General features: G+C 38.6%; 50 protein-coding genes (2 of these 50 only partly in view). 27 read left to right on the plus strand and 23 right to left on the minus strand.

The genetic code is table 11. The annotated features are described in order from the left end of the window. The 4 genes in view from IGI50_RS13010 to IGI50_RS13025 are tightly spaced (at most 58 nt apart) and all read left to right on the plus strand, a layout consistent with a single transcriptional unit that may run on beyond the window. On the plus strand, window positions 1-837 hold the 3' portion of the coding sequence (locus IGI50_RS13010) for a sensor histidine kinase (protein WP_438777223.1). 351 nt of this gene lie to the left of the window's left edge; the window shows 837 of its 1,188 coding nt (coding positions 352-1,188); its start codon lies beyond the left edge, outside the window; it ends in the stop codon at window positions 835-837. Between the two features lie 58 nt (window positions 838-895). Then, complete coding sequence (locus IGI50_RS13015; protein WP_438777224.1) at window positions 896-1,777, plus strand: ATP-binding cassette domain-containing protein; 882 nt, start codon at window positions 896-898, stop codon at window positions 1,775-1,777. Between the two features lies 1 nt (window position 1,778). Then, window positions 1,779-2,999: an ABC transporter permease gene (locus IGI50_RS13020; protein WP_438777225.1), complete on the plus strand. Its 1,221-nt coding sequence runs from the start codon at window positions 1,779-1,781 to the stop codon at window positions 2,997-2,999. Then, on the plus strand, window positions 2,983-3,606 hold the full coding sequence (locus IGI50_RS13025) for a hypothetical protein (protein ID WP_438777226.1): 624 nt from the start codon (window positions 2,983-2,985) through the stop codon (window positions 3,604-3,606). Before IGI50_RS13020 ends, IGI50_RS13025 begins: the two co-directional genes overlap by 17 nt. A 30-nt stretch (window positions 3,607-3,636) precedes the next feature. On the opposite strand, the gene IGI50_RS13030 is transcribed toward IGI50_RS13025, so the two are convergent. The 3 genes from IGI50_RS13030 to IGI50_RS13040 are packed head-to-tail and all read right to left on the minus strand — an operon-like array spanning window position 3,637 to window position 8,285. Next, window positions 3,637-4,947 carry a PTS sugar transporter subunit IIC gene (locus IGI50_RS13030; protein ID WP_438777227.1) on the minus strand — a complete coding sequence of 437 codons (1,311 nt, stop codon included), beginning with the start codon at window positions 4,945-4,947 and terminating at the stop codon, window positions 3,637-3,639. Window positions 4,948-4,951: 4 nt separating this feature from the next. Next, window positions 4,952-7,330 carry a glycoside hydrolase family 9 protein gene (locus IGI50_RS13035; protein ID WP_438777228.1) on the minus strand — a complete coding sequence of 793 codons (2,379 nt, stop codon included), beginning with the start codon at window positions 7,328-7,330 and terminating at the stop codon, window positions 4,952-4,954. Next, window positions 7,323-8,285 (minus strand): ROK family protein, encoded by a 963-nt coding sequence (locus IGI50_RS13040; protein ID WP_438777229.1) that lies wholly within the window; start codon window positions 8,283-8,285, stop codon window positions 7,323-7,325. The genes IGI50_RS13035 and IGI50_RS13040 overlap by 8 nt, the downstream gene beginning before the upstream one ends. 182 nt (window positions 8,286-8,467) lie before the next feature. Here IGI50_RS13040 and IGI50_RS13045 point away from each other — a divergent pair, with 182 nt between their 5' ends. From IGI50_RS13045 to IGI50_RS13055, 3 genes are read left to right on the plus strand one after another with little or no spacing between them, the layout of a single operon-like run. Then, window positions 8,468-9,526 (plus strand): LacI family DNA-binding transcriptional regulator, encoded by a 1,059-nt coding sequence (locus tag IGI50_RS13045; RefSeq protein WP_438777230.1) that lies wholly within the window; start codon window positions 8,468-8,470, stop codon window positions 9,524-9,526. Beyond that, window positions 9,527-10,333 carry an HAD family hydrolase gene (locus tag IGI50_RS13050; RefSeq protein WP_438777231.1) on the plus strand — a complete coding sequence of 269 codons (807 nt, stop codon included), beginning with the start codon at window positions 9,527-9,529 and terminating at the stop codon, window positions 10,331-10,333. A gap of 18 nt (window positions 10,334-10,351) precedes the next feature. Then, window positions 10,352-11,452 (plus strand): SIS domain-containing protein, encoded by a 1,101-nt coding sequence (locus IGI50_RS13055; RefSeq protein ID WP_438777232.1) that lies wholly within the window; start codon window positions 10,352-10,354, stop codon window positions 11,450-11,452. Window positions 11,453-11,551: 99 nt separating this feature from the next. Here IGI50_RS13055 and IGI50_RS13060 read toward each other — a convergent pair whose 3' ends face one another. The 3 genes from IGI50_RS13060 to IGI50_RS13070 form a co-directional block, all read right to left on the minus strand. Next, on the minus strand, window positions 11,552-12,019 hold the full coding sequence (locus IGI50_RS13060; protein WP_438777233.1) for a PTS sugar transporter subunit IIA: 468 nt from the start codon (window positions 12,017-12,019) through the stop codon (window positions 11,552-11,554). 23 nt (window positions 12,020-12,042) lie between these two features. Next, the gene (locus IGI50_RS13065; RefSeq protein WP_010745459.1) at window positions 12,043-13,545 is read right to left on the minus strand and encodes a PTS transporter subunit EIIC; all 1,503 of its coding nucleotides are present in this window, start codon (window positions 13,543-13,545) and stop codon (window positions 12,043-12,045) included. Window positions 13,546-13,607: 62 nt separating this feature from the next. Further along, window positions 13,608-14,291 (minus strand): N-acetylmannosamine-6-phosphate 2-epimerase, encoded by a 684-nt coding sequence (locus IGI50_RS13070; RefSeq protein WP_438777234.1) that lies wholly within the window; start codon window positions 14,289-14,291, stop codon window positions 13,608-13,610. 146 nt (window positions 14,292-14,437) lie between these two features. Here IGI50_RS13070 and IGI50_RS13075 point away from each other — a divergent pair, with 146 nt between their 5' ends. Next, entirely contained in the window at window positions 14,438-15,256 is an 819-nt protein-coding gene (locus IGI50_RS13075) for a MurR/RpiR family transcriptional regulator (protein ID WP_438777235.1), read from the plus strand. A 103-nt stretch (window positions 15,257-15,359) separates the two neighbouring features. Here the strand turns inward: IGI50_RS13075 and IGI50_RS13080 are convergent, their stop codons facing one another. The 5 genes from IGI50_RS13080 to IGI50_RS13100 all read right to left on the minus strand — a co-directional run bounded on the left by IGI50_RS13080 (window position 15,360) and on the right by IGI50_RS13100 (window position 19,932). After that, a complete protein-coding gene (locus tag IGI50_RS13080) occupies window positions 15,360-16,514 on the minus strand; it encodes a DUF3089 domain-containing protein (RefSeq protein ID WP_438777236.1) in 1,155 nt (384 codons plus the stop codon). Window positions 16,515-16,751: 237 nt separating this feature from the next. Next, a complete protein-coding gene (gene rsmA / locus IGI50_RS13085; RefSeq protein ID WP_438777237.1) occupies window positions 16,752-17,624 on the minus strand; it encodes a 16S rRNA (adenine(1518)-N(6)/adenine(1519)-N(6))-dimethyltransferase RsmA in 873 nt (290 codons plus the stop codon). Then, window positions 17,621-18,184 carry a ribonuclease M5 gene (rnmV, locus tag IGI50_RS13090; protein ID WP_438777238.1) on the minus strand — a complete coding sequence of 188 codons (564 nt, stop codon included), beginning with the start codon at window positions 18,182-18,184 and terminating at the stop codon, window positions 17,621-17,623. The genes rsmA and rnmV overlap by 4 nt, the downstream gene beginning before the upstream one ends. Next, complete coding sequence (locus IGI50_RS13095; RefSeq protein ID WP_438777239.1) at window positions 18,177-18,953, minus strand: TatD family hydrolase; 777 nt, start codon at window positions 18,951-18,953, stop codon at window positions 18,177-18,179. Before IGI50_RS13095 ends, rnmV begins: the two co-directional genes overlap by 8 nt. A gap of 172 nt (window positions 18,954-19,125) precedes the next feature. Beyond that, a complete protein-coding gene (locus IGI50_RS13100) occupies window positions 19,126-19,932 on the minus strand; it encodes a Cof-type HAD-IIB family hydrolase (RefSeq protein WP_438777240.1) in 807 nt (268 codons plus the stop codon). A 214-nt stretch (window positions 19,933-20,146) separates the two neighbouring features. Here IGI50_RS13100 and IGI50_RS13105 point away from each other — a divergent pair, with 214 nt between their 5' ends. Beyond that, window positions 20,147-20,740, plus strand: coding sequence for a hypothetical protein (locus tag IGI50_RS13105; RefSeq protein WP_438777241.1), 594 nt, complete (start codon window positions 20,147-20,149; stop codon window positions 20,738-20,740). A 148-nt stretch (window positions 20,741-20,888) separates the two neighbouring features. Here IGI50_RS13105 and IGI50_RS13110 read toward each other — a convergent pair whose 3' ends face one another. The 4 genes from IGI50_RS13110 to IGI50_RS13125 form a co-directional block, all read right to left on the minus strand. Further along, window positions 20,889-22,382, minus strand: a complete 1,494-nt coding sequence (locus IGI50_RS13110) for a helix-turn-helix domain-containing protein (protein WP_438777242.1) — start codon at window positions 22,380-22,382, stop codon at window positions 20,889-20,891. A 575-nt stretch (window positions 22,383-22,957) separates the two neighbouring features. Further along, complete coding sequence (locus IGI50_RS13115; protein ID WP_438777243.1) at window positions 22,958-26,191, minus strand: vWA domain-containing protein; 3,234 nt, start codon at window positions 26,189-26,191, stop codon at window positions 22,958-22,960. 323 nt (window positions 26,192-26,514) lie between these two features. After that, window positions 26,515-28,035 (minus strand): helix-turn-helix domain-containing protein, encoded by a 1,521-nt coding sequence (locus tag IGI50_RS13120; protein ID WP_438777244.1) that lies wholly within the window; start codon window positions 28,033-28,035, stop codon window positions 26,515-26,517. 215 nt (window positions 28,036-28,250) lie between these two features. Continuing rightward, complete coding sequence (locus IGI50_RS13125; RefSeq protein WP_438777245.1) at window positions 28,251-29,711, minus strand: NAD-dependent succinate-semialdehyde dehydrogenase; 1,461 nt, start codon at window positions 29,709-29,711, stop codon at window positions 28,251-28,253. A gap of 655 nt (window positions 29,712-30,366) precedes the next feature. Between IGI50_RS13125 and catA the strand changes: the two genes are divergently transcribed. The 18 genes from catA (at window position 30,367) to IGI50_RS13215 (ending at window position 41,835) form a co-directional block, all read left to right on the plus strand. Then, a complete protein-coding gene (catA, locus tag IGI50_RS13130; protein WP_438777246.1) occupies window positions 30,367-31,017 on the plus strand; it encodes a type A chloramphenicol O-acetyltransferase in 651 nt (216 codons plus the stop codon). Window positions 31,018-31,906: 889 nt separating this feature from the next. Continuing rightward, window positions 31,907-32,212 (plus strand): hypothetical protein, encoded by a 306-nt coding sequence (locus tag IGI50_RS13135; protein ID WP_438777247.1) that lies wholly within the window; start codon window positions 31,907-31,909, stop codon window positions 32,210-32,212. A gap of 339 nt (window positions 32,213-32,551) precedes the next feature. After that, window positions 32,552-33,136, plus strand: coding sequence for a hypothetical protein (locus IGI50_RS13140; RefSeq protein ID WP_438777248.1), 585 nt, complete (start codon window positions 32,552-32,554; stop codon window positions 33,134-33,136). Window positions 33,137-33,232: 96 nt separating this feature from the next. Then, window positions 33,233-33,538: a hypothetical protein gene (locus IGI50_RS13145; RefSeq protein ID WP_438777249.1), complete on the plus strand. Its 306-nt coding sequence runs from the start codon at window positions 33,233-33,235 to the stop codon at window positions 33,536-33,538. Window positions 33,539-33,666: 128 nt separating this feature from the next. Next, on the plus strand, window positions 33,667-34,038 hold the full coding sequence (locus IGI50_RS13150) for a hypothetical protein (protein ID WP_438777250.1): 372 nt from the start codon (window positions 33,667-33,669) through the stop codon (window positions 34,036-34,038). Window positions 34,039-34,154: 116 nt separating this feature from the next. Continuing rightward, a complete protein-coding gene (locus tag IGI50_RS13155) occupies window positions 34,155-34,565 on the plus strand; it encodes a hypothetical protein (RefSeq protein ID WP_438777251.1) in 411 nt (136 codons plus the stop codon). 395 nt (window positions 34,566-34,960) lie between these two features. Continuing rightward, window positions 34,961-35,257 carry a hypothetical protein gene (locus tag IGI50_RS13160; RefSeq protein WP_438777252.1) on the plus strand — a complete coding sequence of 99 codons (297 nt, stop codon included), beginning with the start codon at window positions 34,961-34,963 and terminating at the stop codon, window positions 35,255-35,257. Window positions 35,258-35,399: 142 nt separating this feature from the next. Next, on the plus strand, window positions 35,400-35,528 hold the full coding sequence (locus tag IGI50_RS13165; RefSeq protein ID WP_438777253.1) for a hypothetical protein: 129 nt from the start codon (window positions 35,400-35,402) through the stop codon (window positions 35,526-35,528). A 117-nt stretch (window positions 35,529-35,645) separates the two neighbouring features. Then, window positions 35,646-36,071, plus strand: a complete 426-nt coding sequence (locus IGI50_RS13170; RefSeq protein WP_438777254.1) for a hypothetical protein — start codon at window positions 35,646-35,648, stop codon at window positions 36,069-36,071. Between the two features lie 402 nt (window positions 36,072-36,473). Next, window positions 36,474-36,962 (plus strand): hypothetical protein, encoded by a 489-nt coding sequence (locus IGI50_RS13175; protein ID WP_438777255.1) that lies wholly within the window; start codon window positions 36,474-36,476, stop codon window positions 36,960-36,962. Further along, window positions 36,955-37,287, plus strand: a complete 333-nt coding sequence (locus IGI50_RS13180) for a DUF2568 domain-containing protein (protein WP_438777256.1) — start codon at window positions 36,955-36,957, stop codon at window positions 37,285-37,287. Before IGI50_RS13175 ends, IGI50_RS13180 begins: the two co-directional genes overlap by 8 nt. A gap of 214 nt (window positions 37,288-37,501) precedes the next feature. After that, complete coding sequence (locus IGI50_RS13185) at window positions 37,502-37,945, plus strand: GyrI-like domain-containing protein (protein WP_438777257.1); 444 nt, start codon at window positions 37,502-37,504, stop codon at window positions 37,943-37,945. Window positions 37,946-38,081: 136 nt separating this feature from the next. Further along, on the plus strand, window positions 38,082-38,393 hold the full coding sequence (locus tag IGI50_RS13190) for a carboxymuconolactone decarboxylase family protein (protein ID WP_438777258.1): 312 nt from the start codon (window positions 38,082-38,084) through the stop codon (window positions 38,391-38,393). Window positions 38,394-38,644: 251 nt separating this feature from the next. Continuing rightward, window positions 38,645-38,875, plus strand: coding sequence for a helix-turn-helix domain-containing protein (locus IGI50_RS13195; protein ID WP_438777259.1), 231 nt, complete (start codon window positions 38,645-38,647; stop codon window positions 38,873-38,875). Window positions 38,876-38,962: 87 nt separating this feature from the next. Continuing rightward, entirely contained in the window at window positions 38,963-39,115 is a 153-nt protein-coding gene (locus IGI50_RS13200) for a hypothetical protein (RefSeq protein WP_438777260.1), read from the plus strand. 188 nt (window positions 39,116-39,303) lie between these two features. Then, a complete protein-coding gene (locus IGI50_RS13205; protein WP_438777261.1) occupies window positions 39,304-39,660 on the plus strand; it encodes a YxeA family protein in 357 nt (118 codons plus the stop codon). Window positions 39,661-40,071: 411 nt separating this feature from the next. After that, a complete protein-coding gene (locus IGI50_RS13210) occupies window positions 40,072-40,716 on the plus strand; it encodes a histidine phosphatase family protein (RefSeq protein ID WP_438777262.1) in 645 nt (214 codons plus the stop codon). Window positions 40,717-41,193: 477 nt separating this feature from the next. Then, the gene (locus IGI50_RS13215) at window positions 41,194-41,835 is read left to right on the plus strand and encodes a CPBP family intramembrane glutamic endopeptidase (RefSeq protein ID WP_438777263.1); all 642 of its coding nucleotides are present in this window, start codon (window positions 41,194-41,196) and stop codon (window positions 41,833-41,835) included. Between the two features lie 118 nt (window positions 41,836-41,953). On the opposite strand, the gene IGI50_RS13220 is transcribed toward IGI50_RS13215, so the two are convergent. From IGI50_RS13220 to IGI50_RS13255, 8 genes are all read right to left on the minus strand, one after another. Further along, the gene (locus IGI50_RS13220; RefSeq protein ID WP_218257583.1) at window positions 41,954-43,285 is read right to left on the minus strand and encodes an ISL3 family transposase; all 1,332 of its coding nucleotides are present in this window, start codon (window positions 43,283-43,285) and stop codon (window positions 41,954-41,956) included. 222 nt (window positions 43,286-43,507) lie between these two features. Beyond that, a complete protein-coding gene (locus tag IGI50_RS13225) occupies window positions 43,508-45,106 on the minus strand; it encodes a SpaH/EbpB family LPXTG-anchored major pilin (RefSeq protein WP_438777264.1) in 1,599 nt (532 codons plus the stop codon). Further along, window positions 45,096-45,863, minus strand: a complete 768-nt coding sequence (locus IGI50_RS13230) for a hypothetical protein (RefSeq protein WP_438777265.1) — start codon at window positions 45,861-45,863, stop codon at window positions 45,096-45,098. The genes IGI50_RS13225 and IGI50_RS13230 overlap by 11 nt, the downstream gene beginning before the upstream one ends. Continuing rightward, window positions 45,863-49,702 carry a SpaA isopeptide-forming pilin-related protein gene (locus IGI50_RS13235; RefSeq protein WP_438777266.1) on the minus strand — a complete coding sequence of 1,280 codons (3,840 nt, stop codon included), beginning with the start codon at window positions 49,700-49,702 and terminating at the stop codon, window positions 45,863-45,865. Before IGI50_RS13235 ends, IGI50_RS13230 begins: the two co-directional genes overlap by 1 nt. A 551-nt stretch (window positions 49,703-50,253) precedes the next feature. Further along, window positions 50,254-51,948, minus strand: coding sequence for a SpaH/EbpB family LPXTG-anchored major pilin (locus tag IGI50_RS13240; protein ID WP_438777267.1), 1,695 nt, complete (start codon window positions 51,946-51,948; stop codon window positions 50,254-50,256). Window positions 51,949-51,959: 11 nt separating this feature from the next. Then, the gene (locus tag IGI50_RS13245; protein WP_438777268.1) at window positions 51,960-52,682 is read right to left on the minus strand and encodes a pilin N-terminal domain-containing protein; all 723 of its coding nucleotides are present in this window, start codon (window positions 52,680-52,682) and stop codon (window positions 51,960-51,962) included. A 411-nt stretch (window positions 52,683-53,093) separates the two neighbouring features. Further along, the gene (locus IGI50_RS13250) at window positions 53,094-54,587 is read right to left on the minus strand and encodes a helix-turn-helix domain-containing protein (protein WP_438777269.1); all 1,494 of its coding nucleotides are present in this window, start codon (window positions 54,585-54,587) and stop codon (window positions 53,094-53,096) included. 886 nt (window positions 54,588-55,473) lie between these two features. Further along, window positions 55,474-57,671, minus strand: the 3' portion of a protein-coding gene (locus IGI50_RS13255; protein WP_438777270.1) for a VWA domain-containing protein. It continues 580 nt past the right edge of the window; the window shows 2,198 of its 2,778 coding nt (coding positions 581-2,778); the start codon falls outside the window, past its right edge — the gene reads right to left on this strand; the stop codon is at window positions 55,474-55,476.

Genomic DNA, 57,671 nt, shown 5'->3' on the forward strand with positions numbered 1-57,671 from the left:
ATTCTAGAAAAAAGCATCGAACAGATCGACCAAGGAAATTATCATCAACCAGTCTATTACAGTACCTATGACGAATTTGAAAAGACGTCTCTTGGGCTAGATCACTTGCGGCTAACCTTGCAAACCAATCAACAGAAACTCCATGACCTTTATCAGGATCAGAAAAAAGTCAATGCCGCCTTTTCTCATGATCTCCGCACACCCTTAGCGACTATTCAAAATAATCTAGAGCTGATTGAAGCTTATTATGAACAAGAACGTTTGACTCCAGAAGTGTTTGAAAAATCCGCTACGAAAATAAAAAACAATATCACTCGACTAACTTCTTTTTCTGAAACCATGCAGCAATTGCAAAAATTAGAAGACCGATCACTTCATAAAACCATGCAGCCGTTGAAGCTGATTGAAGAGCATATAGAAGACATCGGGCACCATTGGACGGAGAAACAATTAGTTATCATGAATGACTATCCCAAGATTACTGCCACTTATGATCTCGACTTGATCAACGAAGTGCTAGAAAATCTGTTGAATAATGCCTACCGTTTCGGGAAAACTACCGTCACCGTAACAATTACTTTACAGGATACGCTGCTAATCATCTATGTAAAAGATGATGGACTAGGCTTTTCTAAAAAGGAATTAGTAACTGCCACTGAGCCATACTATTCCCAAAATAAGAACAGTCACTTTGGTTTGGGTTTGACGATTGCCGAGGCACTAACACGAAAACATGGCGGCAATCTGAAAATCGCTAATAGTATTGAAGGTGGTGCTATTATCTCTGCCGTTTTTGACCTAAAAAATGAAAAATCCGCATTTGTAGAGAATTTATAGAGATTTAATGAGTATCCTTCAATTAAGGAAGCAACATTTAGTTTAGGAGGGATCAATCATGCACATCGAAATCAATCATTTAAATCAATATTACGGGAAAAGACAAGTTCTCTACGACATTAACCTGTCTATTTCAACCGGTATGTTTGGTTTACTAGGACGAAACGGCGCTGGAAAAACGACACTGTTGAAAACACTGGTCACTTTATTGCCGACAAATGAAGGCGACATTCGAATGAATGGCGTCAATATCCATGATCAGAAAAAAATTCGCTCCATCATTGGGTTTTTGCCGCAGGAATTTTCTATGTACGGGAATATGACTGCTTATCAAGCAATGGATTATCTGGCCGTGCTTTGTGAACTAGACAAACGAACTCGTCGAACACGCATCAATGCATTATTAGAGCAAGTGAATTTAACGATCCACAAAAATGTAAAGGTGAAAGCGATGTCTGGCGGTATGAAGCGACGATTAGGAATCGCACAAGCACTATTGAACGATCCGAAAATATTAGTGGTAGATGAGCCAACCGCCGGCTTGGACCCAGAGGAACGGCTCAGATTTCGAAACCTACTAGCGGAAGTCAGTGAGAATAAAATCGTTTTGCTATCAACCCATATCGCAGGCGATATCGAAGCGGCGGCAGAAAATGTCGCGATTTTGGAACAAGGACGCATCATTTTTTCAGATTCAATTGAGGAATTACTACTGAACGCGCAAGGAAAAATCTTTAGTGTTCAAATACCGCGGACAGAGTTGAATACTGCTAAAAAACAAGTTCAAATCATCAGCCTGCAGCAGGAAGGCAGCACCTCACATCTCCGTTTTATCGGAAAGCCCGATGCCCAGATCATGCGCCATCCGCTAGTTATTGAGGAGCGTCCTACATTAGAAGATGCTTACCTCTACTTGCTATCAACGAAAGGTGGTGAGTAGGATGCTGCTGAAGAAAGAACTCGGACTAACCTTGAAAAGCCTCACCTATTGGCTCGTTGTCTTATTTATTGGTTTCTTTTTATTCACTCAATTAGGATCTGATTTCGTTTCATTGAATCAGCCGGAGCCCGGTCAAAGTGATTATGGAACAACCCAGACAACCAACAAAAAAGACATTCAGCAGCAAACATTGTATCTGCTGCTGCAGCAGTACAACAACGAAAGCTATAATACCTATCCTTTCGGCTTTTTAAAAGTGGTGAAATTGACAAAATCCGATCAGGCAAAAATCAAAGAAATACTAGAGCAAGCAACGGGCCTTTCTATTCAAGAACTAAATCAGGCGCAATTAGAACAAACAAAACAAGCAGGAGATGAGACGGCCTATCTGACCGATCAGATTACACTAGCAGAAGCATTTCCTCTAGCAAAAGACTACACCTATCGAAACTTTGAAAAGGACATGATCAAAGTTGAAAAATTAATTGGAGAAGGCTCAGACTTTTCCTCAGATGCTTATTTACATCAATCGATGAAAAATATGACCTATGAAGAGGCAAACGAATCTTTCCAGACGACGTTAACAAAAGACCGTGTTTCTGGTGCATTTGCACGTGTGACTTGTGATTATTTAGGAATTATTTTGTCTCTAGTTCCAGTTTTTGTCGCAGCGACAGTGGTATTAAGAGATAAAAGGGCCCACAGTCAATTGGTGATTCACACGAAAAGAATCTCTTCCTTTAAACTGCAGGGGACTCGTTTTTTAGCAACGACTCTGCTAATTCTTCTCCCTGTTCTTGTGTTTAGTTTGCTGCCAGCGGTTCAATCTATCTATGTCGCACAAAACTATCATCAGACGGGGGATTTGCTACTTTTCTATCAATACATTATTGGATGGACGGTTCCAACCATCGTCGCAGTAGTAGGAATCAGTTTTTTGATTACTACTATATTGAATGGATTAGTGAGTGTTCTCTTCCAGTTAGGCTTTTGGCTGTTATCTATCTTAAGCGGCGGCAGACAATTGGTGGGTGTTTTCGGACTAAGTCTCATGCCCCGATTCAACAAGGTCGGCTCACGCGAACTATTTGAAACTATTTTTTCTGAACTGGTGATCAATCGTGCGTTTTGGTTCTTACTGGGAATCGTTTGTTTCTTTCTCAGTTGTATCGTTTTTGACCTCAAACGCAAAGGGAGGGTAAGTCATGGAAATCCTCGCTAAAGTTGCAACAACCTTCTGGCGATTTCATTTTTATCCAGCGGTTATTGTTGCGCTATTGCTAACGTTGCTTTTTCCAACATTCTTTGGTGTAGCCAATGCCTCGTTTGCACAAAGCGCTGCAATCTTTGAACGATTTTTCCCGTTGATCGGATTGATCCTTTTTCTTCCCCTTTATCTGCCGGATATCTCGGAGGAAACAACTTTATTGATCAAGACGAAACGGTTTGCGTATGTAACCATACTCGTTCTACGATTCATCCAAATCATCCTAGTTTTACTGCTGATAACATGCGGGTGCTTAGCTATCTTTGAATATAATAATGCAACAATCGAATTTGATCGCTTTTTATTCAGTGGTTTGGCAAACGCTCTGTTTATGGGGGGATTATACGCCGTCGGTTTTTCTTTTTCTAATCAGCCGATCGCAGGCTTGATTCTACCTTTAGGCTATTATGTCGCCAGCCTGTTTACGGGTGACAAATATCTAAAAATTTTTTATCTCTTTACCTTGAGTGAAAAAGACACGGCTTCAAAACTTGTGTTGTTCTTTTGTGGAATATTGTTCATTGTCATCAGCTTTATCATAGTCAGAAAAAAAAGAGCGTAACAGAGAATTTTCTCTATTACGCTCTTTTAGCTATACATTTTCTTCCATTTTATTTGAAATCAATACAAACGGCATATAAATGAAGACACCAGCAGCAATAATTACTAATTGCAGGATCGCAGCACGAATATCTCCCGCGGTAGCCAAGTAACCAGACAATACTGGCGGTGTTACCCAAGGAATCAAAATGTAGGTTGGGTTCACGAGCTGCAAGCTCGTCGCTAGATACGCCAATGTTGTAGAAACCATTGGTACGATACAAAACGGGATCGCATAAACTGGATTGAAGACGATCGGTAAACCAAACATGATTGGTTCACTAATATTGAATAGATTTGAAACCCCGCCTAACTTCGCGATCATACGCTGATCTTGTCGTTTGGAAAAAATTAATAAAGCAATCACCAAACAAATCATCGTTCCTCCACCACCCATGTAAACATATGCATCTAGGAATGGTTGCGTAACAATATTAGGTGCAGCGGAGCCCGCATTGATCGCTTCTACATTTTGCTGCAATGAAGTCAATAGGATCGGACCTGAAATCGCACCAAATACAAAAGCACCATGAATCCCGAAAATAAACACAAAGGTTGATAGGAAAACATACATTAAAATACCTGGCAAAGTTTGAAAACCGCCCACCAAAGGGGCTTGCAAAATATTGATAATAATTTCCGGAATCGTCAAACCTGTTGCGGTTCGTAAGCCCACTTCAACAATGGCAAACATACTGATGGTTAAAAACGTAGGAATCAGACTATTAAATGACTTTGCGATTGCTGGCGGGACACTATCTGGCATCTTGATTTTTAAACGCGAATTGTTCGTCAATTTGACTACCATTGGTACGCTGACCAGAGCAGCAATGATTCCTAATAACATTGCAGAGGCGCTTGTATAGGTTTGTGTTAATGCTCCAGCGGTCTCCACTGTCGCACCAGTGGCACTGGTAATATTGATCACATTAGGAACTAAGGCTACATAGGAAGCCAAAGCAACAATTCCTTCAAGTGCTCCATCCGCATCATACGAACGTGCCAATCGTAAACCAATCAGAAAGGTAACCATCAGCCCTAAAATACCTAACGTACCATTATAAGCCTGCACACAAATTTCAGAAATCACTGCCCGCCCTGGGATTCCGCGTAAAAGACCAGTCTTTTCTGTTAATAGAACATTATTCACCAATAAGAAGAATGCCGCAGTAATAGTGATAGGAATCGTACTGGCAAACGCGTCACGAATTGCTGCAATAAAACGATTGCTTGCCAGCTTATTCGCATAATAAGCTACTTTTTCACCTAAAGCCTCTTTATTGAACGTACCATCTTTCATCATTGTTTTAATCTCCTTTATTTTCAGATTTAATTAATTCAGCAACTAGAGACAACCATTTGCCAGCGATACCAACCCACACTTCTTTATATGTTGCATTATTAAATTGAGGCCAATAAGGGGTGTCTTCATTTCCAAACGTCTGCATTCCTACAGGCATCTCCCCTGTAATTTCACCTGAAGATACTGAATATTGCTGCGGATAGTTCTCCCCTTCGCCATAGATCATGGATTGGCCAAAAGGGTTTTTTCCTACCATCCATTGCAACTGTTGATGTGCTTTATCCAATAATGCTTGTCGTTCAAGCAGTCGGCCCATCACAGCAGCACTTTTCCCTGTTGACAATAAAATGCCGTTATTGCCGCGGAAAGAGAACCACACAGGGAATCGCTTGACATACAAGCCTTGGCCCACTTTAATCCCTTGTTTTAATTGTTCCTGATAGCTTGCTTCAGCCTCTTTATCAACCAATAAATGCTGTTTATAAAAACTTTCCTGATCCTGCCATTCATCTTCACGATAAATTCCACTGGCATACATTGGGTAAGGGGCGGAAAATTGACCCAAATACTCTAGGTAATCACCATAATCATTTGCCTGTTCACGCCATTGTCCGACTTTTTCATGTTCTGAAGCTGAAAGTACTTCTTCAAAAGCCAAGGCATATATATGCTCCCGTGCTTGATGGTTGAAATGCTGGAAAACCTTATGCGTTTCATCGCGATAGAACATTCCTTTCAGAATCGTCCCATCTGATAACTTAAGCCCAAGTCGCTCTTGGCAGGACAGTAATTCTTCAAACCACTCGTTCATTTGCTGTTGGTAAGTTTTTTCTCCTGTCAGCTGATACATTAATGCTGCCGTCCATGACATGGTTGCGAGAAAGAGACTCTTTGAGGTGTTATAGGTATGCTCCCAGAAAATCGGTTCATGTTTGAACCCAGTTTTTTGAAAGCCAGCCAAAGCATAGTGATAATCTTCTTTTGCTACCTGTAACAGTTGTGCCTTCATCGGATAATCCTGCGACAAGGACTTGATGATTTGGGCTAAAAGACCCGTAAGCAAGAAATTATCATATGGACTATTATGGATTCGCGGAACAGCATCATCCATCGTTCCTATGCGATTGTCTGTCCAACGGGTGATCCCAGCACTCGTTATACGGTCCCCTTCGTCGAGGCGTGTCTTTAAGATGAAATCAATTCCCCATTCGCCTTCTTCAATTAAGCGCAGATAGAGCTCAGGCTGATCCTTTACAGTTTCTGCTGTTTCAAATAAGCTGGCTGTCACCTCCGCTGTTTGAACTAATTGCTGGGAAAGATCTCCTGCATCATGCCATCCGCCATTAAAGCTGACTAATGAACCTTTATACTCGACGGTCAAATCTTCATGACACGTTCCATGAATTCCGTGAACTGGACAACCACAGCGTTCACAGAAAATGAAATTCAAAGATTTCCAAATTGATTCAGATTTTAAAGCAGAAACTTCTCCGATTTGAAAATCCGATGTTTTAGTATCGGCAATGTGCAAAGAATAGGTACCTGGTTCTTTTATATCTGAAAAATCTAATACACCAAAAACGCCATTTGCTTTTGTTACTCGCAGAATTTCTCCTTGAAAAACCACTTGCTCCTTCGTTCTCAATTCAAAAGTTTTTGCTGAGAAATCGTCATAGTTGATAATAGCTGTTTTTGAATAATCAGGATGATAGCCAATATGAGAATAGACAATTTCTTTAGTGGGTGCCTGCCAGCCCTTGGCAGATGTTCGATATTGATTTTTTTCTAAAAATATATTGCTGATAGTATAGCTAAGTTGTCCGGCTAAATTCATATAAGAACCATTTGCACCACTAAAAATGTGTATGCCGGTTATCTCATCTCTTGGTAAATTGCTAATATCCAATACATAGGTACGTTGTGCTTGTCCCTCTAAATTAATAACATGTGTCCCTTCGCGGTTATAAACATCAGGGATTTTGATGTCCCCATCATTTTCTAAGGTAATCGTGATGTTTGGATTGATCACATTGAAACAATCTGCTGCGATATCCAGCTTTATTTGAGTAAATTCTGACCAGTCTTCTCTTCCAATCGGCAGATATGCCTCTACTTCACCGAAATTCACATAATCCCCATCTGCTGGTGCACCTTCTGCCCAAGAATCATAGCGCGTATCACTTAATAGCGTGACTGTTTTCTCAGTCAGTTCAATTTTTCCACGCCCATGATGTTGCCAATGTTGAAAATTATCGGTTAATAAGCGACGTTTGGTAATTTTTTCCATTTCTAATTGCCGCTTTTCAAAAGAACGACTATGATCTAACGGTAAGGGACGATGAATATAGCCAGTCACCTTTAAATCCTTTTTAAAATCATGCATATGTTCTCACTCCCTTCTCCATAATAAAGGCCAATGTTGCGGCTCCTTTTAACGCTACTTCGTTCGGGTTCAGTGCAGTAACTCGTATTCCCTTAGTAACAAATCGAATTGTTTTAGGATTTAGAAACGTTACCAAATGATTCAAGAACCATTCATCATTCATCACGCCTCCACCAAAAATAATCGCTTCAGGATCACTCACACGGATCAAATTCATTGTTAAAGCAGCTGCCGCAAGCAACGCTTGATCAACAACCTTTCTAGCGAGCGGATCACTAGCTTCATAAGCAGCGATCAGTTCTTGGAAACTCACACGCTTTTCTTTATTAATCGTTAAAACTGTATCAGGAAACTCAGGTGCATACTTAAGCGTCTGTTGATGCATTCCCAATCCTGATGAAAACAGCTCAACGCAGCCCTTTCTTCCACAGGAACAAAGCTCCTCGCTCCTCATATCAACAACCATATGTCCGACTTCGCCGGCGTTGAAATTTCCACCTTTGATTACTTGGTTCTCTGCCACTACACGAGCTGCGATCCCGGTACCAATATTGACATAGATAAAGTTCCCCGTTTCTTGCCCAATTCCTAAGATGCTCTCTGCTAATGCCGCACCAGAAACATCGTTCGTGATCCAGCAGGGAAATTGAAAAGCTTGTGTAATCTCTTCAGCCAAAGAAATCGGATCAGAAAGCCCCGGATGAATCTCCAGCCACTGTCCTTGATCAGTATTGACCCTACCAACGACACAAATTCCAATTCCGACTAAATTCCCCTGAATACTATGCTGTTGCAAATAATTTCTGATTGCTGATTTAATTTTTTCTGTAGCGCTGCGTTGATCGACGACAGTAGACGGATACTTCTCACTCATGAGAATCTCTCCTGCAGATGTGACTTCTCCTACTAATACCTTCGTTCCACCTAGATCAACGGCTAAAACTGTTTGCGTCATGTTTCACCTCAACTTCTGGTAACGTTACCAAATAAAATTATAATGTTTCCGTTTTCAAGAGTTATAATATCCTGTGTACATTCATGATGTCAATAGTTTTTTCAACATTTAGAAACGTTACCAAAAATGTCTTGCTTTTTTTTTGCTCCTCCCCTAAACTAATTTCTAGGAGGCGCTCTCTCATGAAAAAAACAATTACAATCAAAGAAATCGCGAAAGAAAGCGGTGTGTCTGTTTCGACAGTCTCCCGCGTTTTAAATAACCATCCTTCTGTTTCACCGGCTAAACGAGCCAAAGTTCAAGCCGTGATTGAAAAAGAAGGGTTTCAGCCAAGCATGCTGGCTCGCGGAATGATCTCAAATAAAACGAAAACCCTTGCAGTTGTGGTCTCGGATATTACCAACCCCTATTTTACTTCGTTGGTCTCCGAAATCGAGTTAGCTAGCTTTGAACAAAACTATTCACTATTACTTTTTAATACCATGACTGCTGGACGTCAGAAAAAGGCCAATAGCAGTTTTGCAGAACGAGACACATTTAATACAATTTTTGAAAAGAAGGTCGATGGTGTACTGATTCTTGGAGGAGAGATCGATCGGGATGAGCCAAACCCAGATTATCTGCACACCTTGGAACAACTGAACAGTCAGATTCCTGTTTTGATTATTGGGCAGAAACAAGAGAATTGCAGCTGTACATTTATTGAACGTGATTTAGAAAAAGGTATATTCCTTTCTGTTCAGCATCTGTTAGCACTTGGGCATCGCAAAATCGGCTTTATCGGTGGGGAGCCCAATGTCAAAATCACGACACAGCGAGTTCAAGCCTTTGAGAAAGTGATCTCTTTATATAGCACATTCGATCCATCATTGATCTACTTAAGTGATTTCTATACAGAAGATGGCTATCAAAATATGAAAGCGATCATCCAACAAGGAGAGCTTCCTGACGCATTACTGGCAATTAATGATCGCGTTGCACTCGGTGCTTTTCGCGCTTTAGCAGATCATGGGCTAGCTTGTCCAGAAGACATAGCGATCGCCAGCTGTGATGCCTTTCCTGATGGTGATTATCAGATTCCTAGGATTACGACGATCAATCAGCATAATCAGATACTTGGAAAACAAGCAGTTGAACAGCTTTTAAACATGGTTAATGAAGAACCATTGGCTGTTTTGGATGCTCACGCACCAGAACTAATCATTCGTGAATCTTGCGGTATCGGGAGGCTGAAAAAGTAAATGGAAAAACACTTAATATTTATGGATATTGATGGCACGCTTGTTGCCAGAGATCAGAAAATCTCTCCACGAACAAAATCAGTTGTTGCCGATCTTCAGAAGGTGGGACACCAGTTTTATATTGCAACTGGTAGAAAATATTCTTCTGCCAGCGAAATGGCCAAGAAACTAAACAAAAAAACACAAGTAATCGCTTCAAACGGCAGTGTTTATTCAATCAATGAAAAGCTGTACAAAAAGCATTTATCTGATGAAGCACTTCAATTTGTTTACCAGACAATATCAGAACATCAGTTACCGATATTTTTCTTTGGCGAGCATACGATTTTCTACAATCAGCAGCTTCCTAGCTACTTACAAAAAAACGACCAATCACGAATCGGCAGTACTGAGGAAGATTTTCTTTTGATCAACTCGTTAGACCATTTGATGGCCGTTAGTCATCGAATCATTAACGGAATCATTATCGCGGACGAGCGAGAAACAGAGCTCGAGGAAGTAAGAAAGATACTAGCCCAGAGTAACCTACTGTCTGTTTCCTCCTCTCATCCAAATAATATCGAGCTGATCCCTCTTGGCGTCAATAAAGCTACAGCGATTCAGGCTGTACAAAAAAATCTTGCAATTCCGCGGGAAAATATCATTAGCTTTGGCGATGGTTTGAATGATTTAGAAATGCTGCAGGCTTCTGGTGTCAGTGTCGCTATGGGAAACGCAGTAGCTGAGTTGAAGCATCACGCAAAATTTATCACGGATACAAATGTAGAAGATGGAATCGCTAATTTTCTACTGGATTATTTTTATTAATTATAAAGGGGCGAAATAATGGCAAAACCGACAATGCTATCCTATATCTTAGAAGAACAAGAAACATTGACTGCCGCGATTAATGCTTATCCTGAAAATATTGATACGGCTATCGCTGGACTAAACTTAGAAGCTGCGAATTGGCTTGTTTTAGGTACCGGATCTAGTATTAACGCAGCAAAAAGCGCGAAATATTATATTGAAAAAACAGCTGAAGTGAAGCTAGCAATTGAAGAACCTTATCATTTCACCCATTACGAAAAAATCGACCCGCAACTTCAGGTCGTTCTAGGCATCTCGCAAAGTGGGCAAAGTACCTCAACGATTGAAGCAATGGATAAAATCACTAAACATCACACTGTCCATACAATGGCTGTTACTAGTATTCCTGATAGTGAGATCACTAAGGTGACAACTTCAACTTTAGATATTCTTTCAGGACGCGAACGAGTTGGTTATGTCACCCTGGGTTTTTCCGCGACCGTTTTAGCTTTAATGCTGTTAGGCCTACGAATTGGCGTAAAAAAAGGATTGATCACTCAACAGCAAGAAGCAGATGAGATAAATGAGTTTTTAGCATTGACCAGTCGCTTCAATCATGTAATCGAACAATCGACTGCTTTCTTTGAAACTCATCGCAAAGATTTCCAACATGCACCTCGCTTCACATCGATCGCATATGGTCCGGCTGTTGGGACAGCTAAAGAAATGGAAACTAAGTTTTCTGAGACTATTCGTGTTCCTTCATCTGGTGTTGAACTGGAAGCCTTCATGCATGGCCCTTATTTAGAGCTCAATTCTGAACATCGATTGTTCTTTATTGATACTCCGGCAAAGCCTGAAATCATTGAAAAAGCAGGACTCTTAAAAGCTTATGAACAAAGACATACTAAACATGTCTTTACTATTACTTTGCGCTCTGATAAGCCTGAAAATATCAATACTCTAGCCCTAGGAAATTGCAGGGATGAATGTAAAGCACCTTATCTGGCGATCCTGCCATTCCAAGTTTTTTGCTGGTATATCTCGCGAGAAAAAGGAATTGATATCACTAATCGGATCTTTACCGATTTTTCGCAAGCCGTAAAAAGTAAGACGACTGTTCAAGATTACGTTTAATCTCAAGCCCCCTATTTGATTGGCCTAGTCGTAACTTTGCTGATCATTTAGATATAAAAAATACTCAACCTGATAAAAGTCTTAGGTTGAGTATTTTTATTAATTGCTTTTTAACAGCTCACTGTGATTTACTTTCTTTTTTTCCAACGAATCAAAGCTTTCTCCGCCATTTGTAAGCAGAGTTAGGACAACCTCTTCTTTTCCAGCAGAACGAACCTTCTCAAAGTCTACTGTAACTAGTAACGTCCTTTCATCAACCGTTTGACCTTCTTTGACATGAACATCAAAAGGCTCACCTGCTAGCTCTACAGTATCAAGGCCGATATGGATTAAAACCTCACTGCCCAAGGTACTTTTTAATCCGATCGCATGCTTCGTCTGAAAAATAGTCGTCACCGTTCCTTTAATCGGTGCGTAAATCTCTGATGCTGTTGGCTGAATACCAAAGCCTTCTCCCATCATCTTTTGAGCGAACACCGGATCAGAAACTTCTGCTAATGGAACAAACTGACCATCCACTGGTGCAAAAAAAGCTTCCGTCTTTTTCTTTTTGAATAAATCAAACATATATTACCCTCCAATTCTGCACACTAATCATCACGGCCTAATAGTTGGTTGATTTCTTGGCTATACAGATCCGCTTTCCCACCAAAAACAGCTTGAATCCCACCTTGAACTTCAAAAACTGCTGTTGCTCCAAGCCGCTTAAAGACTGCCTTTTGAACACTTTCTCCCTGCTTAACAGCCACACGGAGACGTGTCGCACATGCAGTAACGGTTTCAATGTTTTCATCGCCGCCTAATGCGTCAATAATCTGCAACGCTTCCTCTTGTAAACTTTGAGAGCCAGAATCATCTGCCACCTCTAGTATTTCATCCTCATTTTCCATTCCTGGAATAGCCACACGGAATTTCTTAATACAGAAACTGAAAACAAAGAAATAAATCAGTGCCCATGCGATCCCAAACGGAATCACCTTTATCCAGTTGGTTTTGTCATTGCCTTGCAGCACGCCGAATAGTAAGAAATCAATCAAACCACCAGAGAATGAATTTCCAATACGAATGTTCAAAATATCCGCAAAATAGAAAGATAAACCATCTAAAAAGGCATGAATCACATACAGCCAAGGTGCCACGAATAAGAACATATACTCGATCGGTTCAGTAATCCCAGTTAAAAATGAGGTCAACGCACCACTGAAATACAAGCCGCCATTTTTCTTGCGATTCTCTTTAGGAATGGCACGATACATGGCATAACAAGCAGCTGGCAGACCAAACATCATTGTGGCGAAACGTCCAGCGAAGAAACGAGTACCATAAGTAAATAATCCAGTGTGACTAGAATCTGCTAATTGTGCAAAGAAAATATTTTGCGCGCCAGAGATTGATTGTCCAGCAACTGTTTCAACACCCCCTAAAGAGGTATACCAAAACATCGGATAAATTGTATGATGCAGTCCTACTGCACCCGTTAAACGTAATAAGAACCCGTAGAAGAAGGAACCGATACTTCCCATCTGTGCCACTTGATGTCCTACAACAACCAATCCATTTTGAATCGGAGGCCAAATCAGATAGAAGATACAGCCGATCGCGATTGCGCTAAAGGAAGAAATAATCGGAATAAAGCGTGAACCGCCAAAGAACCCTAAAAATTGCGGCAATTCAATTTTTCGATAACGATTATGAAGAAAGGCGACCGTCCCACCAATAACAATAGAACCCACTACTCCGGTATCAATGCTGGCATCCTTGGCTGAAAATAATTCCAATAATCCACTGATTGTCGCTGTATAAACTAAAAACGCTACGCCACCAGCTAATCCGGCTGTCCCTTTATCTCCTTTCGCTAGTCCAACGGCAATCCCAATCGCAAAAATCAAAGCTAAATTGGCAAAAACCGCATTTCCGGCAAAACTCATTACACTAAGAATGGCTTGCAGCCACGGCTGATTTAAAAATGGATAAGCTGCTACCGCACTCTCATTTGTCAACGCACCGCCTAATCCCAACAGCAAACCAGCTGCCGGCAAGATGGCGATCGGCAGCATAAACGCCCGTCCTAACTGTGAAAACTTTTTAAACATATTTTATTCTCCTCCTTATGTTTGACTACATGTATAGTTATTTCCTATAGCATCACTTCTCTTTAATTCGCTAAAGCTTGGATAAAACGAGCAGCAATCTCTTTCGGCCGAGTAATCGCACCGCCAACAACGATTCCGTCTGCCCCCAATGCTTGAATTTTTTTCGCCTCCTCTGGGGTATGGATTTGACCTTCAGCGATTACTGATATTCCTTCCTCAACTAATGCCTTTACTAACGCTTCATTTGATAATGCTTCCGCCTCTGTATAGCCTCTAAGTGTTGTCCCTACAAAATCCATGCCAGCTTGCCAAGCATTAAGTCCTTCTTCATAAGTAGCAATGTCCGCCATCAGCAACTGCTCGGGATACTTTGCTTTAATTTGTTTGATGAATTGATTGATCGTCTGATTATCTGGCCGTTGTCGCAAGGTACAATCTAAAGCAATGACTTCTACTCCAGTTGCTACTAAAGCATCCACCTCTTTCATCGTTGGCGTGATAAATACATCCGATCCCGAATACGTTTGTTTAATAATGCCAATGATAGGAAGATCTACTTTTTCTTTGATTTGAAGGATGTCTCTCACAGTATTTGCTCGAATCCCGACAGCTCCGGCTTCCTTTGCCGCCAGCGCTATTAACGGCATCACGCCACCTTCTTCGGTATACAAGGGCTCTCCTGGTAACGCTTGGCAGGAAACAATCAAGCCACCTTTAATCGCATCTAAAAATTCTTTTTTTTTCACGCTCCATTTTCACTCCGTTTTTAAATTTATTTGGATTATTACTCCAAAAATATAGCATGCGCTTTCAAAAAAGTAAATAGCAAATGAAAAAAAAGTTGATTTGACGTATAATTTATTTTGACAACGGAAAGATTAAAGGAGAACCAATGACCATTACGTATACGATTCAGGAAAATTACCCAGCACTGACTAAATCAGAAAAAAAAATTGCCGACTATATTTTGTCCAGCGGTGAAAAAATTGTGCACAGCACGATGAGTGATATCCGTGAGGCGACCAAGGTTGGCGATGGAACGATTATTCGTTTCTGTCAGAAGATCGGCTTTTCCGGTTTTTCTGATCTGAAAATCGCCATCGCTAAAGAGGACTTCAGCAAACAGCAGGAGGATACGCAGGAATCTGATCTATTTGCAAAGCGCATCAAGACGATCAATACCGCATTAAAAGCAACAAACCAACGCTTAGATAATGAGAAAATCAAGCAAGCCGTTCAATTAATCACTGCAGCCAAACAAATTTATATTTTTGGTGTAGGCTCTAGCGGGAATAGCGGAAATGATTTAGAGGCGATGCTGCTGCGGGTCGGGGTGCAATCTCGTTCGGTGGTCGATCCCCACTTTCAATCACAGATTGCCTCTTTATTAACAGAAGAGGATCTGGTTATCGGCTTTTCATTGTCGGGCAGAACGAAAGACACACATGATTCATTGAGCATCGCTAAAAAAAATCAAGCGAAAATTATCGCTATTACGAATTATCAGCTCTCTCCCATTGCTCAATTGGCTGATATCGTTTTACAAACGGCGATCGAAGAATTTTTAGACGGCGCCTCATTGGCGGGTAAAATTTCTCAGCTTTATTTGTGTGATTTACTCGTTCAAGGCTACGAAATTGAGAACAATGTGAATACGATTGAACTAAGAGAAACAGTCCTACGATCGATCTTGGATAAAAGTTTGGATTAATCTCATAGACAAATAAGCACCCCCTCTAGCGATCTATCACTAGGAGGAGGTGCTTATTTGTCTATAAAAACTGCCTATCGCTTTTGATAGGCAGTATGCAAGTCTATTGTACGGTTTGTTGATTTTGATCGGTCACTGGTTGATCAGTTTGAGCTGTATCGGTCGTTTGCTGAGGATGCGTCGCAAAATATTGGGCTTCACGATTCTCCGCATTTTGCTGCAGATTGTAGTAATAGAAGCTAATGTCATTGTTATGGAATGAGCCTTCTGGAAATATCTTTCGCGTACTTTCCGGCATTCCATATTTTTCTTTATCGACACTTGAAGATACTACTAATCCTCTAGTTGTATCAAGGGTTGCATCCGCAAGATTCATAACTTTAGAGTAGTCTCCATTTTCATTACGCACGTAGGAACCTAAGTTTTCTGCAGCTGTTGCTGGTGTTCCATCGGTTCTCCAATTGATCGGATTAATCGCTAACGCGCCTTCATCCCAAGTTGGTAAGGTACCAGTAAAATCTGGTGCAACCGTATTGTATGAAACCACAACACCAGTATCATCTGGGCCCGTCGCGAATTTCACTTGTGGGTTATCATTCATTTCTTGCTGAGTCACTGATTGTCCTAATACATAAGCGGCAATCATACGATCGGAAACTCCTGGATTTTGTTTAAAATAGTCATACATAATCGCTTTGAGCATCCGAGCACCTTGAGAGTGTCCCACTAAAATGAAAGGACGATTGTTGTTCTCGTGTTTGATGTAATAATCGAAAGCGGCTAATACATCGGTTTTCGGAACACCATCCGTATATTGTCCCTGTTCTTCTTTTGGTTTCGATAGTACCCATGTCGCATCTAATTGACGATAATAAGGAGCATAAACATTGCCGCTTGTATCAAAGGCAGAGCCTTGCGTTGCTAGAAACACCTGCGCACCCGCACGCATCGTAGCGTCATCAATTTTCGCTATAGAGGATGAGTTCTTATCTTTTTGCGCATAAGTGGTAGGATACAACATAAAAACATCTGCTTGGCTCGTAATTTCTGTCGGTTTTGATAGCCAATTATCCGCATCACTATAGTCACTTGCTTTGATGCTCTCACCGGCTTTTTCTGGTTCTTTTGCTTTTTTTATTGTTGTTTTACGTGTTTCTTGTTTCGGTATTTCTTCTTTTGTAAAGAAAGTCGTGTAAGCATAGTAGCCACCTACACCTAATATAGCTACCACTAATATTCCAAGAATGAATTTTTTCATTGTGTCCTCCAAAAAGAATTTATATATTTCATTATAGGGCAGTTAGGTTTTGTTTGACAAATTACCTGTGGTTATTGTTAGAAAAGCTTTATAAATTAATTATTTTTTTAGGGCTTCATGATATTCTACACTGAATCAGCTATCTCGATTCAACATGAATTTTTTTGCCTAAAAAAATCTGTTCTCATCACGCATTTCATCAAACCAAACAAAAAGAGCCGAAGCCCTTTTTTATTTTTATTTGTTTGCCTCTAACGCATTCGATAAACGCGCAAATTCTTCTAGTGATAAGGTTTCACCACGACGCTTAGGGTCGATCTCGGCCTGCTGCAAGCTCGTTTCTAGCCAAGCTTTTGTCGCATCGTCCTTCCCGTAACTATTTAATAAATTGTTCCATAAAGTTTTGCGTCGTAAAATGAAAGCAGCTTTCGTTAGCTTGAAAAATTCCGTCTCATTGGTGACCTCTACCGCTGGTGTTTCCCGTCGAACCAGTCGCAAAATCGCAGAATCCACATTGGGCTGCGGAATAAATACCGTCTTCGGTACGATAAAAGCAGTAGATGCGTCCATATAATATTGCACCGCAATGGATAAAGACCCATAGGCTTTCGTTCCTGGTTTTGCTGAAATGCGGTCAGCGACCTCTCGCTGCATCATCACAACCATTTCATCCACCGCAAGTTCCGATTCCAAAATGTGCATCATGATCGGTGTCGTGATGTAATAAGGCAGATTCGCTACCACTTTGATTGGACCTGCTTGATCGAAAAAAGCTGTTTCCTTCTTTAAGTCAACCTTCAAAATGTCGTTATGAACAACTTTGATATTGTCATAAGGACTCAAAGTATCCGCTAAGACAGGGATCAATCGATCATCAATCTCAAAAGCCAAGACTTGATGTGCTGCGCGAGCTAAGTGCTCTGTCAATGCGCCAATTCCCGGTCCGACTTCGATGACATTGGTTTGTTTATCGATTTCAGCGGTGGCGACGATTTTTTGTAAAATGTTTGGTTCAGTCAAAAAGTTTTGACCGAGACTCTTCTTAAAGGAGAAGCCGTGCTTTTGCAGGATTTCTCGCGTTCGCGAAGGTGTTGCTATATCTTTGTTCACAAAGTTTCCTCTACTTTCCTCATTGCCTCATGCAGTTGTGCTTCCGTGATGCGAAACATCGTCAAGCGTTTTTCTAATTGTTTGGCATTCGTATAGCCAATTTTCAATTCATCGCCCAAACATTCGCGTCGTTCACGGGCTTGAGCTCCCGCTATTAAACCATAATCCAGCAGCGTTTGTCTAGCTATTTTTGGCTCATCACCTTCGGCTGGCGTCACCACTTTGTGCAGGGCTTCTATGATCGCCTCATCGCTGGCATGTTCAACCCCTAGGCTGCTGCCACGTTTTTGCGGTGCCGCCATTCGTCTTGATAGAAAAGCATGCTGGGCATCAGGAATCGCCTCCATGATCGTCTTGCGAATCTTCTCCCCAGAAAAATCTGGATCAGTGAACACGATCACGCCCCGTGTTTCTTGCGCATGTTCGATCTGCTCTAGGATCGATTCGTTGATGGCTGATCCTCGTGTTTCGATCGTATCAACATCAAAAACCTCTTTCAACCGTTTCGTATCGTCTTTACCCTCAACAACAATGATTTCTTCAATTTTCTCTTTAGTCATGGGCATTGATCCTGAATAAACGATGCGCATTCTCTGTTGTTTGCTGCGCGACCTCTTCCATCGGTAAATTCCGTAATTCCGCAATTTTTTCGACCACATAGCGAGTATAGCCTGGTTCATTGCGTTTGCCACGATACGGCATCGGCGCTAAATAAGGGGCGTCCGTCTCTACTAGCAGTTTATCCATTGGTACCACAGTCGCAGCCTCTTGAACGTCCAAGGCTTTCTTGAAAGTCACCACACCAGAAAAGGATACATGCATCCCTAAATCTAAGAAACGCTTCGCCCATTCTCCGCTGCCGCTGAAGCTGTGCATAATGCCGCCGATATCGCGAATGTCTTCCTCTTTTAAAATCTTATACGTATCTTCCATCGCTTCACGCGTATGGATGCTAATGGGTAAGTTCATTTCCTTCGCAATCGCGATTTGACGACGAAAGACGCTATCCTGAACTTCTTTTGGGTCTTCCATCCAATGATAGTCCAGCCCGATTTCGCCTAACGCTACCACTTTTGGCAAAGTTAATTTTTTGATTAGGTCTTCTTCGATCACTTTCGTATAGCTGCCAGCCTCTGTGGGATGCCAGCCGATGATGGAGTAAATCCCCTCGTATTGTTGGTTTAGTTCTAAACTTTTTTCAATGGTCGGCGTATCAAAACCAACGACCGCCATCTCTGTCACGCCAAGTTCACGCGCTCGTTCGACCGTTTCGGGAATTTCTTCTTCAAATTGTTCCGCATTTAAATGCGTATGAGAATCAAAAATCATTCATAGTCCTCCTACATCAAAATTCTTCTTTTAATTATATCGCCTGAAGGGTTCTCCTCCAAGCTCAGCTAAATTCAACTTATTTTAACACAATGGTCGCGAACACACGAAAAACTAAGATGCTCACAAAAAAACATTAAAGCATCTACTGCCTTAATGTTTTCTCGTTAACCTAAGCCTTCAGTAATAATTCCATTTGTTCTAAGACACTTTCTTGATTGTTCGAACCAATAATCGTTTGAGCAGCTTGCTTTACTTTCTCCTGTGCATTTGCCATCGCAAAGCTCATTCCCGCATACTTCAACATTTCAATATCATTGCCGCTATCGCCGAAAGCCGCGATCTCAGCAGGAGCGATTCCCCATTCCTCGCCTAGCTGAGCTAAGCCACGTGCCTTGTGAACTCCTGGAATAATCAAATCAATATCCCCATGTCCACTCGAGACAGGAACCATCTCCCCGTTCAATAGTTCTGTTAAAGAGGACAGCTTCACTTCAACCTCCGTGGGTGAAAATGTCAGGGCGAACTTAAAGATCTCGTCATTTTCCTTCGTAATATCCGCTAGCCTCTCAAGCTTTTTGATACTAGGATAATAAAATCGAACACTATTGAAAACCTCTTCTGGCATCTCCTTTGAAACATAGGCGCTCTTTTTTCCACATATGACAAGTGCTGATGGTCCTAGTGCGCTGATTCCTTTTAAGGCAGCCAGAACCTTTTCAATTGGTAAGGACGCATTGTAATAATTTTTTCCTTCAACAATAATGTTCGCACCATTTTCAGAAACAAAGGACATTTCTCTGTGAAGCTCTGGGAAAAAGCTCTTTAGCTGATCGTATTGATTGCCGCTGGCAACCACAAACTTTACATCCTTTTCCTTTAACTGCTGAAAAATGATTTTAAATCTTTCACGATTGTACGTTTTCTCCTCATTTAAAAACGTTCCATCCATATCTACTGCGATCATTTTAATAGTCATTTCATCATCTCCTTCGCTTTCTTTACATGTATAAGATTACCATAAACGCTGGGACGCATTTCAGGTCAAGAGAAATTTCCATTAGTCAGAAAAACTTCTTTAGAAAATCCGTCAAAAGTCTGATGTTCCAAAATGTTATTCTCTCTATACTAGGTGTTAAAGATTGATGAACATTTTAAGTCGTCTCTCTACTATTTTAGAAAGAGGTGATTGTATGCCTAATTTTCAACGAGAATTTCCAAATGCCGCACGCTATATAAAGCAGCGCTATCCTGATAAGGAGCCATTAAGCAGCTTCTGGCACTGGGCAACACTCGCTTTATTTGCCATTTTATGTATCGCGACCATCAAGCAGCAATTATTATTGATTGGACTACTGATCCTCGTTGCCGCCTTGGTCAAAGGACCAGGATTGTTACTTTTCGGTGCGCTTTATTCACTATTAGTCAGCTTGTTTCCACCGATTGGAGTGGTTCTTTCAGCACTTTTCTTCATACTTAATCTTCGTTTATTGACGAAAAGCTGGCGTGTGAATCTCGTAACATCGCTATTCTATTTGTACCCATTGGGATTAAGCTTATTACGTTACTTCACTCATTGGGATGCTCATTGGCAGATCGGTCTGGAATTACTGCCAGGATTACTGTTGCTTCACTTTGTATTGATGCAGGTGTACTACTTCCACCCGAGTGCCCGTCAAGTTGCTTGGACCGTTTTGGCTACACCCTTTGAATTGATCTCACTCGTATTACCTAAGCGCTTCAAGAAACCCTTTCGGACTACAGTTCCATCAACGAGAAAGCGCTAAGATCGTTAGGGTAGACGCCTCCCTTAACGATTTCTTCAAAAATAAGCAAAGAGCAGCGAGAAAACCAATTGTCTTCTCACTGCTCTTTTTTTGTAGGGGATCTGCGGCTATTTTTACCACCCCCTCTATGGGTTGGAATCGGTCCCTTTCAACCGGCTAACTTACTGACGAGCTGTTGTAACTGATGGACGTCTTGATTCGTTAGAAACGGATCGATCACAACCGTCGGGTACTCCTCCGGTACTTCTTCCACGCTGCTTGAAGTGATCAGCGCATCATATTTTTCCAACTCTGAACGATGAATACTTACATTGCTTAGCTTTTTCTCTACATAGTGAACCTCGAAATTTCCATAGATTTGATTCTCAATTTGGCTGCCTAAAAAGAATTCTTCTGTTGGAGAAAGTTCTGATAACAAGAGCAACTTCAAAGGTCGGTCGCAACTGGCTAACAATGACAGGCTTTGAGGCACCATGGTTATCAAGATATAGACATAATTCCAAACAAAGTCTTCTTCTTGATAGATTTGATACCGATTAACAAATTGATCAACGATTCTTTTCACCTTTTTAACAGCTTGGTCGTGTGTCTCTGATAATTTTTCCAAGAAAATTTTTCGCTGACGGAATAAAATATCGATATACTGACCTTCAGGTTCATAGATCCGATGCTCATTCATTAAGACAATGGCCAAGTCCTGTTTCTTATCATTTCCTAAAGAGAAATTCAAAAGGCTATCAAACTCTTCCACCAATTCTAAATGACGGTAATAGAAATCGGCATACTCATCCTCTTTTTTCAAAGCACTTTGCAATTGACTTTTACTAGCCACAACCACATCGCCGTAAGATAACCAAAGACAATCCTTAATCTTATCAGACGACAGTTTCAATCGAAAAACTTCCATTGCCATTCGTTTAAAGGCATCTAGCATTTGTTTTTCCGGTAACATCAAATCGCTATTAAGCTTCGTCTTCGGATAATAATGCCCGTTTTTGATCCGCCATAGACTGATATACATGTTATAGCCTAAGCGTTTGCGAGAAATATAGTTATCCTCTAACTTATTCACTTGAATGAATTGATTCACCAGTTCCGTGATCGCCTTTATCTGGAACTCCTTCAACTCTCGATACAAAGAACCCAGCCGATCCGACTTCTCAATGAAGTAGCGATAGTACATATGACGAATGACACTCTCATTCCCCTCCAATCGCAACGGACGATACTGTAAAGTAATCCCGGTTTCCGACAGAACACCTTCGATCTTTTTTAAATTCCGCTGAGTCTTTGATGGACTCAGGTAAAGCTTTTTCGATAGATCAATAATATTTTCGCACTCTTCATACAGCAGCTCTTCGATAATTTGAAACTCTGGCGACTGTTGGATCGTATCCGCATAGAGGCGATTAATACTGATATGTGACTTAATCTTCAGTTGATAAAGTCCTTTATATTTCTGAACTCTGAAGGCATCCTGTTGACTATTAATCAGTTTTACATCCTTTAGTAAAACAGATAGTGAACATTCTAACTCCTCTAATAATTGGTCACTTGATAACCCCGTGCGACATGCATAAAGCAATTCTATCAATCGCAAATGTCGTAGGTTACTCACCCCTAAAATATCTCTAAAATTCATCTTCTCACCCTCTTCATTCACTCCTATGCTTATCCCCACTAACCATTTGAATCAAAAATAGCCACGTCTTGTGTGCTATGTTCGTATGAAGTAAAACCCCTTTTACGTCATACTAAATTGTTTACCAACACTTAGTACGTTCATTCAATAAAATAGGGCGCCTCCCCTCCTTCTCACCTTTATGAATGACAAAAGAAAAAGCCAAGCAACAAAGCACATAGTACTAATTGTTGCTTCGGTTTATCCGTTGTCTACCGTATAATAATGGTAACTGATATGAATTATCCCTGCTTTCACCTTCCAAAAATAAAAGTGTGTTATCAAATCGCTAATACAACTTTTATTACAAACACAAAGCATTGAGACACCTGTTATTTAATTCACTTTTTAAATTTAAAATAAATTTTTTTAGAAACTAATAGTTAAATTTTTTTTATTCCATTTGATTTTTTTAACCTTTAACGATAACTAGATGCCATCTATAAACACTTTTAAAATAAAATGATATTTTAAGATAAATAACGTATCTCTCTTCACAAAAAAAGATAGATACGTTATTTTTTATATGACTTTTATTAACGACTCGTTTTTTTCCAGTTAAAATACCACGAACCAAAACTTAATAGGGCGCCGATTCCAATAAATACAAAGGCTACCTTTGTGAACGTTCCCCCTCTGCTCCCCGTACTTGGGAGTATTCCAGAATTGATTACAGGTTTATTTTTAACAATTAGCGAAACTTTATTGCTGGTTAAAGATGATCGCTCACTTATTAATGGAGTATTTGTCATATAAATGACACTCCCATCATTTTCTATTTTGAATTTGAATTCTATTTTTAACCCTGTATACCCCTCAGGCACAGTAGTTTCAGTTAAAGTATAGTTTCCTGGCTTCAACCCTGAAAAATTAAAGATTGAGCCGCTAGAAAGCGTTTGGTCGTATCCGTTTGGGCCGGTTAATTTAAAACTAGCTCCATTCAGCGGTTCGTCTTCAGAATCAACTTTAAATACCTCTAAGGTAAAATCCTTCAACTTGTTCGATACGACCAGTTGACTCCCCTGTCCAGCAACAGTCGCTATGACTGCTGTTCCTGCAATATTTTCTGAAACCTCAATAGTGAAATTAGACATTTTACTATGCCCTATAGGTACAGATGTCTCTTCTACTGTATAGCTGCCAATTGGAAGCTTCTCAATCGTGACTGATCCATCAGTTTTTGGTTCAAGATCTGTATAAACAATCCGTTCGGAGAGTCCATTTTTTGCTTGCCGTGTCACCTTAAATTTCGGCTTGTCAGTACCAGTAAATGGCGTTTGTCCATCATGAGAAACCTTTTTGAAGGTATAATCTGTGGTCAGTAGTTTGTTGGTGATTGTGACCGTGTTAGAACCTAGACTAGCTTTAGTAAAGTTTGCCGGAGCAGAGACAGCCTTCGCATACCCTTTTACTCGATCTTTTTCGACAACTTGGAATTCTTCGCCTTCTTCCACAGTAGTTAAGGTTGCTTTCCAGTTTGTATTTTTCGTGACATCTGTTTGCAGAACCTCTTCTGCACCTATTTTTTTCTGTAAACTCGCAACAATTTTATCTGGCCGTAATCCCCAAAAATCTTCTTCATTGTTGCGGGTATCTTCCCATTTCTTTTCGACTGGTATATCAACTTCTTCTTCCCTTGGAAGCCGAACAGAAGGAACCGCAAAATCCAATACGTCAGGACTTTGTTCAGGTGTTGGCTCTAGGGTCGTCTTACCGTTCGTTTGATACCATTTTCCCTCTTCAAAAGCCGAATCATTGGTTCTTAACTTAACCTTATAATCAATCTGTATCTCCTGTCCTTTATAGAGATTGATATTATCAACAGTAAGACGACGATTATTTTCTTTCATGACTACTTGAGGAAGTGTGAATGGATCACCCGCTGCTCTAGAAATCTTTACCGAATTCGGAACCAGATCTACCATATCCCCTAATAAATCATCAATCTTTCCTTTGTAAATACTGTAGGATATCTCGCTATACCATTCATTGATATACTGTTCTAAATCACTGATACTGCCATATTGGAAGAAGTAATTATTTCTATTACTCACGGAGCCTGAAGCGTTAGCTTTTCTACTTGCCATTCGAAACAGCCCTTCAATCAACTCCAACTCAGAGTGTCCCTCTGCACTAACTTTAGTAATATCAACAGCAATCGTATGAATCTCAACTCCTTGTTCTTTGATATCCTTTGCTGTTGAGTTGGTTGTAGTTAAATGACTATTGATCGTGTAACCGCCATAATTTATCCCTCTAGAAAACTTGACACTGGTACCTGTCGATCCTAATGAACTTCCGACTTTATAGTTAGCAGTGCTATTCTTATCATCATTTCTTAAAATTCGAACTTTGTCATAAAACAGGTCAGAATCGTACATAGTGGTTATAGGTGTCCAGCTTTGGTTAGGTGCGCCATCGGTAAAAACTAACATCATTTTCTTTCGATTGTATGTTTTTCCGGCTCCTTCATCGGTTTCTTTTGCTTTTTCAAACAAATCGTATCCTTCTGCTAGGCCTCGTTGCGTATGAGTTTGTCCCCACGGCCATTTACCATATCCCTCGCTGCCGTATATCTTTTTCCAATCTTCAGGATTCTCAGAGATTTGAAAAGTCGAATGTGCGACTTGATTAGACGTTTCGTAGCTCGAGAAGGTGTGAGAACCAATCCTGATATTCGCATTTCCCTCATTCTTTAATTGGGCAAGCTGATCAACCAATTTTTTTACCATATTTAAAGCGATCTCTTTCGGACCTAATCTTAATGATGCCGAATTATCTAATACGAGTACAATATCAATACCTGGTTCATAATTCGTCTGTCCTCGAACATTAAGACGAACATTAAACTCATCTTCTTTTTCGGTAGCCATTGCCATCTTACGGATCGATAGACTAGCTCTATCGGCTACATCGGCATTGTACCCATAATGAATATAGGAATTTCTCAAATTTTGGCTAGAGGTGTCCCAGCCAGTATTCCCATCCCAACCAGCAACCGTTTCGACACCGCCTTGATGATTCAAAACATTTTCTTGTCCCAAAGGTTTCCAAGAAGGCGTCGGATAAATACCATCAGGATTGGTTGAACCCGAATATTCAGGTTCTTTGTTCGTATACTTATGCAGGCTATAAGCTAATCCACCCTCCCCGGCTCTCAAAGCAGGTGTATTACTGGATTTTAAAGATGGACCAGCCAGTTTGTTGTTTTCCTCTTGTTTTTCTTGATTCCTTTCGTTGATTTTGGAGGCTTTTGTCTTCATCTTTTTTGAATTCTCTTTCTCAATACTTAGCTGACAGCCTAAATCATTTGGCAAAATGTTCTCTTGGGCATCTTGTTCCTCCTCTTCTTTTAATTTCTTTTCATCCATTTGTACGATTAACCTGATATCCTTCAATTCTTTTGGCAGCTCAAAAGACAGCTCCCTCTTATTAGAAGTGGAAAATTCCTTCTCTACCAGCCACCCCTCCTGTTGCTCCATTCCTTCGATTGTTCCATACTTGATTACTTTTTGATCTTCGTCCATGACTTTCAGTTTAAAACGCTGATGATAGTTTTCTTTTTCTGACATTCTACTGAGCTTCAAGTACCAAATATTTTGCTTTTCGGCTTCTTCTATATAATACGAGTAGGAAATCACTAAATGGTCTTGCTTATATAGCACAATTTCCTCTTCTCGCTCGCGAGCCTTCACCACCTCTGTGAAAATCCCAGAAAAACATGATAATAGCAGCAGTAGTAATGCCACAACCTGTACTTTTCTATTCACTTTCATCCCCTCCACTTTTTTTTACAACATTATTTTAAAGCAAAAAGAAAACAGCTGTTTTGTAAACAGCTGAAATAATATCGTTTTTTTATTAAGTTTAACACCCATTATAAAAAGGTTTTCACATATACGAAGGTTATCCAATTTGATAAATTGAAGTTTGTTAAAGTTTTTGACTGTTATAAAAATGAATAGAATTTTAGCTACCTTTCAGAAAAAAACCAAAAATTTATTTTTTACTATGGAGAGATGGGTATACTAGAGAATAATTCGTAATAATAATCATATAAATATAAACTTTTATGATTATTTGGCATTTCGCATCATAAGAAATAAGGTTCATTTCTTTTTTCTGCAATACAGGTTACCAACTTCTGGATATCCTGAATGTTGTCTGAGGTTAAAAAAGGTTCAATCACCAAAACTGGACACTCTTCTGGAATGCCTGTCATTAATCGTGTAGTAACCAAGCAATCATATTTCTTTATTTCATTAGTTAATTGATCGGTACCCCCAGGCAATTTTTCAAAATGATCAATGATGAAGTTTCCAAAGACATTCTCTTGAATCTGATGAGCGAGAAAGGTTTCTTCCGTCGGAGTCAAATCAGAGAGCAATAAAACTTTCATCAGATGATCCTGTTTTGCTAACCATTTTAAACTTTCGACCTTTGTCGTCAATAACAAGTACACATAATTTTGAATAAATCCCTCTTCTTGATAAATCTCATTTCTTGTGACAAAAGATTCTACTAGTTGTCGGATCCTTTTTATCCCATTGCTGTAAACTCTGATGGATTCTTTTAAAAAAAATACACGATTATCCCACAGCAAATTAAGAAAGGTACTGTCTGTATCATAGAGATAGACATCGTTGCATAAAACCGTTGCAAAATTGATTTTATCCTTTTTGGATAAGCGATAGCCTAACAGTTCATCGAATTCTCTTACTAAATCATAATGAAGCATATACAAATACTGATACCGAGGATTATCGATCAACGCATATTCCCGATGAGTGATGCTGAAAACCACGGCATCCGAGAAACTAAGCCATAGACAATCTCTCAATATATCAGGGCTCAGTCGAATCCCAGCAATTTCCCATACCACTTTCTCTAACTGCTTGTATGATTCTTTTTGCGGTAATTTCAACCCTAATTTTCTTAACTCGTGCTTTGGATACGCATGATTATTTTTTATTCGCCACAAACTAATATAGAAGTTATAATTTAGCCTTTTCTCAAATACATATTTCCGCCAAATGTCATTAGCTACCGCAAAATCTTCCACATATTTTTCAATGGTCAAATATTGCTGTACTGTCAGCTTAGGTAGCAGATTTTCAATAGTACTTTGACGCTCCATATAAAACCGAAAATAAAAATGACGTATCTCACTTTCACTGCCTTCAATTCTTAACGGTCGAAAACATAGTTTCATCTTCGAACTTTCCAACGTTTTTTCGATTTTCTTTATACAGCGTTGTGTGTTCGATGTACTTAACTGTAGTTTTTCAGATAATGCAGTAATATTGTTACATTCTTCATACAAAAGTTCCTCAATGATTTGATACTCTGGAATAAAACGTAAAATATCTGAATACAAATTGCTTAAGCTGACTGATCGATCAAGGGAAAGAGAATACCATCCCTCTTTTTTTACAATCTGAAAATATGTGTTTTTACTATTGATGATTTTGATATCATTTTTCAATATAGGCAAAGAGCAGTTTAATTCACTCAACAAGTGATCATGTGAATAGCCCTTTCGATGATAGTAAAGTATTTCTAATAATTCTAAACGCCGTTTTTTACTCACCCCTAAAATCTCTCGAAAATCCATAAAATGACCTCCCTTCTGCTAAAAACTTCTTTCACTAACAGAATACAAGGAAACCCCACTGAACAAAAATCCAAAATCTAAATGAATTTCCAAAAAAAAGATACTCGAAAATACAGGTCAAGCTTGACTTTCTTTGTTCGATACAAGAAAAAAACAGGATCAAAAAGTTGATCCTGTCTTCATTCTCTATTTAATTGTGTAGAGCTAGCTGTCCGCTATTTTGCCGTACGAATATTGACGAATTTCACCTCGACATACTCTTCTACGCCATAGGTTCCATTTTCACGGCCAAAGCCTGAATGTTTCACTCCACCAAACGGTGTCGCGGAATTTGATATCTCGGTATCATTGACACCTACCATGCCGTATTGCAATTTATTACTTACATTTTCCACTGTATGAATATTGGTTGAGAAGAAATAAGACGCCAATCCAAATTCTGTATCATTTGCATCTTCAATGACTTTTTCTTCATCCTCGAAGGTGATCAACGGAATCACCGGACCAAAGGTTTCTTGATAGAAAATGTCCATCTCCTTGGTGACACCATCTAAAACAGTCGGTTCGAAGAAATTGCCGTTGGCATACTCGCCATCCTCAAGCTTATGACCGCCGGCTAAGATTTTCGCACCTTTATCCGTCGCGTCCTTCAGCTGATCCATCACTTTTTCGACACCGGATTGATTAATCAATGGGCCAGTTGTCGGATCATCCAAGCCATTTCCAACAGTGACGTCTTTGATTGCTTCCACGATACGATCCGTTACTTTTTCCTTAATGTCTTTATGGATGAAAATCCGATTTGGCGACGTGCAGACTTGTCCATTATTAATGAACTTCGTTTGGATCAACGTATCCACTGCGCGCTCGATATCTGCATCTGGAAAAATAATATAGGGCGCATGTCCACCAAGCTCCATTGACACATTTTTCAATGTTGGTGCCGCTTGTTCATTTAGTTTTTGACCGACTTCGGTTGAACCAGTAAAGGTGATTTTTTGCACATCCTCTGATTCAGAAAGAATGGGACCGATCGTTGAAGAATCTCCTAAAACGATATTCACTACCCCCTCAGGAAAGTCCGCCTTATCAAACAATTCCATCAAAGCCAATGCAGAAAGAGGCGTTTCCTTCGATGGCTTCAAAATCACGGTACATCCCGCCGCAATCGCTGGAGAAATCTTCCGAATAATCATATTGGATGGGAAATTCCAAGGCGTGATGGCTCCCACCACTCCAACAGCTTGCTTCCGAACCTGCCATTGGTTTGTTGCTGGTGAAGGGACAATCTCCCCTAAAAGACGCTGTCCTTCCGCTGCATTCCAGCGCAGATTTTCAACATTTGTTTGAATCTCGCCTTTTGCTTGCGTTAGAGGCTTGCCCTGTTCCATTGTCATAATTGTTGCTAAGCGGTCTGTGTCTTCTTCGACTAAGTCCGCCATTTTATTCATTAGTTCTGCCCGTTCAGACGCAGATTTTCGCGACCATTCTGGAAAAGCCTTATTCGCAGCTTCGATCGCTGCCTTGACTTCTTTTTCGCCCCCGACATGAACGTTTGCTAGTGTTTCCCCTGTTGCAGGATTGGTCACTGGTTTCGTTCCTTCTGAGCCTTCCACCCATTTGCCATTGACATAGAGACGTGTTTCGACTGCTGGTAAATCTTGATATTTTGCCATGTGTCTAATTCCTCCTATTTTATCACGTATGGTCGTGGTCGAATTCGAAAAACAGCGGTGTTAATCAAAGATTTTCTGCTGTTTACTACATTGATCACCGTAACACGGATAAAATGAAAGCTCAAAAAATCAGCTTGTTTTACAAAGAAAATAGAAAAACTTGACGAAAAACGTCTTTATTCAGGCAGTTTCTCTATCACTCTTGAGAAAACTTGAAATTCGATTGTTTGCGTTTCCTTTCGTTGCTATACTTATTTATAGGGAGGCTGATTGCTATGTTCGCAAACTTGAAAATCATACCAAAAAAATACAAACCTTTTTATATCACGTATATGATTTGTTTACTAACTACCTTCCTCGCGTTGGCGCTCCTTCGTCCTAATGCCGGCATAATTATTTTTCTATTTCTTATGTTTTTTGCGATCGATTCTTTTTTTCTATCAAAATCAGAAGAGAAGATTCTCTTGCCTTTACTAGTGGATCTGTTCATTTATGGCTGTTGGTTTATTATTTTGTATCCTTTTTAACAGACTGCATCAAATGCGCTGACACGGTCATACTTTTTTAAAACAAAAGAAAGAAGGATTCATATGAAAAAAGCACAAGATTTTCCCTCCTAACAGTTCAAATTTAATGATTAGGAGGGATTCATCACATGTTTAACATCATCAATATAGAAAAATGGGATCGAGCTGAGGTATTTCATCATTATTTGGCGCAGCAAACTACGTTTAGCCTAACAAAAGAGGTAGATATCACACTACTTCATGCTTATCTAAAAAAGAAAGAGCATTCCTTTTATGTAGGATTTATCTACCTGATGACTGCGATTGCCAATCAAGAAATCCATTTCAGAATGAGCTTCAATAGCAAGGGGCAGCTTGGGTATTGGGACACGCTATCCCCCTTGTACACAATTTTTGACAAAGAAACACATCAATTTTCTGCGTTATCAACCGAGTATTCATCCGATTTCGAAACTTTTAAGCAAAGCTACTTGGCTGACTTGGCAGCCTTCAGCAATACTGGAAAACTATTTCCACAAAAATCTATACCTGAGAATGTCATTAACCTATCCATGATTCCTTGGACTTCGTTTACTGGCTTTAATCTAAATGTGAATAATGGCGGAAACTATCTCTTGCCAATCGTTACCGCTGGAAAGTTTATTCCTCGTGAAAATAAACTTTTTCTGCCGGTATCCTTACAGGTCCATCATGCAGTATGTGATGGGTATCATGCGGCACAGTTTCTTAATCGGTTTGAAGAAATGGCGGCCTCTCCACAGAAGTATTTTGAGACGTAGTTTCATTATCGGCTGTATTATTGAGGAATCTTAGACTCTTTTGAATGTAAAGCAAGCAGGGAGCAATCTTAAAAATCAAGATTACTCCCTGCTTTTTATATTATACGTTTACTGATAGAATCGAATAAATTATGATACAACAAGTGCAATGTTCACTTGAAATTTGTAGAAGTATTCTATGGTACAATAATCTAAAAGAAGGGATTCTCATGGGCATATTATTTAGTCTGTTTTACTACGGAGCTGCGCTGCTACTTTTATACTTTGTCATTCGAATAGCTGTCAAACATGGAATTCAAGACGCAAATAAGAATAAACCATCTGACTAGCCGTGTGCTAGTTTTTTTGCACCAATGTATCTGATGATGCCTCCTAAAGCTTATTTATGGTTTCCACATGAAAATCCCGATTCGAACTATTTCCATCATTCATGGGTACTCCTAATATGGAATAACTGGAATGTGGATGATAAAATAGAACAAGGAGTATAGCCATGTTTCCTTTTATTTTTAGTTCATTGCCAGCCTTTGTCTTTCTAATTATCTTTCCCTCTTTATTCAAGCATCTATCAAAAAGTGAGCATTATCGCTTCAACTCACTCTATGGGTTTCGTTCAACTAAAGCTGTCAAAAATGCATCAAACTGGCAGTATTCTCAGCTGCAATATTCTCGTTCATCTTATCTTTTTGGCAGTTTTCAATTAGCGCTAAGCATTTTGCTTAAAGGATCCTTCTCTTTTTCTGATGATTCTTTTTTACTTTTGAATACCTTGATTTTTTTCTCTCTATTGTTAGTACAGTTTTTTTATGTAAATAGTAAACTGGATTCATCTCAATAAGCTTGTTAATCAATAAATAGAATTTTTTATATCTTCGTAGGAGGAGCCAACATGAAGAAACTATGCTTTGTCTTAACTGTCAGCACTGGGATAAATTACGGATCAATCTTTGCTGGAGCTGCTGTTAGAGGTCATAATGATTTGAGAGATTATTTCTCTAAGTATTACGATGTTTCGATTAATGAATTTAACGACAACTCTGCGGATTATTTAGTTATCCCAGACCCGTTTGTTCCCTTTGACAATAAAAACAACCTTCCCATCATCAAAGTCCCTGCAAAATTATTTATCGCAAAAGATTTTGAGGGGATAAAGACTTGTATTGATCATTATTTTGCTACTATTCAAGAAGGTTAATACAAGAAGAATTTCTCTTGTATTTTCCTATTAGTATAGAAGGTTTTTGAGGTGATCTTTTGAAAAAGACGAAAAAAGAGTTTTATAAGTATTTTTTGATTCTTGCGTTTGTCTTATTGTTGATTTTCATTTTTAGACTATTCCTAGACATTTTCATCCTTCACCATACTGTTACTATGGAACGACTTGTTGATAGATTGTTGGATTATTTGCTTCCAAGCATAGTACTTTTTGTGTTTGGTCTTTATTACAAAAATCATTAAACTTTTTTTGGAGATAGGATAATCTTCAGGCTCAAGACTTTTTATTAGTGTAAGAAAATGAATGGATGTGAGTAAGATGGCTTTAATCGCATTGCTTGGTGCTCAAGCAGTCGGCAAGATGACTGTTGGGAAAGAGCTAGAAAAACGAATCGATGGAAAGTTACTGTTTAACCATCAGACAGTGGATCTTTTCGCGAACTTTCTAGGCTACAGCACCCCAGCCTTCATGCTTTCTGACAAAACACGAAAAGAGCTCTTCAAAGCATTCGTCAATAATACGGAAAACAATACGACTAAAACGATTATCTTCACTGTGGTGATTGATTTTGATCTGGCTTATGACATTGAATTTTTGCACGATATCGCTGACATTTTTTTAGCTGCCAATCAGGAGGTCTACTTTATCGAATTAGTTGCAACCTTGAGAGAACGACTAAAAAGAAATGTGCACGAAGAGCGACTAAAACTGAAGCCCTCCAAACGAGACATCAAATTTTCAAGAAAAGAACTGCTAACATCAGCTAAAAGAAATCGATTGGAAAGTCGCGACCACGAGCTAGAGACTCTTTTTCCAACTGTGCACCACTTGAAAATCAACAATACAAAGCTCTCACCGGAAGAAGTTTGTCATCAGATCATTACTTGCTTCCAGCTTGAATAGAAGACTGCCCAGATCAGGCGTTTCCTTCGATTGTTGAGATGAGTGTCAACCGAGAGCTCTTTTTATGCTTAAGATTATTGAGGAGGAGGATATTTTATGATTAAGCTATGTTTCGTTTTTACAGTTAATTCGGGCGTAGGGTGTGGCAGTATGCCTTTACCTGTAAACTTTGAGGAATACTCTGATATGAAAGATTATTTCTCTCAATATTATAATGTTTCCTTCAACTATCTTAGAGATAAAGACCAGGTGGATTATTTAGTCCTGCCGGATCCTTTCTTCTCTTTTGACAATGAAAACAACCTTCCAATCATCAAAGTCTCCGCAAGGTTATTTATGGAAAAAGATTTTGAAGGAGTTAAGACCTGTATTGATCGTTATTTTGCTCAACAGAAAAAGTAAGAAGAGGCTGATTGGCTTCTTTTTTTGTAAAATTTCCGTGGTATCTTTGGTTAACGTAGTACTTTTTCCAGATTGTCCCTTCAGATCAATCGTGCTACTCTTAATAAAACAACTTAAGGAGCTGAGCTATGACTTATAATGAAAGAAAAAACTATTTACTTTACACTTCAATTGCTTTTGTTGTCGGGGCTTTTCTATATAGTATTCTAGCTATATTTATGGTGATCACCCCTTCAGCTGAGTTCTCATCATTTACAAAAGCACTTTATTTCATATCCTCTATCCTTATTGGAGGGTACTTAATTTGTTCAATTTTATCTGGAATTCTTATCTTTATTTCATTTATAAAAAAACAAACAAAAAAAACAAAGATTTTAATGATTGTCTTTTTTATGTTCACAATTCAAGCGATTGTCTTTTCTGGTTTTTTTGCAACACTGCCTTACTATGTCTATAATTTACACATCGTTAGAAAACGAAGATATATAATCGAAAAATGATTCCCATGTGTATGTGATGCGTTTACTGTAATTTTGTCTTCCATAAACACATTGCTATTTTTTACTAGCTCCTGTAGAATTCGGATATATTAAATTTTAAGGAGAAAGAATTAATCATGTTCACAGTTAATTATAAATTCGAAATTCGTAAACCTTTTTTATTCATTTATTCGCTGCTAATCTTCTTAGGATTAGGATTGACTATTGGAAGATGGCTAAGTCAATCAACTGATTTTGTGGTCATTAATACGTACATCAATTCTCATATATCAAACTTCTCACTAAGTTTGATGTCTTACCTTGGAATTGGTTTTATCTTACTAATGAAAGATGTAAAGTTTCGATTTATTTCTTTACTAGGAATTGTTTATATAATAGGAAATTTGCTATGTGAAACATTGATGACTTTTCTAAACACTCCCGACATTATTGACGCATATTTTGGAATTCTAGGAACAGTGGTAAGTTTTCTGTTTCTATTTTTGACAAAGAAATTCGGATTGATTCCGATAACATCAAAACAATAAAAGGCTTGTTGAGATGAAATTATGAAAACTAAAGGTATCAAAAAACTATTATTGATCTTCTTACTTTCCCTTATGCCTCCCATATTATTGTTACTTCAAAAGTATAACCGTCATCTTTCATATGATCCTAGTTTTACGGAAATATTTATTGAATATGTTTTTGGGCTTTTCGGTCTTTTTGTTATCTTTGGAATATTATTTTTGATAGATCGCTTTAAAGAAAAATAATTCTGTAAGTGTGGTCGCTAACTTACTAAGATTTTTAACTCCATAATATCCCTTACCATGACAGTCATTTTTTATTAAGGATATTGAGTTTTTGAGGAACTTATGTAAATAGGGAAAAACAATCGTCCCATTTCTTAAAACAAAAGTCATTACCGGAGGGATTTTTTATGACTAAGAATAAAGTTATAGGTACTTCAATTGGAATATTTACGATCATTCTCATCCTTCTCTACACTTTAAAAAATACTGTGCTCTCAAACGTAACCATAAATTACATTGGCATCATCATGGCTCTGATTCTTATTATGAATGCTCTGCTTGTCTTGATTCTAGTTCCAAAAGACCATGGTAAATTATTCGTATCTAGACCTATAGGTTACGGCTTAACAATAAATCCTAGAAGTCCACTAGGCCTACTCATCTATGCCCTCTTGATTATTCTTGTTTATTTTATTTCTATTTGAGACACTTCTTTCTCCTTGTATATCTACTAATTTCAGTACGTTAGTTTTGTTCCGCTACTAATAAAACATTCATTCACTTTTACACCAATTTTACTTGCTCGGCTGTATCAGATCTTGCATACTTAAATTAGGGGTGATTAAAATGAAAGCACGACAACTATTACCTATCATAGCTATTTGGTGGATTGCCATAGCCAGCTGTGGAATGATCACAGGAATCGCCATTACGAACAACTTAAAAGACAAAGAGAAAACCCGTAAAGACTCATGATTATGAGTCTTTTTTTACTTGATATCTTCCCATAACATACTTTTTTGTATATTGCCTTCACTAATTCTTCGTACTACAATTACTATTATTAGTAATTAAATACAAAGGGGGGGTACTATGTTTTACATCGGAATTTTTCTATTTTGTCTATTAGCAATAAATTTTTTTTATAGGGTAATAAATTTATTCATAAAGATTAATAAACAAGCATTTTCTGAAAATACTAAACACACTTTTAGATGCAGCTCTTGTGATCAGAGCTATTCCTTATTGGGACCTGAAGCCCGAAAACTCATAAAGGGAGCAGTACGTATTAACAAATCTAGTCCTAAAAATCAAACAACCTTTTATAAATTTTCTTGCCCTTCTTGCGGTAAATATTCAAATCAAGAAAAATTATTTGATTTGAATGCTACCAAAGCATTAGGGAACGTAAGAATTCAAATGGACTCCTACCAACTCCCCATTCTTATTGATTTTTTACTAAAAGGTCTATTACCCATATTAATTTTTGCTCCTTTTTTGAGGTTCTTCACTCGATAGATAAAACTGCATACAAAATCCAGTTTTTATGAACGCTCATGTAAGCACTGTCACAAAATCATTAACATCTCCTAACGACAAACTAAAGGAACAACCGTATTATAAAAAGCACAAAGTTGCTACTGTAGCTTGCATTAATAAATTGATCAAGTCCCTTTATGCAATGGCTTTAAAAGGAACTGTCTATTAGTATCCACAGAATAAAAAATTGACCAACTAACTATTCATTTACTTATATAGTCAAGTAGCCGTAGCTAAATTTTTTCACAAAGCTGAGGTTTATTTAATGTGTACTTTTTATAATTATTTTCAAATAGAATTGCTCAATAACCGTATAATTGGTCCTCCGGCCTTATTTCAATTATTCACCCACCAGTGTAAAGTATTTTTAAGGAGGTTATTATGACTAATTCAGTAAATGTTTTTAATACAGAAATAAATTATCAGGCCCCGGTTACTGCTCATGAGACTATCGAAATACATGCCAGTAAGAAAATCATCATGTCAATTTTGACAAATATTTTAGAATGGCCCACCTGGCGTCAAGATATTAGTAATGTACAGTTATTATCTATCGACAATAACATTCGTATTGGTACTGATTTTGAGTGGAAATCTAATGGTTTAAAATACAACTCTCAGATTCATACTTGCACAACTACTTTATTTGGTTGGACTGGAAAAACAATTGGTGCATACGCCGTCCATAATTGGAAGTTGACAACCAATAAGTCAAGCACCACAGTTGAGGTATCCGAATCATTGGAAGGCTTGTCTATAAGATTAATGAAACGCAAGATGCAATCCGAATTACCACTTTTACTAAGAAAGGACTTACACGACCTGAAAATTCAATGTGAGAAAATTGATGAGGAAGTGAAAAATGACTGAAATTATATTATCTATCCGTTTTCTCTTAGAAGTAGTAACTGTACTAGGGATACTAAGCGGACTTTTCATTAAGAAAGAAATTTATATTAAAATACTATTTTTAATACTCAGTATTTTAATTACACTGATATGGGCTCGCTATGGTGCTCCAAAATCTCCCCACGTTCTTACCGGATTAAACAAACTTATGTTGGAAATTTTTGTTTATAGTGTAGGGAGCATTTCGTTTTATAAAATCTTTGGTTTAAAAATAGGTTTGCTATATATTGTTATAGCAATGATAAATTTATTATTCATGTATTTATTTGCACTACAGGGAAAGTAATCTTTCCTTTTTTTTCACTTGACTCGTAGTAGGATAGCCCCAACTACAAGAGCTCTTCTACTTAAATTCTCCTGCCAGAAGAAATTTCGCACTCCTAAATGTATGACTTATTCATCAATTTTAAAAATTTTGATGAAAAACATTTTAAATGACTATAGAATGAATGTAGGGAATGATTGGCCAATCTTCCAATAATATATTTGGAGGAACCTATATGAATTATTCAGTTGAATCACTACCATCAAGAAAAGTATTTTACAAACGTCGAGTGGGTGCTTATGGACCCGAAAACTATGCTTTAATGAATTCTGTAAAGGCTCTTTTGAAAGAAAAAGACCTCTTCTTGGAAAATACAGTTATCTACGGTATTGCATTAGATGATCCAAATAAAGTCTCTGCAGAACATTGTCGTTATGATGTTGCTGTAGAGTCGGATACTGCCATAACAAACATGGACTCAAGAGAATTGGATTCAGGAAAATACGCAATTTTCCAAATCGACCATACTAGCAACGCTGTTTCGGCTTTTTGGAATACCTTTCCTTCTTTATTAAGTCAAGATTCTTATACAATAGATTTTTCTAGACCTATTTTAGAGAGGTATAAAATTCGTTTAATCAACGATGGACGATGCGAAATGCTAGTACCAATAAAATGAAATGATATTTATGTAGAGAATCTTTCATAGATTCTCTTTCTATTTGACAGACCCACATTCGTTAGCTAGCTTTATTTTCTCTTTAACAGTCGAAATTCTTCATGGTATACTTACTCAAAAAGTGGAGGTTGCCTATATGAAGCTAAGTAATTCATTTGAAACATTTGCAAAAGAAGCGCCTGAACATCAACAAGCTTTTGGGCAGCTAGTACAAACTTGGGGTGATATTAGTGCCTTGGATGATAAAACCAATCATTTATCTTATCTAGCTGTCCTCGCCGCGACAGGGAAAACAAGCGGAATTCCCTTTCATGTTATGTTGGCAAAAAAATCTGGAGCAACAAAAGAGGAAGTCATTAGTTCTATTTTAGTTGGCCTACCTGCCGTTGGAAATGAAGTTATTAATGCATTGCCCGCTGCAATTGAAGCCTATGATATAAATGAATAATTAAATGTCTAACAATTTAAAATAAAAATTGTTAGGCATTTTTATTTGATTAAACATCAATTTAATCACTTCAATTTTAAAATTCTCTTTATAAATAATATTTTCTCGTTCACGAACTATTTGAGCCGTTCGCGGTTGACTCAACGACCTTTTTTGCTAAAATCAACCTGTCTAGCCATCTAGCGGAAACTAGTGGTGATCAATGTTAAAGGCGGCCAGTGATTGGCTGCCTTTTGAAATCGAGGTATTTTATGTCTATCGAAGAAGCCATCCTACTTGATACGTTGCGGTGCAGGCTGAACTTCCTGCGAACAAAAAAAGACTACTCTAAAGAGCACGTCGCAAACCAACTAAACCTTTCATTAGAACAATACGAAAATTATGAAGAAGGCGAAGTGTTACCTACTATTTTCGAATTGATTGACCTTTCAATTCTTTATCAAGTCACTTTGGATTACTTAGTAGGGAGAACAGAGGAATAAACTAGTCCCTACCCTTTTTTTACATTAAATTAACCGTTACTCAACATTCAGAGACTATACTATAGTTAAAGAAAGGAGGCGGCTACTATGACAGAGATTTCCCCAGAGATTCGACAGCTTTGCGTACTCTTTAATACCAAATTAAATCGATTTCTCGTCTACGATAAAAATATCCCCCACGAATTTGCGATTGGCATTACCATCGAACAAGCCATCAAAAAACTGAACATCGCTTCTTAGGACAACTACTGATTTTCAGTAGCTTTTTATTTTCTTCTTACAACCATCTGCAATCAATAAACTCTCCCATTACTTCCATTTAATAAATCCCTCTCAGTCTTACAAAACTGTTCGTTTCATTTCGGACTTTAGATTGATTTTTAACCCTTCATTATTAGGTATCCTTTTTTTTGGAAGGAATGATTGATATGAGACGCATAATTGGTTTTTTATTCCCAGTATTTGTAGTCTGCGGCGGTGCATGGTTTTGGTACGATCATAATTATGGAACCACGGATTACTATACGAAAATAGTTCAGGAAGGCAAACGCGTGGATATCGGCAGCGGCGGTGGAATGGATCAGTATCGATACAGTTATCATCTCCCTAGTTATACGAAAGAGAATCATGAGAAAACACTCTCTTTTAACTCTGCCAAGGATAAAGAGTTAAAACCAAATTCATATCTAGTTTTACACGTGAATGATAAAAAAGGCGTCATGGGCTGGGAAGAAGTAAACGCTAATGATGTTCCTGCCCCTGTGTTGCATTCGTTGGATAAGTAGCTTTTATTTAAATCTCAATTTCTTATAAAATGACAGGGTATTTATTGCGTATAATGGTTGAGCGTAAAGCACAAAATAATTTGGGCTTTGCGCTTTTTTAGTACGATCAATTTTTTATATAACTATTCGATTTTTGAAATTATCACCTTTTTATGTAACAGCTTCGGTTACTGGATCTTTTAAACATATGCTTCAATCTCTTTTTCCCCAGTTTTGTCATACATTCAATGTAGGCAAATTTTCTTGAGCTTACTTCCTATAGTTCTTTTTCAAACGCCTCTTTCGTCAACATTACATCCTCCTACAGCGTTGTTTTGGGCAAGTGGTTCTGCTATACTGCTAGTAATTTCTTGGTTCTATTATTGCCGATAAAGTGAAGCAATTACATAGGATTTTTTCGGAGGATAAAACATGAATTCAACAGTTACTTTCTATGTTACTCGACATGGTGAAACATTACTTAATCAATTACATAAAGCACAAGGTTGGGCGGATTCCCCATTAACTGAAAGAGGAATCCAAACAGCCACACAATTAGGACTACAACTGAAAAATGTCCAATTTTCGTCTGCATTTTCCAGTGATACATCCAGAGCCTTAGAGACTGGAAAAACCATATTAACTGCACATGGGCAAAATGAACTGCAAGTTATTACGGATAAAAGGCTCCGTGAGTGGTGTTTGGGCAGCTGGGAAGCAGAAAATAATAATAAGTTCATTTCCAGTATGATGAATGAATTACAGATACAAAATGATTTTTCAGAACTTAATTTCCGGCTGCCAGAAGTTCATGAGATTATTTATAAATCTGACATAACAGGTATGGTTGAACCGTTTCATATGATTACGGATAGATTGGAAAGTTTTCTCAAAGATACAGGTGATCATTTTATTCACTTGAATAATCCAAGCGTCCTGATCGTTACTCATGCTTTTGCTATTAAAACATTGCAGTATTTGTTTTCAAAAGAAATGTTGCGAAAAAAGCCTAAAATCAAAAATGTCGATATTATTTGTATTAAATGGGATGGGAAAAGTTTTTCTATCCTTCCATGATAAGCTTAGTACGCCTTTGCGACTCAGGGCGATCATGCGAATTATGAAAGGATCTGGAAATATAGCGCAAGATGTTTACAACAGCCAATATGGACGTGTGAAATATATCGAAAAGGATAATGTCACACTACTTACATAGAAACAGAAATGCAGCTATGATCATTTTTGAGATTATTTATGATTATCCTCTCTTATATAAATTGAAATTACCTCCACTACTAGGAGTTCCATTTGCTTGATAACCATAACTACCTCGGATTTTTTGTAACACCATAATGTTTAGCAGCTTTTTCAATTGTTGTTGACAGATACTTTTCTACAATTGGCTGAGTTAGCATATTTTGTATCTACTATTCTTATCTTACAAAACATTACAAGATTGTTCGCAGAATTTCTTAAAACAATAAGATATACTCTTTGAGACGGAATAGTTAAAACGTTTTAATCATTCCGAATATAAAGAAAAAGGAAGTTTTTATGAACAAATTATTTTACAGAGAAGTCAATTCTCAAAAACTAATCATTGCTACTGTTTCTATTGTTTTGGGTTTAGTTCTCCTTCTAGCCAATTTACCCATAATATCAGTTTTCTCTTTACCATTAGCTAGCTATATTGCTTTTGTCAGTACTTTTGGCAAGAAAGAGACAAAATATTTATTTTCAAAACCGGTCAATCCTATAAAAAATACTATCAAGTACTTTATAATAAACTGGGTAGTTAGCATAGGTATTGCACTAATTTTGAAATATCTTTTTGGCTGGAATCTTTCTAGTAATCCAATTAATAACGAAATAACACCTTGGTTATTTCTTATACTTCCTATGAGTTTATTAGGGGAAGAGTTATTTTCTATTTATTATTTATCAGTATTTTCCAGCACTTTTAAATTACCAATAGCTAGTTTACTATCCGCATTAATCTTCGGCGCAGCTCATTACTATGCGTATAATAACGGAAATATTGTTCAAACGCTCGCTCATATTATTTTAATTCAAGGAACTGCACGTATTTTTTTGAACCAAGCGGCGATTAAAAGCAATTCAATTTGGACTAGTTGGATTATTCACGTCTTATTCGATTTTTCTGCAATCCTCTTACCCCTTCTTCTTTCTCATTAATTTATTCAATTTAGACAATCGAATATCGATTGTCTTTTTCTGGTATCTGAAAATTATGGCTCTTCGTCAATGAGTGTTGGTGAAGAAATTCAATAGAATAATCAAGTCATTCACACGGCTAGGCAGCTCTTCTGTCTAGCCGTGTTGTCGTTCTGGTCTTGTTCATTTGGGTGGTTTTCTTGAAATACTTTCCGCGATACAAAAAGATTCGTTCTCGGTAGTTTTGGAAGTTTCTAAAGCCATAGGCCATTCGTTTTAGTACTTTGATATGGTTGTTCAAACATTCCAGTGGCCCGTTGGAATAGGGAACCCGCAACGCGCGTTTGATTTCTGTTTGGTACTTTTTGAAGGTCGTAATCACTGGTTGGTAGTGTTCTGGTAACTCTTTGTAATTTTCCTTTAAAAGCTTCGTGAAATCAGGAACATCTCGTCTTCTGATAGCGGACAGAAAGTGCTGATAGACTTCGTAGCCTTGCTTTAAGGAGTCATCGTAAGACAACAGGCGATCGACGATTTCTGCTTCCGTTAGATGTGCCCGAAAAGAAGGTCGCCAGTAGCGGTGTCTCCCCTTCAATTCCCACGCATTCTTCTGAAGCAGTTTCCAGTATTTCTTTAAATGTTTTGATCGACTGTCGCCCTTTCTAAAGGACTTCATTATCTGAATTCGGTGATTGGTAAATGCTCGGCCAATGTGTTGACTGATATGAAAGCGATCGGCGACGATTCGGGCATTCGGAAAACAATCTTTCACCAATGTACGATAAGGTGTATAGAAATCTGAAACAACCAAGCGTACCTGTTCCCGTACCTTTCTGGGATAACGCAAGAAATAGTCGCGTAAAGGATCGAGTTGACGATTTTCCACAATGTCGATCAGTTGATGGGTTTTGCCATCCATCATGACAAAGCTCATAGCACCCGAGACATTTTTCACTGATTTGAATTCATCAAAACACAACACTTCTGGCAGTGGCTGGTTCAAAGAAATGGTTTTAGGCCGAAGGCTGCGAAGGATCCGAATAACCGTTGTTGGAGAAACGTGTTTCATGCGTGCAATCAAGGACATAGAAAGAGGCTCACTTAATAGTTCGAGAACGGCTTGTTTGACTCTGCGGGCAATGGAGCAGTGACGATCACTAACCGAATCTTCGGCTAAAAAAGTTTTTCCACAGTGTTTACACTTAAAGCGTTGCTTGTTTATCCGCAGAATCGTCTTGTAGTTACTGACGTCATTTAATAGGATAGAGACTTTCTTCCAGCCCCATTTAATGATCGTTTGATCATTTTCATAGCGGCAATGAAAGCATTCCTCTGGTCGATAGGTTAATGTGCCATCAAAAACAAAACAGGTCTCGTCCTTGATTCGCTCTTTGCGAAAGGCATTCTCATGAAAGGTAAGATTTAGGTCTAGAATATCTAGTAACTCTTTGGTAAACTCTGAATAGGACATCTTGAAACACTCCTTTGAATGGTTTTCGTCGACTTTATTCTAAAGGATTTCAAGGTGTCTGTTTGCGTTTATTAAAAAAAAGAAAAAGTGTTGGCAACAGAAGGTGTCACCAACACTAGATATTATAGAGCCAAAATTATTCGATTGGCGTGCATAACATACCTGCTATCAAAACAAAAAAGAGCAAAAGGCCTCAGCCTTTTGCTCTTTTTCCTCTTTCAATTAAACTTCAAACTGCACGCGACGGTAACGGATGATTGCTGCTGCCATCAAACCAAGACCGATTACGATAAAGGCAATGATACCCATTCCACCAGTTGATGGTAATGTGCCGCCTTTAGAGCTGTTGGCAATTGGTAGTGCTGTCGCATTATTGTAAGAATCTTTGTCAATTTCAAAATCAACGTCGTCTGTTAATTTTTGGAAGCCGTTAGGCGCTTTTACTTCTCGTAACATGTAGTCGCCGTATTCTAGACCAGTTACTTCAAATGCACCATTTGCATCAGAGATAAATTTAGTCGCATTTGCGTAGTCTTCGTTTGCTGCTACTTGTGTCCAAGTTTTAGTGTTTGCACTTTCTGTTAGATAGTGTTCTACACCATTAATTTCTCTGATAACAACGAATTCAGCACCCGCTAATCCATTTGTTTCACCATCTTCGTGTTTGAAGAATTTCTTACCACCAGTAGTGATTGGATCAATTGGGTCATTTGTTTTCTTGTCATCTTGTCCGCCATCGTGATTCATCGTAACTGAGAATTCGTTGTTGATGTCCAAATCAACTGGTGTTTCATCTGTGAATGAAACGGAGTAGAAGATTTCAATGGTTTGTCCAGCATATTGGCTTAAGTATTGAGCTGTTGTTGGGCCATTCGCACCTGTCAAGTTCATTGCGATATTGAAGCCTGCATAACCTGAGAAATCTGTACCGTCATTCGTATAAGTTGTTGTTGCGTTTGGTGCACTAGTAAAGTCATTAACGTTGATGGCTGTACCGTTCATCAGGATTTGATCAATTCCTTCGAATTTCACGCCTGTTTGGTCAACCGCATCGTTGAATTCTAATTTGCTGTAACGAGGTGTGCCGTTAGCTAAAAGTTCACCGATTTGACTTGGCATAACAAATGACGCACGGTAGTGGATTTGTTGTCCAACTTCAAAGTCGTAAGCTCCTGCAGGGCGTGGTGGTAATGGATCCCCATTTTCATCCACTAATTCTTTCTCAGGATTTTCGCCTTCTACTTTGTTCTTCGGATACAAATGAATTTCTGTCAAATCTTGTCCGCTGCTGCCTTTTAATGGAAGCATCAAGATCAATTTGTAAGAACCAATTTCAACACCTGGAGATGCTTGTTCTTCAAAGAAGTATACCTTGTAAGTACCATCAGCATTTTTTGTTGGTAAGTTAGCAAAGTTTGCCTCACCATCTGCATCGGTTGTTTGATCCGCACCTACTTGTGTTGCATTTGGAGCGTTAGTCAATTCAAAGTTATCCATCACTTGTTTCGCAATTGCATTGTATTGTGCATCTGTTTCGTTCCCAGTCAAACGCGAACGTAAGTCTGCATAGAAATCTTCAGAAATATCCCAAGCCGTAAATGTAATGCCTGGTAATCCTTCATAACGGTCAAATTCTGGCATTAATTCCCCGGTATTTTCAACACTGCTATTCGGAAACTCGTCCATTTTTTTCTTGTGAATCGTTACATTCGCAGAATCAGCTGCGAACGCACTTTCTCCTCCACCTAGCACCCCTGCTAATAGTGGAATCATGCAGAGCAACGTGGTCAATAAAGCAACCCATTTTCTCTTATTTTTCATAATTTTTTTCCCCCTTGTTTTTGTTCAACCCAATTAAACCAACAGACATAAGCAACAACCCTAGAAAACAATAATTACGTATCAACTCATTAGTAGAAGGAAAGCTTTTCGGTCCCTCCCCTCCGCTTGGTGTTCCAATTGTTTTTGGTAAATCTTTCCTTGGTTCTGAGCTATCTGTTATCGGCGGTTCTGTCGATTTAGTTGGCGTAGTAGTAGACGATGATGTCGTCGTTGGTGGTGTTGTCGTAGGCGTCGTCGGAATCTCATCGTATTTGCAATTAAAGAGCAAACTTGTGTATTCGATCTCTGTGCCTTCCAGCAATTGTGGTAAATAGACAACGATTGGCAGCATGTGATATTTTCCTGTCTCCCCCGAAGAAAGAATCAGGTAGGCTGCATTTTGTTCATTTTGATAGCGTGGCAGAGTAATCTTTACACTGCCCGTATCGTCTAATAAAAGCGGTGTTTCAGTAATTTTTTTCATCTGCTCGCTTTTGACAAAGTTGTCCAGTTTCTCTTTTGTGGAATACGTGTTTAAAATGTATTCCTTATCCACCTTCTCATTACTTGCCCGTTTGACCCGCCATTCAGTCAGATCATAAACATCTAATACGATGTTTTCAGTGCCTTCATGCACGAAGCCTTTTTCGTCCCGTGTATTAATCTGTACTTCTACCTGACTTTCCTCTGCAAAAGCAGTAACCCCCAAGTTACAAATCCCCAGAATTAGTCCCAAGAGAAGAATCATTTTTTTCATTACGATCCCCTCCTCTTAGTATGAAGCCAGTAGAGGCTGCCTAGCAGTCCACCTGCTGTTGAAATAACGCCAATGGCTACTTTGAAGAACATTGCGGTACCTGAACCACCTGTTGATGGCAAAGGTCCTTGTCCGCGCTTCCTATTAGTGACAGTTAATTGAATAAGGTTCGGATTTCCTACCCCACCTGATCCGCTGACACTTGAATTCGGCTGAATTGTGACATTCCCTGTTTGCGAAATACTGACTCTGACTGTTCCACTCATTCCTTGATACCCATTCGGAACGACTGTTTCAGATAGACTGTATTCACCCGGTCGTAAACCGGTAAATTCAAAGTTTGGTCCGCCTGCTTTGGTTTCATCGTAATTTGTTCCGATCAACCTAAAGCTGGCACCTCTTAGTTCATTGCCGTCTTGATCTACTTTTTTGATCTTCAATGTGAAATCAGCCAATTTATTGGTCACTTTGTATGGCGATGATTTGCCATTCAAGGTAATCGTCAAAGCTGTTCCAGCAGCATTTTCCACCGCTCTTAGTTCGATATCCGCCATTTTTTCATGCCCTGCCGGCACATAGGTTTCCTCTACAATGAAGTCACCCATTGGAATATCCGTGATCGTCACTTGACCATTTGCATCTGGTTCAAGATCGGTCGCTAAGACTTTGCCATCTGACTTACGTGTCACAGAGAATTTCGGTTTATCTTTCGTAAATGGTGTCTTTCCATCGTTGCCGTATTTGCAGATCACGGCTTTTCCTGTCAGCAGCTTATTGGTCAACTTAATACCGCCTGTCGGAATTGTTTTCGCCGTAAAGCTAGTCCCATAATTGTAGGTTGGCTTGGCATAGCCTATCGTCCGTGATTCTTCCACCACTCGATAGGTCGCATTGCCACCTTCAACGCCTTGGAATACCCCTTTCCAATTGTCGATCGGTGTCAGCGTCAATGTCTCCACATCTTGCCAAGTACTGCCATTTTGTTTCTGCAAGGTGACCCTTACATAGCTGGTTCGTAATCCCCAATAATTATCTGTTCCTTTAAATTCATCCGACCAGAGTTTCTCCACCGGAATCTCAAAGTCCTTCGATAGCTTATTGGTCACTTTGTAAGGCGATGATTTGCCGTTCAATGTAATGTTCAAGCCTGTTCCCGCACTATTTTCCACCGCTTTAAGCGCTATGTCTTCCATCTTGCTGTAGCCATCTGGTACATAGGACTCTTCCACGATGAAGTCACCTAGCGGAATATCGGTAATCGTTACTTGACCATTTGCGTTCGGCTCAAGATCAGCGGCTAAGACTTTGCCATCTGATTTGCGTGTCACTGTAAATTTCGGTAAATCTTTGGTAAATGGTGTTTTCCCATCTTCCTTGTACTTACAAATAACTGCTTTCCCCGTCAGCAATTTATTTGTGAGAATAACTCCTTTGCTCGGTACTGTCTTGGCTGTAAATTCATCCACATTAGAAGTCGGCTTCGCGTACCCTGTTGTTCGAGAAGCCTCAACGACCCTGTAAACATTGCTACCGCCTATCGCTGTGAACTCGTCACGCCAATTGTTCGCTGCATTCAGCGTCTTCGTTTCAACATCAACCCATGAGTTTCCACTTTTTCTTTGTAAAATAACTTTGACACTGTTTCCTCGAAGTCCCCAATAATCCTCTGCGTTCTTAAACGAATCTGACCATTTCTTCTCAACTGGAACCTTGAACTCTTTCGACTTTCCTTTGACTGAAGGTACCCCAAATTCTAATTTCACATCTGATTGTTCTGGGGTCGGTAGCAACGTCGTCTTCCCATTTGTCTGATACCACTTGCCGCCTTCGTATTCATCAAGTTCGGTCTTCAAGCGAAGTTTGTAGTCTACTTGAATCTCTTGATTCCCGTACAAGTTAATGTTATCAACTGTGATCTTGTTATTTACGACCTTGGGCTCATTTGGCAATTTACTCGTCTCAATCGCTGGCACACCAGACTTTTTAATCTCTTTGACAGTCGGTTTTCCAACTAGCTCAAACATATCGCCGATTGGATCCTCGATAACCCCTTTATCAACTGTTTGAATGACCGATGTGAACCAATCCTCAAAGGAAAGATCAAAATCGCCGGTAGTGTTCGCATGAAAGAACTGATAGTCACTTTCTTGATCACCCGTAGCATTGGATTTCTTTGATGCCATCTTATACAAGCCTCTGACTAACTCCGATGTTGGATGCTCCTCGGAATCAGAATAGATATTTTTGATATTGATCGCGATTGAATAAATTTCCATCCCTTGGTTTTTAATATCTGCGGCAGTAGAGTTCGCTGGCGATAAATGACTGTAAATCCTACGTTTAGTGCCTGGAATTGGATACCCATTTTTAATTTTTGCCGGATGACTATACCCACTAGTTAAAGTCGAACCCAATTTGTCACCAACCGCAATATTGCTATAACTATCAAAGTGTAATCCATCATAGTAAATGTTTGGATCAACAGTCGCTGATTTCGGAATTGCACTATAGTTAGGTGCTCCATCGGTCAAAAGGAAAATGACTTTACGTCGATTTGATCCACTCGCATTATTTAACATTGTTTGTGCATTCATTAACGCTTTTTGTGTGTAAGTATTTCCTTCCGCTGTAAGTCTGCTGTAAGTATTTACTAAATTTTGCCAATTAGATTCGTTACTGGAAAGTGCTACGGTTGCGTTAGGATATTTGGTTTCTTCAGAAGAAGAGTAAATCACTCCACCGATTCTTAGGCTGTCTGTCTCTGGTTCAGCAGCTTTAAACTTATCAATTAACTTCTGTAAAGAGTTGACTGCTAATGTCTTTCTCGATATACCACCAATATAGCCTTCTTTTTGTTTCATTGATCCAGAATCATCTAGTACAAAACAAACATCTACCCCAGGTTTGGCAATCGTACTTCCTCGAACATTTAAGCGAACGTCGAATTCATCTTCTTTAGAGGTTTCACTTGCATATTTACGTAGTGAAATATTTGGTTTTGATTTCTCAACACCGTATTTGATATAAGAGTTCGTATAGTTATCTGGTGTAACACTCCATTGGGTTAAACCATCCCAACCACTTTCTCTCTCATAACCACCTTGATGATTTCGCACATTCGATTGTCCAGTTGGCGTCCAGTAGCATGTAGGATAAAGACCGTTATTATTTGTATAGACTGGCGCCTTATTGGTATATTTTGGTGGGTCCATCTGAAGCAAGCCATTATTCGGTACAGCCGTTGCCAATACCGTTGCTGTTTCTTCTGGTTGCGGCGGTCCGATAAAATCTTCAGAGCTGGTTTTGACCGCAGCTTTACTTTCAGAAGTTTCGGTTTCTTCCTTTTCATCTTTTGTATCGTTCACTTTTAGAACAAAAGGCTCTTTGACATCTAAAATATTTTCTTGTGTTTTAGTGTCCTGCTTGTCAGAAAGAGTCTGCTCGTCCATCTGAACGTCTAAATTGAGTTTTTTTACTGATTTGGGCAGCTCAAAAACAAGTTGCCCTTCCATTGAGGATGAATAGTTTTTTTCAATTAACCATTCATCTTTTTCGATCATGTCATCAATAGTTGGATAGGTTATCACCTTTCCTTTCTCATCGGTTACTTTCAATTTGAGCCGTTGCTCTTTATCACTTTCTTCGCTTTGCCTGCTAAACGTGATTCGCCAACGAGTCGATTCTTCTTTTGTTTCATAGTCGTAAGAGACATTCAAAAATTTTTCGTCGATCAATTCTGTTTTGGTCGTCTCAGCATGTGCTGTAACGAATGATGGCAGCGTTTCTGTGATAAAAGAAAACAGCAGAACAACTAACATGAGTAAGTGCTTCTTTTTCATTTCATATTTTCCTCCCTTCATTCCTTTTTTCACCCACTCTCCCTTCCACGTAACAATATGATAACTGATATCATTTTCTTCCGCTTATTGTGATTTTTTATAATATTTTGTTATTCAATTCGGATATTTTGTGGTTGTTTTATCGCTTTTTATGATTTTTAGTGTTATTCCATCCAATTTTTTAATTTGAAATAAAGAATAATAAAGTTTGAATGTCGCAAAAAAAATTCGTCTTTTGAATTAATCATCAAAAGAACACAAAAAAGACCCCAGAAATAGATTTTTCTGGGGTCTATATGAAAATGATGAGAAAAAAAAGAACGTTTTCACTTTTTAGCCATTGATTCGTCCAACAATAGTTCCTTATTTGTTCAAGAAAAAGTCAACTATGAATAAGATGGTTTCTTCCATCATCAGTTGATGTATTTAAACAGCGAGCCGGTCTTTTCTTACTATAGTAATCACTTCTCTTTAAAAGCACAAAAAAGATGAGGTAAAAGTATCTACCTCATCTTTCTTATACTTTTGAACTTTTTGAATCGTTCGTAAGATTATGCTGTGCGTTGTTGCTTGCGGTAGCGATTAACTGCGAAGGCCATCAATGATCCACCAATTACTAAGAAGATCACGATACCAATACCACCGGTAGATGGTAAGAAGCCGCCTCTTGATACGTTAGGAACATCCTGGCGCAAACCAGCCGGATCATTATAGGAATCTTTATCGACAACAAAATCAAATGGACCACCTAGCTTATAGCCGTCAGGCGCTTTAGTTTCCACTAATTGATAACTATCATACGCAAGCCCTTTGATTTCAAAAATACCATTGTCCCCAGATGTGATTCTGTATGCTCCTTCATATTTATCATCTACTACTTCTTCCCATTTATAATCGTTTGCATCACCTTTTAGATAATAAGTGTTCACGCCAGCTTTTCTGGTAATAACGAATTCTGCGCCTTTTAATGTTTGGGAATCGTCTTCACTGTCGTGTTTCACAAATTTCTTACCACCAGAAGTGATTGGAGGAGGTGTTTTTTCAGGCTCTAATGGTTCTACCACTGTTTTACCTGATTGTTGTAAATCTACATAGAGATTATTATTAATGTCCGCATCAATTGGAGTATCCTCTGTAAATTTGACAGTGTAAATAATCTCAATCGTTTTCCCTGCATATTTTTTCAGCCAATCTGCTGTTCTTGATGACTCTCCTGAATCTTTTACGTCATCTAATTTCATCGCAATCTCAAAACCAGCATATTTATCTTTTGCTGCATAATCATTTCCATGATTGAACTTTTGTACATTTGCATAAAGACTAGTAGGAGAATCAAGAATGTCTTTAATGTTTTCTGGTGTGCCTCCGATGACCTTAATAGATTCAAAATCTACAAAGCGCACACCCTCATGGGTCAATTCATCTCTAAAGACTAATTTACTATAACGAGTTTGTCTTGTACCATCTGGATTTTGAATGTAATCGCCAATATGAATAGGAATTTGATAAGTTACTTTGTATTTGATTTCTTTACCGATATCATAAGAAACACGATTCTTTAAATCTGGATCTTCTGGTTTCCCCTCTGAATCTAAAAGTTCTTTGACAGGTTTATTAGCCACTTTGTTCTTTGGATATAAGTGGATGTCATCATTGGGTTCGTTTGTAGTTCCCACTTTCATAACTGGCAATGCCAAAAGAACAAGTTGACTAAATTGTTCATTATCATCATTATGTGTTTCTTCAAACCAATAAACTCTGTAAACGCCGTCTGCATCGCGATCAGGCAAGTTATCAAAGACAACAGTCCCATCAGGTCCAGTCGTTTTTGCCCCGGCATTAGCTACAGGTTTTTTCTTATCTTCACCTTTAGAATTCTGGCCATCAAAATCTGTTTTTTCTGCTTCCTCCATAACTTTTCTAACTTTTTCTTTATAGGCATCATCAGTTTCAGATCCTGTTACACCTTCCGCTCTTAACATTTCATAGAATGTATCTGTTACATCCCATGGTCTAAATTCAACACCTTCTAAGCCTTCATACTTACTTTCGAATTCTGGATTAATTGCACCATCATTTAGAAATCCTGTTGGAAAGTCATCCATCTTTTTCTTGTGTAATGTTACTTTGACATTTTGAGGCGTAGCAGCCGAAGCACTGTCGCCGAAGCCAAGTAAGCCCGCGCCTAAAGGCAGTAAGCAAACAAGTGCCATTAATAAACTAACAAGTTTCCCTCTTGCTTTCATTATTTTTCCCCCTATTTCTTCTTTTGTATTTTTTTGAAACCTAAAAGCCCAATAACTACTAGTAATAACCCCAATACCGTGAAATTCCGAACCAAATCATTGGTTGAAGGATAGTTTTTTCCCGTTCGGTCTGAACCGCTTAATGTGGAAGACCTCGGACTATCGCTGGGAGTATCCTCCTTCGATTCAGTCGTTGATGTCGTGGTGGTGGGTGACGGTGTACTGATATCTTGGTATTTACCATAGATCAGCAGTCGTTTCGCTTCTTCGTCTATCTCTGGATGCTTTTGCGGTAAATATAAAACGATCGGCAGCATATGATAACTTCCTGTTTCACCGCTTGCCAAAATCAGATACGCCGCGTCCTTTCCATTACTAAATCGCGGAACATCGAATGAAACATTTCCGCTGCCGTCAACACCCAGCTCGGATTGATTCCATTTTTCTAATTGTTCCTCTTTTACAAAGTTTTCCATCGCTTCTTTTGTCGCATACGTGTTCAACAAGTGTTCTTTGTCTTCCTTTTCATCCCCTCCGTGTTCTTCTCTCCAAGCAGTTAAGTCATACACATCAAAAAACAGTTTGTCGGTTCCCTCTACCTTTTTACCATCTTCACTCCATGTGTGAATCCATAACTCCACTTGCTCCTCTTGCCCATCTGCTGCAAAACCCATCATACCGAAACAACAAATTCCTAGAAGCAGACAAAATATGAAGGAAATTCTTTTTCCCATTCCCAGCCCCCCTTCTGTCACGGAATGAGTAAATTGCTGATAAGTAATGAAGAATTTTCATCCTTCAAAATGAATCATTTAGTAGCAAACCTATCAGCATTGATATGTGTGTACATCTTTCAATACATTCACATTTCAGCTACTCCCCCCTCCGACTTTCTCCTCTTTATTTCTTCATCCATCACCATAGTACCTGATATTATTTTTTTGTGCTTTTTCATTTTTTTGTGTTTTTTAGTTATTATATTCATCTTTTTTATGCGTTATTTTCACGTTTCCATAAGTTAATATGGTTATTCCATTCATTTTTTTTAAATTATTTTGCAAAATGTAGAACTCATTTATTTTAAATAAAAGAATTCATTTGGATAGAAGAACCCTTTCCGAAATGAATTCTTTAGTTATTCCTCCTCAACCAGAAAGATCGCTGATTAACTGTTGTAATTGTGCGATATTTTGACTAGTCAAAAAAGGATCGATGATCACTGTTGGGTAATCATAAGGCACTTCCTCCACGCTGCTAGATGTAATCAAGGCGTCATACTTTTTCAATTCATGGGTAGTGATTCGGGTATCTCGAGAACGTTCTTCTACAAAATGAATTTTAAAGTTTCCGTAGACACGTTCTTCGATTTGCTCCGCCAAGAAAGTTTCCTCTGTTGGTGAAAGTTCAGACAGCAGCAATATCTTCAGAGGATGATCCGCGTTAGCTAATAGATTCAAGCTTTGAGGGACCATCGTTATCAGCAAATACGTATAGTTCCAAGCGAAATCATTTTCTTGATAGATTCGGTTTCGTTTTACAAAGGATTCCGCGATCTTTAATACCTTCTTCACCGCTTGATAATGGGTCTCCATCATTTTTTCTAAAAAGATTCCCCGTTGACGATACAAGATATCGATATAGCGTCCCTTAGGCGAATACATCCTTTGGTCGTTCACCAAAACAATGGTCAGCTCGCTCATCTCAAGTTCTTCTAACGAATGCCCCAACAAACGATTGAATTCTTCGACTAATTCATAGTGCTTCTGATAAAGGTCTCGGTAGCTTCTACTTTGCTTCATGGCAGATTTCCATTGATCTTCACTAAATATCAGCATGTCCGCATATGAAAGCCATAGACAATCCTTGATCTCTTCCTCCGTCAGACGAACGCGGAAGACTTCTAACGCCATTCGCTCAAAAGCATCTAGCGTTTCTTGATCAGGCAAACTTAACGGACTGACAAGTTCCTCCTTTGGATAAGAACGGCCATTTTTAATACGCCACAAACTGATATAGATGTTATAGCTCAGACGTTTCCTAAAGATATGGCGATTTTCTAAGTGATTCACTTGAATGAATTGATCCACCAAATCAGTAATTGCTTTGATTTGGTAATCTTTCAAATCTGCAAACAAGGACTCCAACCGATCAGATTTTTCTAAGAAGTAGCGATAATAGAAATGTCGAATCACGCTTTCCTTTCCTTCGATACGTAAAGGGCGATAATCCAGCTTGATCCCCGCTTTCTTAAAGGCCGATTCGATTTTCTTCAAATAGCGCTGCGTATTGGAGGCACTGAGATATAATTTATCAGCTAAGTCACTAATACTTGAACATTTTTCATAGAGCAGCTCTTCAATAATCTGAAACTCTGGTGATTGCTGAAGAACATCCGCGTACAATCGATTGATACTAACATGTGGTTTTACTTGAATTTGATAAAGTCCTTTGAATTTTTCAATGTGAAAGTCGTCCTGTTCATCATTAATCATCTTGACGTCCTTCAACAGGATAGGCAATGAACACTCTAGCTCTTCAAGCAGCTGGTCGCTCGGTAGACCGACCTGACTTGCATAGAGTAGTTCAACAAAACGTAAGCGTCTTAAACTGCTTGCTCCTAAAACCTCTCTGAAATCCATTTCCTCATCCCCTTTGTCCTTCCCCTTTTTAAAACGTAGCAAATAATTTTTCTTCTATATGAAAGAATCGTCCAACCCTTCATATAGAGCGCAACTCTCATTATTTATCTGACAACAGTTACTCACCATATTTATGAAATGCAGATCCCCTTATCCGCATACCACACTAATTAAAGTCGCTGCCCTTCCATTTGCTACCCCTCTCACAATCTTTCGAAAGCAGTATTACGCATTACATTGACACTTCTAAAAATTAATTACTCAAATTTTAAGAACATATATACTTAATTTTTAATAAAATGATTAAATTTAACTAGATGAATTTACTTTTACTTTTTAAATTCTTTAATGTAACGACCCAAATTCTTTACTATTTTCTTTTATATATTCATAATAACCAAACTATTTTCCTTTTGCTTTTTCATTACTTATATTTTATCAGTTATTAAAAACTCGTTATTTACCTATTAATATATGATTCATCCGTTAAAAATTTGTTATTTAACTCTTTTTCTTTAAAATGTGTAAAAATTATTGTTACTCAATTTGAAAATATTAAATAAAAAAATTGAATTCTTATTTTTTAGGTTATTAGTAAAATATAAAAAAAACGGACTTAAAGTATAAAAACTACTTTAAGTCCTTTACTAAAAATCACTTTAACTTAGACATGACAATATTTTCCGAAAGATTACACTTCTCATTCTCTATTGAAATGAACGGTCAAATAATCATAAGCTCATTCCTATTTCTTACTATTTTGTAATAAAATAGCAAACTTTTACGATTTTCAATTATATAGATGAGAAGAATGTGGAATTCGTTATTGCTATTTTTATGATGGTTCATTCACAAAACGATTGATTCCCCATAGATTCAATAGAAATTACATTCTTGTTCTGCGATTGTAGTAATACCACCCGGTAAGAACAGTCCCTATTGACCAGAGGATTGCCGTTTTCACGAAGAATCCTGATAATCGGCCGATCCCACCTGTTTCCGGTAATTGGTTTTGGGCGCGTCTATTTTTCACCCCGTAATAATCCTTAAACTGTCCGTCATTAATTAACTCGAATGCTGGTGGCAATAGGTTATCCTCCTCTCCAGCAATCCCTATCGAACCACCCAAATCAAAATGTCCATTGCTATCAAAAGTCAATCGCCACTGTCCCTGAGATTTCATATAGCCTACGGGAGCTTTTGTTTCAACTAATTGGAAATAGGTGCCATCAACAGGCAAATTTTGAAACGAAACCAGACCATTCGCTTGACTCTTGGCCGTACCAATCAATTCCCATCGCCCGTCTGCAATAGATTCATCATTCACTCTCTCATTATTAGTTGGCACATTCGGTCCTTTCCAAACATACAAGGAGAAATCAGCCTCAGCAAGTCCCTGATTGCTTTCATTCAATTTTATAAAGCTAAACTCAGTTTTCTTGTATCGCCATTTCCCAACAAAAGTAACGTCTTGCCCATTTATTATTTTTTTATTCTCATCCCAACCCAAAAATGTCCAAAGCCTTCCTTCACTATCCTTAACCTCGGTTTTTTTGGGAGCCGTTGGTGTCACTTCGGCAGTATCTCTATATCCACCAGTTGATTCAGGTAGCAAGTCACGCACCTCTTGCGGCAGCTCCATACTCGGATCGTTCGCATATTCAAAGCGATGGTGCCCCAAATAACGAGTCAGTTTCGGCTGCTCACTCGATTGAATACTTTCATCAGTCGCCTTCAGTGAACGATTTGTTTCTAATTCTCCAGTCTCCGTTAATTCGGACCCACCTTTTAGCTTCACTTGAATTGTTAGTGTATGTGCCACACCTTGGTCACAACCTGTTAGATCCCAAGTCAATTTTTGCCCTTCAATAGTTACATCACCACCATCAGGCGAAACACTAATATCGCTTTGTTCACCAGTCAGCAGCTCAAATTTGTCAGAAATCACATCTTCAATGTTGACAGACAATGACCCTACCTGTGTAATAATGTCGCCCAGTATCTGCTTCATAATTTGTTGAAAAGAGTCTGTATCTTGTGCATCATAGACCGTTTTTTTGTCATAAGAAATATCTTCCAGTGCCTTGAGATCGGCAGATCCCATATAAATCCCTACAGGATACACCTTTACCCCTCTGTCACGTAACTCTTGCGCTTGTTGAATCCCCTTATAATCATCAGAGGGATTTGATGTCCCATCCGCGGGTTCTCCATCACTTAAGAAAATAACAACAGGGTGTCTATCATCAGTTGAATGTTCATCTATATTGTTTATTGCCGCTTGTAGTCCAACTCCATAATGCGTATGACCCACGGAATAATTTGGATTATGATCGAGGAAATTTTCTACTGTAGAATAATCATTAGTAAACCCGTCACTTTTATAATTTGGCTCATCCTCTCGTGAAAAACCAACTAAAGCGACTCGATTATCATATTTCGATTGATTGCCACTAATTAACATTTTTGATGCATCACGAAGAATATCAGTAGTCAAGAAGCCTCGTGGATACAAATATTCATTTCCTTGAATATCTTTTGCCAGCGTCGAACTCGCCATCGATCCGCTATGGTCTGTCACAAATACAACATCCAAATTTGTCAAGCTTTCAAAAATATCACCATAGTCGATGCGAATCTCTGCTGTCGTTAGGTCATCATTGGTCCATTTCGCCGCTTTATGCAGCAAAGTATTCCCCTCGCTACTATCTACTTTGCTTTCGTATCCTTCCAACGCTTCTACAGATGCATCTGGTAAAGTTACGGGCTCTACGGCTGTAGGATCCGGTAGAGAACCTGTAACACTGGCCACTTTTTTGTATTTTATTTCACTGTAGCGAGAATATTTTTCATTTAACAAAAATGCTCTATCCCCAATTTCTCTTACACTATCTGGAATAGTAAGCACAGTACCTTTTAACGCGAAACAATCCCGAAATGCATCAACGCCGACTCTGTCCAATACAGATATTGCATTATCTGGAAGCTTCAAGACCGCCACCTTGATCGAATTCTTAAATGCTTCATCTTGAATCTCTGCTAATTTTGAACAATTAGAAAGGTCCACACTGGTTAAGTTAGTAC

The organism is Enterococcus sp. DIV0170 (genome assembly GCF_051710765.1).
GTDB classification, from domain to species: Bacteria; Bacillota; Bacilli; order Lactobacillales; family Enterococcaceae; genus Enterococcus_A; species Enterococcus_A raffinosus.

What these genes read in the sequence shown, in the direction of transcription:
- IGI50_RS13195 (WP_438777259.1), top strand. Translation starts at nt 38,645, where the DNA reads ATGTCTATCGAAGAAGCCATCCTACTTGATACGTTGCGGTGCAGGCTG.
- IGI50_RS13155 (WP_438777251.1), top strand. Translation starts at nt 34,155, where the DNA reads ATGTTCACAGTTAATTATAAATTCGAAATTCGTAAACCTTTTTTATTC.
- IGI50_RS13140 (WP_438777248.1), top strand. Translation starts at nt 32,552, where the DNA reads ATGGCTTTAATCGCATTGCTTGGTGCTCAAGCAGTCGGCAAGATGACT.
- IGI50_RS13250 (WP_438777269.1), bottom strand. Translation starts at nt 54,587, where the DNA reads ATGGATTTCAGAGAGGTTTTAGGAGCAAGCAGTTTAAGACGCTTACGT.
- IGI50_RS13240 (WP_438777267.1), bottom strand. Translation starts at nt 51,948, where the DNA reads ATGAAAGCAAGAGGGAAACTTGTTAGTTTATTAATGGCACTTGTTTGC.
- IGI50_RS13020 (WP_438777225.1), top strand. Translation starts at nt 1,779, where the DNA reads ATGCTGCTGAAGAAAGAACTCGGACTAACCTTGAAAAGCCTCACCTAT.
- IGI50_RS13060 (WP_438777233.1), bottom strand. Translation starts at nt 12,019, where the DNA reads ATGTTTGATTTATTCAAAAAGAAAAAGACGGAAGCTTTTTTTGCACCA.
- IGI50_RS13215 (WP_438777263.1), top strand. Translation starts at nt 41,194, where the DNA reads ATGAACAAATTATTTTACAGAGAAGTCAATTCTCAAAAACTAATCATT.
- IGI50_RS13150 (WP_438777250.1), top strand. Translation starts at nt 33,667, where the DNA reads ATGACTTATAATGAAAGAAAAAACTATTTACTTTACACTTCAATTGCT.
- IGI50_RS13065 (WP_010745459.1), bottom strand. Translation starts at nt 13,545, where the DNA reads ATGTTTAAAAAGTTTTCACAGTTAGGACGGGCGTTTATGCTGCCGATC.
- IGI50_RS13080 (WP_438777236.1), bottom strand. Translation starts at nt 16,514, where the DNA reads ATGAAAAAATTCATTCTTGGAATATTAGTGGTAGCTATATTAGGTGTA.
- IGI50_RS13160 (WP_438777252.1), top strand. Translation starts at nt 34,961, where the DNA reads ATGACTAAGAATAAAGTTATAGGTACTTCAATTGGAATATTTACGATC.
- IGI50_RS13210 (WP_438777262.1), top strand. Translation starts at nt 40,072, where the DNA reads ATGAATTCAACAGTTACTTTCTATGTTACTCGACATGGTGAAACATTA.
- IGI50_RS13185 (WP_438777257.1), top strand. Translation starts at nt 37,502, where the DNA reads ATGAATTATTCAGTTGAATCACTACCATCAAGAAAAGTATTTTACAAA.
- IGI50_RS13110 (WP_438777242.1), bottom strand. Translation starts at nt 22,382, where the DNA reads ATGAATTTTAGAGATATTTTAGGGGTGAGTAACCTACGACATTTGCGA.
- IGI50_RS13050 (WP_438777231.1), top strand. Translation starts at nt 9,527, where the DNA reads ATGGAAAAACACTTAATATTTATGGATATTGATGGCACGCTTGTTGCC.
- rnmV (WP_438777238.1), bottom strand. Translation starts at nt 18,184, where the DNA reads ATGACTAAAGAGAAAATTGAAGAAATCATTGTTGTTGAGGGTAAAGAC.
- IGI50_RS13225 (WP_438777264.1), bottom strand. Translation starts at nt 45,106, where the DNA reads ATGAAAAATAAGAGAAAATGGGTTGCTTTATTGACCACGTTGCTCTGC.
- IGI50_RS13095 (WP_438777239.1), bottom strand. Translation starts at nt 18,953, where the DNA reads ATGATTTTTGATTCTCATACGCATTTAAATGCGGAACAATTTGAAGAA.
- IGI50_RS13235 (WP_438777266.1), bottom strand. Translation starts at nt 49,702, where the DNA reads ATGAAAAAGAAGCACTTACTCATGTTAGTTGTTCTGCTGTTTTCTTTT.
- IGI50_RS13075 (WP_438777235.1), top strand. Translation starts at nt 14,438, where the DNA reads ATGACCATTACGTATACGATTCAGGAAAATTACCCAGCACTGACTAAA.
- IGI50_RS13045 (WP_438777230.1), top strand. Translation starts at nt 8,468, where the DNA reads ATGAAAAAAACAATTACAATCAAAGAAATCGCGAAAGAAAGCGGTGTG.
- IGI50_RS13245 (WP_438777268.1), bottom strand. Translation starts at nt 52,682, where the DNA reads ATGGGAAAAAGAATTTCCTTCATATTTTGTCTGCTTCTAGGAATTTGT.
- catA (WP_438777246.1), top strand. Translation starts at nt 30,367, where the DNA reads ATGTTTAACATCATCAATATAGAAAAATGGGATCGAGCTGAGGTATTT.
- IGI50_RS13105 (WP_438777241.1), top strand. Translation starts at nt 20,147, where the DNA reads ATGCCTAATTTTCAACGAGAATTTCCAAATGCCGCACGCTATATAAAG.
- IGI50_RS13125 (WP_438777245.1), bottom strand. Translation starts at nt 29,711, where the DNA reads ATGGCAAAATATCAAGATTTACCAGCAGTCGAAACACGTCTCTATGTC.
- IGI50_RS13100 (WP_438777240.1), bottom strand. Translation starts at nt 19,932, where the DNA reads ATGACTATTAAAATGATCGCAGTAGATATGGATGGAACGTTTTTAAAT.
- IGI50_RS13170 (WP_438777254.1), top strand. Translation starts at nt 35,646, where the DNA reads ATGTTTTACATCGGAATTTTTCTATTTTGTCTATTAGCAATAAATTTT.
- IGI50_RS13190 (WP_438777258.1), top strand. Translation starts at nt 38,082, where the DNA reads ATGAAGCTAAGTAATTCATTTGAAACATTTGCAAAAGAAGCGCCTGAA.
- IGI50_RS13040 (WP_438777229.1), bottom strand. Translation starts at nt 8,285, where the DNA reads ATGACGCAAACAGTTTTAGCCGTTGATCTAGGTGGAACGAAGGTATTA.
- IGI50_RS13175 (WP_438777255.1), top strand. Translation starts at nt 36,474, where the DNA reads ATGACTAATTCAGTAAATGTTTTTAATACAGAAATAAATTATCAGGCC.
- IGI50_RS13200 (WP_438777260.1), top strand. Translation starts at nt 38,963, where the DNA reads ATGACAGAGATTTCCCCAGAGATTCGACAGCTTTGCGTACTCTTTAAT.
- IGI50_RS13230 (WP_438777265.1), bottom strand. Translation starts at nt 45,863, where the DNA reads ATGAAAAAAATGATTCTTCTCTTGGGACTAATTCTGGGGATTTGTAAC.
- IGI50_RS13025 (WP_438777226.1), top strand. Translation starts at nt 2,983, where the DNA reads ATGGAAATCCTCGCTAAAGTTGCAACAACCTTCTGGCGATTTCATTTT.
- IGI50_RS13135 (WP_438777247.1), top strand. Translation starts at nt 31,907, where the DNA reads ATGAAGAAACTATGCTTTGTCTTAACTGTCAGCACTGGGATAAATTAC.
- IGI50_RS13205 (WP_438777261.1), top strand. Translation starts at nt 39,304, where the DNA reads ATGAGACGCATAATTGGTTTTTTATTCCCAGTATTTGTAGTCTGCGGC.
- IGI50_RS13120 (WP_438777244.1), bottom strand. Translation starts at nt 28,035, where the DNA reads ATGGATTTTCGAGAGATTTTAGGGGTGAGTAAAAAACGGCGTTTAGAA.
- IGI50_RS13165 (WP_438777253.1), top strand. Translation starts at nt 35,400, where the DNA reads ATGAAAGCACGACAACTATTACCTATCATAGCTATTTGGTGGATTGCC.
- IGI50_RS13055 (WP_438777232.1), top strand. Translation starts at nt 10,352, where the DNA reads ATGGCAAAACCGACAATGCTATCCTATATCTTAGAAGAACAAGAAACA.
- IGI50_RS13035 (WP_438777228.1), bottom strand. Translation starts at nt 7,330, where the DNA reads ATGCATGATTTTAAAAAGGATTTAAAGGTGACTGGCTATATTCATCGT.
- IGI50_RS13030 (WP_438777227.1), bottom strand. Translation starts at nt 4,947, where the DNA reads ATGATGAAAGATGGTACGTTCAATAAAGAGGCTTTAGGTGAAAAAGTA.
- IGI50_RS13145 (WP_438777249.1), top strand. Translation starts at nt 33,233, where the DNA reads ATGATTAAGCTATGTTTCGTTTTTACAGTTAATTCGGGCGTAGGGTGT.
- IGI50_RS13220 (WP_218257583.1), bottom strand. Translation starts at nt 43,285, where the DNA reads ATGTCCTATTCAGAGTTTACCAAAGAGTTACTAGATATTCTAGACCTA.
- IGI50_RS13180 (WP_438777256.1), top strand. Translation starts at nt 36,955, where the DNA reads ATGACTGAAATTATATTATCTATCCGTTTTCTCTTAGAAGTAGTAACT.
- IGI50_RS13015 (WP_438777224.1), top strand. Translation starts at nt 896, where the DNA reads ATGCACATCGAAATCAATCATTTAAATCAATATTACGGGAAAAGACAA.